The 51,171-nt window shown below is 61.0% G+C and carries 49 protein-coding genes and 2 pseudogenes; 25 read left to right on the top strand and 26 right to left on the bottom strand.

What is annotated here, in order from left to right:
* Positions 1 to 67 precede the first annotated feature (67 nt).
* Together H7C86_RS31335 and H7C86_RS31330 are read right to left on the bottom strand one after the other, a co-directional pair.
* Entirely contained in the window at positions 68 to 730 is a 663-nt protein-coding gene (locus tag H7C86_RS31335) for a 3-oxoacid CoA-transferase subunit B (protein WP_020906493.1), read from the bottom strand.
* Entirely contained in the window at positions 727 to 1,494 is a 768-nt protein-coding gene (locus H7C86_RS31330) for a CoA transferase subunit A (protein ID WP_153211317.1), read from the bottom strand. The genes H7C86_RS31335 and H7C86_RS31330 overlap by 4 nt, the downstream gene beginning before the upstream one ends.
* A gap of 167 nt (positions 1,495 to 1,661) precedes the next feature.
* Between H7C86_RS31330 and H7C86_RS31325 the strand changes: the two genes are divergently transcribed.
* Positions 1,662 to 2,441: an IclR family transcriptional regulator gene (locus tag H7C86_RS31325; RefSeq protein WP_019747538.1), complete on the top strand. Its 780-nt coding sequence runs from the start codon at positions 1,662 to 1,664 to the stop codon at positions 2,439 to 2,441.
* On the opposite strand, the gene H7C86_RS31320 is transcribed toward H7C86_RS31325, so the two are convergent.
* Positions 2,438 to 3,040 carry a helix-turn-helix domain-containing protein gene (locus tag H7C86_RS31320; RefSeq protein ID WP_019747537.1) on the bottom strand — a complete coding sequence of 201 codons (603 nt, stop codon included), beginning with the start codon at positions 3,038 to 3,040 and terminating at the stop codon, positions 2,438 to 2,440. The genes H7C86_RS31325 and H7C86_RS31320 overlap by 4 nt on opposite strands.
* A 110-nt stretch (positions 3,041 to 3,150) precedes the next feature.
* Here H7C86_RS31320 and H7C86_RS31315 point away from each other — a divergent pair, with 110 nt between their 5' ends.
* The 10 genes from H7C86_RS31315 to H7C86_RS31270 all read left to right on the top strand — a co-directional run bounded on the left by H7C86_RS31315 (position 3,151) and on the right by H7C86_RS31270 (position 16,750).
* Positions 3,151 to 4,557, top strand: a complete 1,407-nt coding sequence (locus H7C86_RS31315) for an MFS transporter (protein WP_060938363.1) — start codon at positions 3,151 to 3,153, stop codon at positions 4,555 to 4,557.
* Between the two features lie 96 nt (positions 4,558 to 4,653).
* Positions 4,654 to 6,561, top strand: coding sequence for an alkyl/aryl-sulfatase (locus H7C86_RS31310; protein ID WP_020968666.1), 1,908 nt, complete (start codon positions 4,654 to 4,656; stop codon positions 6,559 to 6,561).
* Between the two features lie 17 nt (positions 6,562 to 6,578).
* The gene (locus H7C86_RS31305; protein WP_019747534.1) at positions 6,579 to 7,559 is read left to right on the top strand and encodes a linear amide C-N hydrolase; all 981 of its coding nucleotides are present in this window, start codon (positions 6,579 to 6,581) and stop codon (positions 7,557 to 7,559) included.
* A 104-nt stretch (positions 7,560 to 7,663) separates the two neighbouring features.
* On the top strand, positions 7,664 to 8,995 hold the full coding sequence (locus H7C86_RS31300) for an MFS transporter (RefSeq protein WP_019747533.1): 1,332 nt from the start codon (positions 7,664 to 7,666) through the stop codon (positions 8,993 to 8,995).
* A 46-nt stretch (positions 8,996 to 9,041) separates the two neighbouring features.
* The gene (locus H7C86_RS31295; protein ID WP_020906499.1) at positions 9,042 to 10,235 is read left to right on the top strand and encodes an anhydro-N-acetylmuramic acid kinase; all 1,194 of its coding nucleotides are present in this window, start codon (positions 9,042 to 9,044) and stop codon (positions 10,233 to 10,235) included.
* Positions 10,232 to 11,107: a MurR/RpiR family transcriptional regulator gene (locus tag H7C86_RS31290; protein WP_042950990.1), complete on the top strand. Its 876-nt coding sequence runs from the start codon at positions 10,232 to 10,234 to the stop codon at positions 11,105 to 11,107. Before H7C86_RS31295 ends, H7C86_RS31290 begins: the two co-directional genes overlap by 4 nt.
* A 71-nt stretch (positions 11,108 to 11,178) precedes the next feature.
* On the top strand, positions 11,179 to 12,096 hold the full coding sequence (gene murQ / locus H7C86_RS31285) for an N-acetylmuramic acid 6-phosphate etherase (RefSeq protein ID WP_020968668.1): 918 nt from the start codon (positions 11,179 to 11,181) through the stop codon (positions 12,094 to 12,096).
* Positions 12,097 to 12,876 (top strand): glucosamine-6-phosphate deaminase, encoded by a 780-nt coding sequence (nagB, locus tag H7C86_RS31280; RefSeq protein ID WP_020968669.1) that lies wholly within the window; start codon positions 12,097 to 12,099, stop codon positions 12,874 to 12,876.
* A 76-nt stretch (positions 12,877 to 12,952) separates the two neighbouring features.
* Positions 12,953 to 14,368, top strand: a complete 1,416-nt coding sequence (locus H7C86_RS31275; protein ID WP_182262928.1) for an FAD-dependent oxidoreductase — start codon at positions 12,953 to 12,955, stop codon at positions 14,366 to 14,368.
* An 84-nt stretch (positions 14,369 to 14,452) separates the two neighbouring features.
* The gene (locus tag H7C86_RS31270; RefSeq protein WP_182262927.1) at positions 14,453 to 16,750 is read left to right on the top strand and encodes a serine/threonine-protein kinase; all 2,298 of its coding nucleotides are present in this window, start codon (positions 14,453 to 14,455) and stop codon (positions 16,748 to 16,750) included.
* Positions 16,751 to 16,777: 27 nt separating this feature from the next.
* Here H7C86_RS31270 and H7C86_RS31265 read toward each other — a convergent pair whose 3' ends face one another.
* The gene (locus H7C86_RS31265; RefSeq protein WP_182262926.1) at positions 16,778 to 17,086 is read right to left on the bottom strand and encodes an amphi-Trp domain-containing protein; all 309 of its coding nucleotides are present in this window, start codon (positions 17,084 to 17,086) and stop codon (positions 16,778 to 16,780) included.
* A 73-nt stretch (positions 17,087 to 17,159) separates the two neighbouring features.
* Between H7C86_RS31265 and H7C86_RS31260 the strand changes: the two genes are divergently transcribed.
* The 4 genes from H7C86_RS31260 to H7C86_RS31245 all read left to right on the top strand — a co-directional run bounded on the left by H7C86_RS31260 (position 17,160) and on the right by H7C86_RS31245 (position 20,536).
* The gene (locus H7C86_RS31260) at positions 17,160 to 17,492 is read left to right on the top strand and encodes a hypothetical protein (protein WP_037119238.1); all 333 of its coding nucleotides are present in this window, start codon (positions 17,160 to 17,162) and stop codon (positions 17,490 to 17,492) included.
* A gap of 116 nt (positions 17,493 to 17,608) precedes the next feature.
* Positions 17,609 to 18,052 (top strand): Fur family transcriptional regulator, encoded by a 444-nt coding sequence (locus H7C86_RS31255; protein ID WP_019747524.1) that lies wholly within the window; start codon positions 17,609 to 17,611, stop codon positions 18,050 to 18,052.
* Between the two features lie 36 nt (positions 18,053 to 18,088).
* Positions 18,089 to 20,311, top strand: a complete 2,223-nt coding sequence (gene katG / locus H7C86_RS31250; protein ID WP_182262925.1) for a catalase/peroxidase HPI — start codon at positions 18,089 to 18,091, stop codon at positions 20,309 to 20,311.
* Between the two features lie 87 nt (positions 20,312 to 20,398).
* A complete protein-coding gene (locus H7C86_RS31245; RefSeq protein WP_019747522.1) occupies positions 20,399 to 20,536 on the top strand; it encodes a hypothetical protein in 138 nt (45 codons plus the stop codon).
* A gap of 17 nt (positions 20,537 to 20,553) precedes the next feature.
* Here H7C86_RS31245 and H7C86_RS31240 read toward each other — a convergent pair whose 3' ends face one another.
* Both H7C86_RS31240 and ctaD read right to left on the bottom strand, forming a co-directional pair.
* Entirely contained in the window at positions 20,554 to 21,405 is an 852-nt protein-coding gene (locus H7C86_RS31240) for a universal stress protein (protein WP_182262924.1), read from the bottom strand.
* A 233-nt stretch (positions 21,406 to 21,638) separates the two neighbouring features.
* Complete coding sequence (ctaD, locus tag H7C86_RS31235) at positions 21,639 to 23,381, bottom strand: cytochrome c oxidase subunit I (protein ID WP_020906509.1); 1,743 nt, start codon at positions 23,379 to 23,381, stop codon at positions 21,639 to 21,641.
* A 198-nt stretch (positions 23,382 to 23,579) separates the two neighbouring features.
* On the opposite strand from ctaD, the gene H7C86_RS31230 reads away from it, so the two are divergent.
* Positions 23,580 to 23,960, top strand: coding sequence for a VOC family protein (locus tag H7C86_RS31230; RefSeq protein ID WP_020906510.1), 381 nt, complete (start codon positions 23,580 to 23,582; stop codon positions 23,958 to 23,960).
* A gap of 3 nt (positions 23,961 to 23,963) precedes the next feature.
* Here the strand turns inward: H7C86_RS31230 and H7C86_RS31225 are convergent, their stop codons facing one another.
* The 3 genes from H7C86_RS31225 to H7C86_RS31215 all read right to left on the bottom strand — a co-directional run bounded on the left by H7C86_RS31225 (position 23,964) and on the right by H7C86_RS31215 (position 26,963).
* Positions 23,964 to 25,664 carry a GAF domain-containing protein gene (locus H7C86_RS31225; RefSeq protein ID WP_182262923.1) on the bottom strand — a complete coding sequence of 567 codons (1,701 nt, stop codon included), beginning with the start codon at positions 25,662 to 25,664 and terminating at the stop codon, positions 23,964 to 23,966.
* The gene (locus H7C86_RS31220) at positions 25,654 to 26,385 is read right to left on the bottom strand and encodes a response regulator transcription factor (RefSeq protein ID WP_037120143.1); all 732 of its coding nucleotides are present in this window, start codon (positions 26,383 to 26,385) and stop codon (positions 25,654 to 25,656) included. Before H7C86_RS31220 ends, H7C86_RS31225 begins: the two co-directional genes overlap by 11 nt.
* Positions 26,386 to 26,618: 233 nt before the next feature.
* Positions 26,619 to 26,963 carry a nitroreductase/quinone reductase family protein gene (locus tag H7C86_RS31215; RefSeq protein ID WP_019747516.1) on the bottom strand — a complete coding sequence of 115 codons (345 nt, stop codon included), beginning with the start codon at positions 26,961 to 26,963 and terminating at the stop codon, positions 26,619 to 26,621.
* Between H7C86_RS31215 and H7C86_RS37905 the strand changes: the two genes are divergently transcribed.
* Positions 26,860 to 27,423: an RGCVC family protein gene (locus tag H7C86_RS37905; protein WP_306305299.1), complete on the top strand. Its 564-nt coding sequence runs from the start codon at positions 26,860 to 26,862 to the stop codon at positions 27,421 to 27,423. The genes H7C86_RS31215 and H7C86_RS37905 overlap by 104 nt on opposite strands.
* A gap of 108 nt (positions 27,424 to 27,531) precedes the next feature.
* Here the strand turns inward: H7C86_RS37905 and H7C86_RS31210 are convergent, their stop codons facing one another.
* Complete coding sequence (locus H7C86_RS31210) at positions 27,532 to 28,134, bottom strand: hypothetical protein (RefSeq protein WP_019747514.1); 603 nt, start codon at positions 28,132 to 28,134, stop codon at positions 27,532 to 27,534.
* Between the two features lie 23 nt (positions 28,135 to 28,157).
* Positions 28,158 to 28,607, bottom strand: a complete 450-nt coding sequence (locus H7C86_RS31205; protein ID WP_029537829.1) for a helix-turn-helix domain-containing protein — start codon at positions 28,605 to 28,607, stop codon at positions 28,158 to 28,160.
* A gap of 49 nt (positions 28,608 to 28,656) precedes the next feature.
* Between H7C86_RS31205 and H7C86_RS31200 the strand changes: the two are divergent.
* Positions 28,657 to 29,841, top strand: a pseudogene (locus H7C86_RS31200) (MFS transporter); the annotation flags it as partial.
* A gap of 57 nt (positions 29,842 to 29,898) precedes the next feature.
* Here the strand turns inward: H7C86_RS31200 and H7C86_RS31195 are convergent.
* The 5 genes from H7C86_RS31195 to H7C86_RS31175 all read right to left on the bottom strand — a co-directional run bounded on the left by H7C86_RS31195 (position 29,899) and on the right by H7C86_RS31175 (position 34,308).
* Positions 29,899 to 31,149 carry an amidohydrolase gene (locus tag H7C86_RS31195; protein ID WP_019747511.1) on the bottom strand — a complete coding sequence of 417 codons (1,251 nt, stop codon included), beginning with the start codon at positions 31,147 to 31,149 and terminating at the stop codon, positions 29,899 to 29,901.
* 98 nt (positions 31,150 to 31,247) lie between these two features.
* Positions 31,248 to 31,670: a hypothetical protein gene (locus tag H7C86_RS31190; protein WP_029537826.1), complete on the bottom strand. Its 423-nt coding sequence runs from the start codon at positions 31,668 to 31,670 to the stop codon at positions 31,248 to 31,250.
* A gap of 164 nt (positions 31,671 to 31,834) precedes the next feature.
* On the bottom strand, positions 31,835 to 33,229 hold the full coding sequence (locus tag H7C86_RS31185; RefSeq protein WP_182262922.1) for an FAD-binding oxidoreductase: 1,395 nt from the start codon (positions 33,227 to 33,229) through the stop codon (positions 31,835 to 31,837).
* A gap of 122 nt (positions 33,230 to 33,351) precedes the next feature.
* Positions 33,352 to 33,900, bottom strand: coding sequence for a hypothetical protein (locus tag H7C86_RS31180; protein ID WP_092764895.1), 549 nt, complete (start codon positions 33,898 to 33,900; stop codon positions 33,352 to 33,354).
* Positions 33,901 to 33,915: 15 nt separating this feature from the next.
* Positions 33,916 to 34,308 carry a hypothetical protein gene (locus tag H7C86_RS31175; protein WP_019747507.1) on the bottom strand — a complete coding sequence of 131 codons (393 nt, stop codon included), beginning with the start codon at positions 34,306 to 34,308 and terminating at the stop codon, positions 33,916 to 33,918.
* 187 nt (positions 34,309 to 34,495) lie between these two features.
* Here H7C86_RS31175 and H7C86_RS31170 point away from each other — a divergent pair, with 187 nt between their 5' ends.
* The 4 genes from H7C86_RS31170 to H7C86_RS31155 all read left to right on the top strand — a co-directional run bounded on the left by H7C86_RS31170 (position 34,496) and on the right by H7C86_RS31155 (position 39,144).
* On the top strand, positions 34,496 to 36,193 hold the full coding sequence (locus H7C86_RS31170; RefSeq protein ID WP_020906521.1) for a 3-ketosteroid-delta-1-dehydrogenase: 1,698 nt from the start codon (positions 34,496 to 34,498) through the stop codon (positions 36,191 to 36,193).
* A gap of 697 nt (positions 36,194 to 36,890) precedes the next feature.
* Positions 36,891 to 37,709: a peptidoglycan DD-metalloendopeptidase family protein gene (locus tag H7C86_RS31165; RefSeq protein WP_225320302.1), complete on the top strand. Its 819-nt coding sequence runs from the start codon at positions 36,891 to 36,893 to the stop codon at positions 37,707 to 37,709.
* 243 nt (positions 37,710 to 37,952) lie between these two features.
* The gene (locus H7C86_RS31160; RefSeq protein ID WP_021333876.1) at positions 37,953 to 38,714 is read left to right on the top strand and encodes a pentapeptide repeat-containing protein; all 762 of its coding nucleotides are present in this window, start codon (positions 37,953 to 37,955) and stop codon (positions 38,712 to 38,714) included.
* Positions 38,715 to 38,727: 13 nt separating this feature from the next.
* On the top strand, positions 38,728 to 39,144 hold the full coding sequence (locus H7C86_RS31155; RefSeq protein WP_030535916.1) for a hypothetical protein: 417 nt from the start codon (positions 38,728 to 38,730) through the stop codon (positions 39,142 to 39,144).
* 77 nt (positions 39,145 to 39,221) lie between these two features.
* Here the strand turns inward: H7C86_RS31155 and H7C86_RS31150 are convergent, their stop codons facing one another.
* The 4 genes from H7C86_RS31150 to H7C86_RS31135 all read right to left on the bottom strand — a co-directional run bounded on the left by H7C86_RS31150 (position 39,222) and on the right by H7C86_RS31135 (position 42,759).
* Positions 39,222 to 39,563, bottom strand: coding sequence for a hypothetical protein (locus H7C86_RS31150; RefSeq protein ID WP_019747502.1), 342 nt, complete (start codon positions 39,561 to 39,563; stop codon positions 39,222 to 39,224).
* Entirely contained in the window at positions 39,560 to 40,711 is a 1,152-nt protein-coding gene (locus H7C86_RS31145; RefSeq protein ID WP_070385366.1) for an alkane 1-monooxygenase, read from the bottom strand. The genes H7C86_RS31150 and H7C86_RS31145 overlap by 4 nt, the downstream gene beginning before the upstream one ends.
* Positions 40,712 to 40,806: 95 nt before the next feature.
* Positions 40,807 to 41,460, bottom strand: a complete 654-nt coding sequence (locus H7C86_RS31140; protein ID WP_019747500.1) for a class F sortase — start codon at positions 41,458 to 41,460, stop codon at positions 40,807 to 40,809.
* Positions 41,461 to 42,759 (bottom strand): ice-binding family protein, encoded by a 1,299-nt coding sequence (locus H7C86_RS31135; protein WP_029537823.1) that lies wholly within the window; start codon positions 42,757 to 42,759, stop codon positions 41,461 to 41,463.
* Positions 42,760 to 42,983: 224 nt separating this feature from the next.
* Here H7C86_RS31135 and H7C86_RS31130 point away from each other — a divergent pair, with 224 nt between their 5' ends.
* Positions 42,984 to 43,700 carry a TetR/AcrR family transcriptional regulator gene (locus H7C86_RS31130; protein ID WP_019747499.1) on the top strand — a complete coding sequence of 239 codons (717 nt, stop codon included), beginning with the start codon at positions 42,984 to 42,986 and terminating at the stop codon, positions 43,698 to 43,700.
* A 361-nt stretch (positions 43,701 to 44,061) separates the two neighbouring features.
* Here H7C86_RS31130 and H7C86_RS31125 read toward each other — a convergent pair whose 3' ends face one another.
* The 4 genes from H7C86_RS31125 to H7C86_RS31110 form a co-directional block, all read right to left on the bottom strand.
* A complete protein-coding gene (locus H7C86_RS31125; protein ID WP_175413820.1) occupies positions 44,062 to 44,205 on the bottom strand; it encodes a hypothetical protein in 144 nt (47 codons plus the stop codon).
* A 58-nt stretch (positions 44,206 to 44,263) separates the two neighbouring features.
* Positions 44,264 to 44,725 carry an Hsp20/alpha crystallin family protein gene (locus H7C86_RS31120; protein ID WP_069146275.1) on the bottom strand — a complete coding sequence of 154 codons (462 nt, stop codon included), beginning with the start codon at positions 44,723 to 44,725 and terminating at the stop codon, positions 44,264 to 44,266.
* 280 nt (positions 44,726 to 45,005) lie between these two features.
* Positions 45,006 to 46,283: a wax ester/triacylglycerol synthase domain-containing protein gene (locus tag H7C86_RS31115; RefSeq protein ID WP_069146113.1), complete on the bottom strand. Its 1,278-nt coding sequence runs from the start codon at positions 46,281 to 46,283 to the stop codon at positions 45,006 to 45,008.
* 46 nt (positions 46,284 to 46,329) lie between these two features.
* Positions 46,330 to 47,994, bottom strand: a complete 1,665-nt coding sequence (locus H7C86_RS31110; RefSeq protein WP_019747495.1) for a hypothetical protein — start codon at positions 47,992 to 47,994, stop codon at positions 46,330 to 46,332.
* 182 nt (positions 47,995 to 48,176) lie between these two features.
* Here H7C86_RS31110 and H7C86_RS31105 point away from each other — a divergent pair, with 182 nt between their 5' ends.
* Positions 48,177 to 48,794 (top strand): hypothetical protein, encoded by a 618-nt coding sequence (locus H7C86_RS31105; RefSeq protein WP_031331749.1) that lies wholly within the window; start codon positions 48,177 to 48,179, stop codon positions 48,792 to 48,794.
* Positions 48,795 to 49,022: 228 nt separating this feature from the next.
* Positions 49,023 to 49,514, top strand: a complete 492-nt coding sequence (locus H7C86_RS31100; RefSeq protein WP_019747493.1) for an FBP domain-containing protein — start codon at positions 49,023 to 49,025, stop codon at positions 49,512 to 49,514.
* Between the two features lie 142 nt (positions 49,515 to 49,656).
* Here the strand turns inward: H7C86_RS31100 and H7C86_RS31095 are convergent, their stop codons facing one another.
* Positions 49,657 to 50,397, bottom strand: coding sequence for an ABC transporter permease (locus H7C86_RS31095; protein ID WP_141487666.1), 741 nt, complete (start codon positions 50,395 to 50,397; stop codon positions 49,657 to 49,659).
* Positions 50,394 to 51,110 (bottom strand): annotated as a pseudogene (locus tag H7C86_RS31090) (AAA family ATPase); the annotation flags it as partial. The pseudogene H7C86_RS31090 and the gene H7C86_RS31095, both read right to left, overlap by 4 nt.
* Positions 51,111 to 51,171 lie beyond the last annotated feature (61 nt).

Genomic DNA, 51,171 nt, shown 5'->3' with positions numbered 1-51,171 from the left:
TTCAACGATCCGAGGAGTCGACCCATCGGGGTACGAGCTCCCGCAACAATCACAGTGGTCGTGTCGGTCATGCCAGTTCAACTTTCAGTTCGGTGCCGGTCGCGGCAACAACGTCTTCGACGCTGACATCGGGGGCCAGTTCACGCAGGACGAGTGGGCCTTCGTCGCTCACATCGATGACGGCTAGGTTGGTGATGATCCGATTCACCACGCCCTGGCCGGTCAGGGGCAGGGTGCATGCGTCGACGATCTTGGGGTTGCCGTCGCGGTCGTTGTGCTCCATGACGACGATGACACGCCGGGCACCGTGGACGAGGTCCATTGCGCCGCCCATTCCCTTGACCATCTTGCCGGGGACCATCCAGTTTGCGAGGTCACCCGTCTTCGACACCTGCATGCCGCCGAGAACGGCGGTGTCGATGTGGCCGCCGCGGATCATCCCGAACGAGAGGGCCGAATCAAAATATGCCGCACCGGGATTGACGGTCACGGTCTCCTTGCCGGCGTTGATGAGGTCAGGATCGACGTTGTCCTCGGTGGGATACGGTCCGGTACCGAGAATTCCGTTCTCCGAGTGCAGGACCACACGAACGTCCGAGCCCAGGTATCCGGGAATCAGTGTGGGAAGACCGATTCCGAGATTGACGTACTCGCCGTCGATCATCTCTGCAGCCGCCCGCGCTGCCATCTGCTGGCGCGTCCAACCCGTCACTGTCACTGGTGCGGTCATCGTGAGGTTCCTTCCGAAGCGCTGACGGTTCGCTTTTCGATTCGCTTGTTCTGAGGGCCGGTGTGCACAATTCTCTGCACGAAGACTCCGGGCAGGTGTACCGATGCCGGGTCGATTTCACCGGGCTCGACCAGACGTTCCACCTGAGCAATGGTGACCCGTCCCGCCATCGCGGCGAGCGGGTTGAAGTTCATCGCGGTCTTGTCGAACACGAGGTTGCCGTCGGTGTCACCGAGAACAGCGTGCACGAGTGCGTAGTCGGCGTTGATCGCCTCTTCCATCACGTAACGCTTGGTTCCGAAGACGCGAGTCTCCTTCGGAGGCGATGCAATAGCGATCGAGCCGTCGGCGTCGTAGCGCCAGGGCATTCCGCCGTCGGAGATGGGGCTACCCACTCCGGCCGGTGTGAAGAATGCGGGGATTCCGGTTCCGCCGGCGCGCAGACGCTCGGCGAGCGTGCCCTGCGGCGTCAGTTCCACTTCGAGTTCGCCGGCCAGGTACTGCCGGGCGAACTCCTTGTTCTCACCGACGTACGACGCGGTCACCCGTCGGATACGTCCGGCGCTCAGCAAGATTCCGAGACCGTGATCGTCGACGCCGCAGTTGTTGGAGAACACCTCGAGGTCGGTTGCACTCGTTGCTGCGATCGCGTCGATCAATACGTCGGGGATGCCGCACAAACCGAATCCGCCGACGGCCAGCGTTGCTCCGTCGACGATGTCGGCGACCGCGTCCGCCGCGGACTCGTACACCTTTGCTGTCATGTTTTCTCCCTGCCAAGCGTTCATTGAGTAGACACTCACTCACTTCGCTATCCAGTGAACTATCTCCTGTTCACAGGTTCAAGGGATCTTGAATATCAACACAGAACTGATCGACTGCTGACCATCTGAAGAAAATTCGTTCACTGAATGGACGCTAGGATGAACTCATGCCTACTCACGAGCAATCACCGGCCATGGTCGCGCGGGTGGCGGCACTTCTGCGAGCCCTCGGCGCCTCTGAGCCAACGGGCATTTCCACCACTGAATTGGGCAAGGTCACCGGCCTCGCTCGGCCCACCGCGCACCGACTGCTCACGTCTTTGGCTGCCGAAGGACTGGTCGACCGTGACGCACGAACCGGTCGGTGGTCTCTCGGCCCGGAGTTGTACCTCCTGGGCGCCGCGGCCGGAAATCGGTACGACATCACCGACCGCGCTCGCGACATCGTCGACGACCTCGCCCGGGTCACGGGGGAGAGTGCATTCCTCTCGGCACGTCGCGGCGACGAGACCGTCTGCATCTTGAGTCAGGAAGGCAGTTTTCCGCTGCGATCTCACGTGCTGCACGAGGGGAAGCGATTCCCGTTGGGGGTCGCGTCGGCGGGGCTTGCCATCTTGAGTCACCTACCGACGCGGGACGTCGACGACTATTTCGCCCGAGTGAATCTGGAGTCGGAATGGGGTGAGATCCACAGTGAGGCATCAATCCGCGAGCGAATCGAGTCGACGCGTGTCACCGGCTATGCCGTCAATCCAGCCCTCATCGTCGAGGGAAGCTGGGGGATGGGTGCCGCGGTGTTCGACCGCAACGGGCGCCCGGACTGGGCGCTGAGTCTGACCGGAGTGGAAACCCGCTTTCGGCCCGCGCGTCATGCCGAGTTGGGAACGCTACTTCTCGAGTACGCTCATACGCTGTCGAACCGACTGAAAACGCATGCAGTGATCTAACTTTCGGGTACCGGTTCGTGCGCAGTAGTAGTTTTTGCCTTCGTGCGTACGTGCGCCTTTTCGCCCTGCGGGCCGAACAGATGCAAGATCTCCACGACCTGTTCATCGGCGGGCCCGAACCAATGGGGCTCGGCGGTGTCGAACTCCGCGACTTCACCGGGGTGCAGGACAACCTCGTTCGTACCCAGAATGAGACGCAGATCCCCAGCGAGCACGTAGAGCCATTCGTAGCCGGCGTGGGTGACGAGCTTCGGTGGACGTGGACCGATCACCTGTTTGAACACCTGCACCCGGCCCGGATAGCGCGTCAACGGAACGACGGCACTGCCGTTCTTGCGTCGGCTCGGGGTGAGATGGACCCGAGGATCGCCCGTGGCGGGAGCGCCGACGAGTTGGTCCAGCGCGACCCGGTGAGCACGCGCGAGCGGTAACAGCAGATCGAGGGTGGGACGACGCTTACCCGATTCGAGTCGCGACAGTGCGCTGACGGAGATGCCGGTGGCGTCGGACAGGGCCTCAAGGGTCAAATCGCGATCCCGACGAAGTGTGCGCAGTCTCGGCCCGATATCGGTAAGCAACTGCTCGAGTTCGGCGTCCATGCGCTCATCTTTGCAGTTTCTGCAAATTTCTTACCGGCTTTGCAGGCCGGGTTGCGACGATCCTTTCGACTGGCGAGCACGGCAGAACACTTCGAGAGATGGAGTCCGAGATGAAACCTTCGAGCGGGATCGACGAACCGAAAGTGATCGGACTTGACGCACGCCGCCGGTGGGGCATTCTGGCCATCTGCTGCACGAGCTTGTTCGTCGTCGGGTTGGACACGACCATCGTCAACGTCGCTCTCCCCGCGATCGGGGAGGGATTCGGCGTCGGAACCGTTGGTCTCGAATGGATCGTCAACGCGTACACACTCGTCTTGGCGAGCTTGCTGATCTCGTCCGGCGCCCTGGCCGACAGGTTCGGTAGAAGGCGGATCTTCCAGATCGGACTGGTCGTTTTCGGGGTGGCGTCGATCGTCTGCGCGCTGGCCCCGTCGGTGGGAGTGCTGATTGCGGCGAGGATCGCGCAGGGAGTCGGTGGGTCGATGCTCAGTCCGGTGGCCCTGGCGATCGTCGTCAACGTGATGACCGACCCGAAGGAGCGAGCCAAGGCGATCGGCGTGTGGGCTGCGGTCTTCGGTCTGAGCATGGCAGCAGGACCGATAGTCGGCGGAGTCCTCATCGAGAGCTTCGGCTGGAGATCCGTTTTCTGGATCAATGTGCCCGTCATCGCAGTCGTTCTCATGCTGACCGCGGTGTTCGTACCGCAGTCCCGGGCTGAACAACCTCGACGTCTCGACTTACCGGGGCAGGTGCTTCTGATGGTCGTCGTGGGCGGATCCGTGGCTCTGCTCATCGAAGGCCCACGAATCGGGTGGCTGGCCTCCGGTGCAATCGCGGGTTACGTCGCCGTCGCTGCCGCGCTGGCAGCGTTCGTCCGCGTCGAATCGAGAAAGAGCGAGCCGCTCATGGACCCCTCGCTGTTTCGGCACCGGCCGTTCACCGCGGCAGTCCTCGGCGCGATCGTGGTGTTCGTGGCTCTCAACGCGACGCTGCTTCTGGGCACCTTCTACCTTCAACAGGCGCGTGAAATGACTCCCGCCGCCGCGGGCGCGATGACACTACCGATGGCAGTCGCGGCAACCATCTGTGCGCCGTTGTCGGGGATTCTCGTCGGGCGCTTCGGTGCACGATTGCCGTTGCTGATCGCCGGAAGCTTCACCGCGCTCGGCGGACTGTGCCTGGTCTCTCTCGACAACAGCACAGGCACTTCGACGTTGCTCGTCGCGTACCTGTTCCTCGGTATCGGCTTCGGTTTCTCGAATGCTCCGATCACCAACACCGCCGTCAACGGACTACCGAGATCGCAGGCAGGCCTTGCCGGCGGGATCACCTCCAGTGCAAGGCAGTTCGGCGCTGCTCTCGGTGTGGCGCTGGCCGGCGGCATGATCGCAGGCAGCGCACAATCAGACATCGCCGAGGCATCGAGAGCGGGTTGGATCCTTGTTGTCGCCTGTGGGCTCGTGGTTCTTGTCATCGCCCTGGCGTCGGGAGGTTCCGAGAAGACGAAGGGGTGAGGAGCGTGAGTTCACCCTGCGCGGGTGATTCCAACGCCGCTGCCGCCGGATAGAGATTATGGGGTATCTGATCGTCGTATCCGAGCGGGGAGAGCCATGTGCCAGACACCTAAGGACGCAACACCGGCCACCGTGGCGGTGAACCGCGAAGCGGTCACGCGGTACGCCATGGATGACCGGCAAGATTTTGTCGACGCGGATCGTGGCTTGATCGCACCGTTGCCTGGCAATGTTCTCGGCGACGACGGGCATGTGGTCTTCGACCCCGAGGCATTGGCGTACATCGGTGACGACGTTCCGGCGCCGGACACCGTCAATCCCAGTTTGTGGCGCCAGAGTCAGGTAATTCGCCGGGGTGGGCTCTACCAGGTGACGGATCGCCTCTACCAGGTGAGAAACAACGACATCGCAAACCTGACGGTCGTCGAGGGTGACGAAGGCCTGATCATCATCGACTGCATGGCGGGAGTCGAATCAGCGCGCCAGGGCATGAAGATGATTCGCGAGCACATCAGCGACAAGCCGGTTGCAGCGATCATCTACACGCACACCCATATCGACCACTACGGCGGAGTCAAAGGCATTATCGACGTCGAGGACGTTGCATCGGGAAAGGTGCCGATCATCGCGCCGGGCACGATCGCATCGTTCGACAAGTTCGCAATCGGCGAGAATGTTGTCGCCGGCAATGCCATGGCGAGGCGGTCGTTCTATGCCTTCGGCGGATTGCTCGACCTCGGTCCGAAAGGGGCGGTCTCGTGCGGGATCGGCGTGCTCAGCACCAAAGGCCCTCAGATCTCGTATATTTCCCCCACCGACGGCATCACGGAAACCGGAACGAAGCGAGAAATTGCGGGTCTGGAGTTCGAATTCCTCTATGCACCCGATACCGAGGCTCCGGAGGAGATGCACATCTGGATCCCCGAACTCGCCGCACTGACGTGTGCGGAGAACGCAAATCATTCACTCCACAACATCCAGACCCTGCGCGGTGCGCGTACCCGCGATGCCCGTAATTTCGCGCGATACCTGGACGAGACTTTGGAACGGTGGGGCGACGACGCGGCGGTTCACTACGGACCGCACACATGGCCGGTGTGGGGCAACGAGAACCTCGTTGGCTTCATCGAATCACAAAGGGATACCTACAAATACATTCACGACCAGGCGCTCCGGCTGGCGAACAAGGGATACACGCCGCTCGAAGCTGCCGAGGTGATCGAGCTACCCGAGGAACTCGGCCGCAAGTGGCACAACCGCGGTTACCACGGAACTCTGCATCATGACGTGCGTGCCGTATACACCAAGGAGCTGGGAATGTGGGACGGCGATCCGGTGACGCTTCATCCACATCCACCGGTCGAGTCGGCGAAGAGGTTCGTCGATCTCCTTGGCGCGCAGAAGATCCTGGATGAGGGTAAGCGAGCATTCGACGCCGCAGACTACCGGTGGGCGGCAGAGATCCTGCACAAGTTGGTGTTCGCTCAACCGGAGAACACCGAGGCGAAGAACCTTCAGGCTGACGTCTACGAGCAGATGGGGTATCAAGCCGAGGGACCTCAGTGGCGAGGTATCTACCTTTCGGCAGCGTTGGAATTGCGTGAGGGCTCGCAACCCCCGCCGTACATCACTGCGAGCGAAGACAGCGTCCTCGCGATGCCCATCGATATCTTGTTCGACTTCGTAGCAGTGCATCTCATCGGAGACAAGGCAACTGACGTCGACCTCCACATCGATTTCGTGTTCACCGATCACGACGACGAGACCTGGACGGCCTGGGTCAGGCGCGGCGTCCTCAATGCCCGCCGGGGAGCGGCGTCGAACACGCAACTGACGGTGTCCGGGCCGAAAGCTGCACTGATCGGCGCACTTCTGCAACCGGGCGCGGCTGCGGAACTTGCCAAAGCCGGGAAGATTTCGCTCACCGGAGACGAATCGGCGCTGGAGACATTGGGAGGGCTGCTGGATACCTTCGATCCCAGTTTCAATATCGTCACGCCGTGAGGAAGGGATAGTTTTCGATGTGTACACGCTTGGTCTACTTGGGGCCCAACGACACTGTGATCACTGCTCGATCGATGGATTGGAAGGTCGATCTCGGAACCAATCTCTGGGCATTTCCGCGGGGCATGACGCGCGAGGGTTGCGCGGGTCCGAACTCGATTCAGTGGACGTCGAAATACGGAAGTGTTGTCGCAACGGCCTACGACATGTGCACAACCGATGGGGTCAACGAGGCAGGACTGTCTGCAAATCTCTTGTGGTTGGTCGAGTCCGAGTACCCGGCATACGACGGCTCGACTCCGGGTCTGTCCATCGCAGCGTGGGCGCAGTATGTTCTGGATTGTTTTGCGACAGTTCAGGAAGCAGTCGAGGTCTTGGCAGCGGAACCGTTCACCGTCGTGACTGCTGCTGTTCCCGGTGAAGACCGTCTCGCTACCCTTCACATGTCACTCTCGGACGCCAGGGGAGACAGTGCGATCATCGAATACGTCGGTGGACGCGCGACTATTCATCACAGCCGTGAGTACCAGGTGATGACAAATTCTCCGATCTTCGATCAGCAACTCGCGGTCAACGAGTACTGGAAGCAGATCAACGGGACTGTGATGCTGCCCGGAACGAACCGTGCCGCTGACAGATTCGCCCGCGCGTCGTTCTACGTGGATGCGATACCGCAGACGGACGATCCGCGGTCCGCGTTGGCGTCGACGTTCAGTGTCATTCGCAATGTCTCGGTGCCGCTGGGTATTTCGACTCCAGACGAGCCCAACATCTCGTCGACCCGCTGGCGTACGGTGGTCGATCACAAACGCGCGCTCTATTTCTTCGAGTCCGCGATGACCCCGAATACGTTCTGGGTGGATGTGGCGTCGATGGATCTCGGGGAGGGGACGCCCGTCCGCAAGCTCGGGCTGGGCCCGAACGAGAGCACGGTCTACTCCGGAGACTCCACCGACCAGTTCGAACGGGCGGAGGCATTCACGTTCGCAGGAGCGTAGGGATTCGGGGACCCACGAAAACCCAATTGTGAAACTTCTTGACATTTCTACTCCGTTCAGATGAAACTTTGTTGCATATTCGGGTTTCGTCAACGGAGGACGGCATGGGCATCACAGTGCAGACACGGAACGATGGTGCGCAGCTCAAACGGCGCAGGGCGCTCGTCGCCGGCTCCGTCGGAAATTTCATCGAGTGGTACGAGTTCGGTGTGTACGGGTTCTTCGCGACGATCATCGCGTCGAACTTCTTCAGCGCCGACGGCTCCGGCGACCTCGAAAGCCTGATCAAGACCTACGCGTCGTTTGCGCTGGCCTTCTTCTTCCGCCCAGTGGGGGCCGCGCTGTTCGGCCGACTCGGTGACCGCATCGGCCGACGCCCCACCTTGGTGATCGTTCTTCTGCTGATGTCGGGTGCGACGACCCTGATCGGTGTGCTCCCCACCTACGAGAGCGTCGGAATTCTGGCACCGCTGCTCTTGACGGTTCTTCGGATCCTTCAGGGACTGTCGGCCGGAGGCGAGTTCGGCGGCGCGGTGTCGGTGATGACCGAGTTTGCGCCCCCGGGACGACGCGGACTGTACGGGTCGTGGCAATCGTTCACGGTCGCGCTCGGATTGCTCGCCGGTGCCGGAATCGCGGCGCTCCTCGCGACAGTTCTCGACTCCGGTCAGCTCAACGACTGGGGCTGGCGCATCCCGTTCCTCCTTGCACTTCCGATGGGCCTGGTCGCCCTGTGGCTCAGGCTCCGACTCGAAGAAACGCCGTCGTTCGAGCGTGCCCGCGCAGTCCAGTCCGAACCGACAGTTGATGCGGCGACGCCGGTAGTGCAGCCGACCGTCGGCGAGACCGCCAGGGCGATCCTGCTCGGCATCGGTCGGTTGATGGGTTGGTCTGCGGCGGGTTACACGTTCCTCGTCGTGATGCCGACTTATCTTCAGAGTTCACTCAACGCGACATTCCATCAGGCACTGGTTGCTTCGGTACTTGCCAATGCCGGCTTCGCAGTGACGATTCCGCTTGCGGGCGGGCTCAGTGATCGCATCGGGAGACGCGCGGTCATGCTCACCGGCACCGTTTTGATCTTGGTCCTTGCGTTGCCGCTGCTCAACGTCCTGCAGAATGAGCAGACGTCTCTGACCGCCAAGGGATTTGCAGTGTTTGCCGCCGGCGCCGCAGTGGGACTTGTCGCCGGACCCGGACCCGCCATGCTCTCCGAGATGTTCCCCACCTCGGTCCGGTACACCGGATTGGGACTCGCATACTCCCTGTCCAACGCGGTCTTTTCGGGCTGCGCCGGTCTGATAATCACGTGGCTGATCAAGGAAACTTCCAATCTCGATATTCCGGCCTACTTCGTGATGGCAACGTGCGCCGTCAGCGCGATCGCTTTGAGTACCTTGCGAGGAAATGCCCACAAGCGGGCACTCGTCGACTGACCGCAGCTTGCCCGAATGCCGAAACGATCCGAGTAAGGGAAATTTCATGAGAGTCATCGGCCTGATGTCCGGTACTTCGTACGACGCTATCGATGCTGCCGCAGCAGATATCCGGATCGACGGGGACACTCTTGTGCTGACCCCACTGGGGATGGTCAGCGAACCATATTCCGGTGAGTTGCGGGCAGCGGTGGCCGCTGCGGTACCGCCTGCGTCCACCACTGTCGGTCAGATCTGCCAACTCGACACCGAGATCGGGCAGGCATTCGCGGCCGTGGCTGCGCGGGCGAACGCGGAACTGTGTGGCGGCAGTGCGGAATTGATCTCCTCACATGGGCAGACGATGTTTCACTGGGTCGAAGGAGCGCAAGTAAAGGGCACTCTCCAACTCGGGCAGCCGGCCTGGATAGCCGAGAAGACCGGATGCACCGTCGTGTCGGACCTGCGCTCTCGCGACGTGGCGACGGGTGGACAGGGTGCACCATTGGTCAGCGCGTTCGACGTATTGTGGCTCAACGGAAGAACTTCGGGTTCCGTCGCGCTCAATCTCGGTGGCATCGCGAACGTCACTGCTCCGGGTGGCGGCGGTACGACGGCAGATGGTCCCGCAGTACCGATTGCCTTCGACACCGGCCCGGCAAATGCGCTGATCGACGCGGCGGTAAGCGAATTCACTGCGGGGGAGCAGTGGTTCGACCTCGGTGGCGCTCTGGGTGCAGCCGGCACGCCGAACGTCGATCTGCTTGCACATCTACTGAGCGAACCGTATTACACGCAGCCCGCTCCCAAGAGCACGGGCAAAGAATTGTTTCATCGGGACTATCTGCTCGCCGCTCTGCGGGGCTACGAGTCGTTGTCTCTGGCAGACATCGTCGCGACTCTGACTGCACTGACGGCCCGGACCGTCGCCGATTCCGTCAAAGCACTCGCGGCCACCGAAGTGGTGGTGTCAGGTGGTGGCACCAAGAACCCGACGTTGATGGCGATGCTCCGTGACGAACTGGGCGACATCGCGCTTGTCTCTTCGGACGAACTCGGAGTCACCTCCGACATCAAGGAAGCATTGGCTTTCGCGGTTCTCGGCTTCCTCACCGCACACGGATTGCCCGGCAGTATTGCTTCGTGCACCGGTGCGCGTCACGCCAGTGTGCTCGGATCTTTGACGCCAGGAAGCCGTGGGCTGCCTAGAATCACATCGGTGCCGTCAGCTCCGAAAACGATGCGAATCGAGGCGTTATGACTTTGGACCGGAGTGCTCCGGCGTCCGTCGACCTGCTTGCTCGTATTCGCGCATCACTGAGCAGCCTCTCACCTGCCGAGCTGCGGATCGCCGAAATCATCGAAGCCGACCCCAGCCTGGCGTCCACACTGACGGTCAACGATCTTGCCGAACGAGCGTCGACAAGTACGGCGACAGTGGTCCGCACAGCCAAAAGGCTCGGTTTCGAGGGGTATCCCCAGCTTCGTCTGGCATTGGCGGCCATCAGCGGTTCCGCGTCAAGTGATTCGATTCCACTCGGTGTGGACATCGTTGCCGCCGACTCTGCCAGTGAAGTCATGGCCAAACTCGCCGAGTTCGAATCCGAACAACTTAAGGGCACAGCACAATTGACTGACCCTGTTGCACTCGAAGAAGTGGTGTCGCGGATCCGATCCGCCCGCCGGGTCGAGGTGTACGGCATCGGCGCGTCAGGCATCGTCGCGCAAGACCTCACGTTGAAGCTCTCGCGGATCGACGTCAACTGCCGGGTTCATCTCGACCGAGACGCGGCGATGGTCAGCGCCAGTTTGCTCGGGCCGGACGACATAGCAGTGGGAATCTCGCATTCCGGCGAGACTTCTGATGTGGTCGAACCGCTTGCCCTTGCCCGTCGTACCGGGGCGTCGACGGCCGCGATCACCGGCGGGGCGCGGTCGACGCTCGCTGTGCAGTCACACCACGTTCTACTCACTGCCGGTAGAGAATTCGGTTTCCGGTCGGCAGCAATGGCAAGCCGCACCGGCCAGCTGTTGGTAGTCGACACAATTTTTGCGATGGTCGCGCACTCGCTGCCGAGCGCCCTGTCTGCGCTGCAACGAAGTCATGATGCCATTGCTTCGAAGCGTCACTGACGAGGAGTCGTCGCTGTGATTACTGACGAGGAGTCGTCGTAGTGAAATTTGATCGAGGAGGACTCGCCACAATGCAATTGGACATGCTGTCTACCGAGAGACCGAACCCTCTCACCCGCGATCTCGACGTCATGTCGGTGTCGGATCTGCTGACGGTGATGAACCAGCAGGACGCAATCGTGGCCGACGCGGTCGCGGCGGTGTTACCGGCCATCGAAGCCGCAGTCGATTCGATCGTCACCGCTCGGGCACAAGGTGGTCGGCTGATCTACCTGGGAGCTGGGACCAGTGGGCGTCTGGGAGTGCTCGACGCGGTGGAATGCCCTCCGACTTTCGGGACCGATCCAGGCGAGGTGATCGGAATCATCGCCGGTGGCCCGGGAGCGTTTCTGAACGCCGTCGAGGGAGCAGAGGACGATCCGCGAGCGGCTGGGGCCGACCTCGACGCAATCTCGTTGAACGCCACGGACGTCGTGGTGGGTCTGGCGGCGAGTGGTCGTACTCCCTACGTCATCGGGGGACTTGATCATGCCCGCGCACTCGGCGCCGCAACCGTGGCAGTCTCGTGCAACCGAAATGCGGCAATGAGTTCGCACGCCGGAGTGGCCATCGAAGTGGAGACCGGCCCCGAGATCCTCACCGGATCGACGAGGCTCAAGGCCGGGACTGCACAGAAGATGGTGTGCAACATGCTTTCGACGGCAAGCATGGTCCGTTCCGGCAAGGCGTTTCACAACCTGATGGTCGATCTTCGGCCTACCAACGCCAAACTGGTCGATCGTGCAAACCGGATCGTCGCGGCAGCCACCGGAGTGGATACCGAGATCGCTTCGGAGACCATCGAGAATGCCGACGGTCATGTGAAGGCAGCGGTCGTCATGTTGTTGGCCGAATGCGACTTCGCCGAAGCAACCGAATTGTTGGATCGCGCTTCGGGTTCCGTACGCGAAGCCATCGTCGGAGCCGGCAAGAGCAGAGAGGAAGCCTGAATGGAAATCGTCATAGTTCCCAGTCCGGAAGACGGCGGGCGAATCGCTGCCGACATCGTTTGCGGCGCAATCGAAAACGGAGCCCGGACGCTCGGCCTCGCGACGGGATCGTCACCGCTGCACACGTATCGGGAGCTGATCAAGCGGCATCGAGAATCGGGAGTGTCGTTCGCGGCGATGAGCGCGTATCTTCTCGACGAGTACGTAGGTCTCACGCCCGATCAGCCGCAGTCCTACGCGCACACCATCCGCACGGAACTCGTCGATCACCTCGACATCGACAATGCGCGAGTGTTCAGCCCCGATGGGGGAGCCGCCGATCCCAGTGAAGCTGCACGGCGTTACGACGCTGCCATAGTCGACAACGGTCCCATCGACGTGCAGATTCTCGGCATCGGTCTCAACGGGCACATCGGCTTCAACGAGCCGTCCTCCTCACTCACATCGCGTACCCGAGTGAAGACCTTGACCGAGAGGACCCGCGCCGACAACGCGCGGTTCTTCGCAGACCCAGCCGATGTGCCGCATCACGTGATCACGCAGGGTCTCGGAACCATCAGTGATGCAAAGCATCTTGTGCTGATTGCGGAGGGGGCGCGCAAAGCCCCCGCGGTCCGGGCTGCGATTGAAGGTCCGGTGTCGGCGTTCTGCCCGGCATCGGTACTTCAGTTGCATCCGCACGTAACAGTCGTCGTCGACGAGGCAGCGGCCGGTGAACTCCAACTGGCGGACTTCTACCGCTACACAACCGAGCACAAGCCGGCCGAGCAGGGTTACTGAAAAGCGGGCTACTGAAAAGCGGGTTTTTGAAAAGCGGACTTGATCTCCAGCGCAGTTGAGGTCCTAGCCTCGGGGCATGATCAACGCTAGAGGTTCAGCGGTATCCCCGCCGGCGGCGCCCCGGATTTTCTCACCACCGCTCAGGGTCGCGATCGTCGGAGCAGGGCCGGCGGGAATCCACGCTGCCGGCGCTCTCGCTGACCTGGCTCCTGGCACCAAGATAGACATGTTCGAGCGTCTACCGACGCCGTACGGACTCGTGCGCTACGGTCTCGCCCCAGGGCACGCCGAGTCCGAAAAGTTCGTCGATTCTCTGCACACCGTGCTGGTCGCCAGTGACTTCCGGCTGTTCTGCAACGTAGAGATCGGAAAGGACCTTTCCGTCGAGGACCTACGTTCTTCCTACGACGCGGTGATCATTGCAACCGGTGCGCCGCGGGATGCACTACTCGACATTCCAGGCGTCGAGCTTCCCGGTTCATTCGGGGCCGCCGATTTTGTCGGTTGGTACAACGATCACCCCGACGCCCCGCAACATTGGCCCCTGCACGCCGAGTCGGTGGCAGTGATCGGCGGCGGCAACGTCGCGCTCGATGTCACGCGGATGCTCCTCGCCGAGGCGCAACCGCTGCAGGCCACGGACGTCTCCGACGAAGTTCGGGAAGGGATCGCCGGCAGTCGCGTTCGTGAAGTAGACATCTTTGTCCGGCGCGGACCCGCCGACGCTCGCTTCTCCCCGAACGAGTTGCGCGCTCTCGGTGAACTACCCGGCGTAGATGTTGTCGTCGATGCTGCCGATGTCGCGCCGGACCGGCATATCGAGCGGATGACAAAACAGTTGGTGCACACCCGACTGGCAGTCGAGACACTCCGTGGTTTCGCGGGCACTGCGCCTGCCGACCGAACTGCCCAGCGTCGAGTTCACCTGCACTTCTACCGACAGCCCGTGGAGATTCTCGGTAACGGGAAAGTCGAGGCACTCCGCGTCGAGCGGACTGATCCCGACGGCTACGGTCACGTCACCGCTTCGGGTGTCTGTACCGACTATCCGGTTCAAGCTGTATACCGGGCAATCGGATTCCTCGGCACGCCACTTGCCGGGGTGCCCTTCGATCACGGGCGCGGCATAGTTTCGCACCGGAGCGGCGCGGTGGTCGACGAGAGCGGTCTACCGATCGCGGGCTTGTTCGTGACCGGTTGGATGAAGCGCGGTGCCGCGGGGCTGATCGGTGCGGCGCGGCCCGACGCTCGCCAAACAGTCGAAACGCTGCTGCACCAGCTGGATTCGTTCGGCGGGCGCCGAGCAGATCGCAACCGGATCGAGGAGGTCCTCGCGGCCGGCGATCTGTTTCCCGTCGATTGGGAAGGCTGGCTTCGTATCGATGCCGCCGAAAAGGACCTCGGTGTCGAGCACGGACGTCCACGCGTCAAGATCGGTGACCGCGAAGAACTCGTTCGTATCGGCACGAAGTCGGCAGTTCACGCCGAATAGATTCGCTGGGGTCAGAGGTACCGCCGGGGTTACGCTGAAATGAGTCGCCTCGATTCATCGTGCTCGAGGTGCGGAGCAGAACTCATGAATGAACGTGGTGCGCAGGCCAGTGACGCGACAGTCGCGAGCGGGCCCCTGACCGAACGGGGCACCGTCACCGAGTTGCGCCTGTCCGCACTGCCGGTAGTACGCGGCGAATCGAACGATGCCGACGGTCTCGGGCGCCTGGTCGGGGACTGGGAGGCGGGACGAACCCCGTCCGACCTGAGTGAATATCTGCCCGATCCAGCCAAGATTCGTCGGGGCGCGCTGATCGAACTGGTCGGAATCGACATGGAGTACCGCTGGCTGAAGAATGACGGTCCGAAACGACTCACGGAGTATTGCGCCGAGTACCCGGAATTGCTCGAAGAGCCACTACCGGCCGAGCTTCTGTACGAGGAGTTCCGGCTGCGGAAGCAGGGCGGGGAGGATGTCGTAGCGGCCGAGTACCTCAGCGAGTTCCCTTTGCAGGCAGAGGGTTTCGAGCGGTTGTTCGACCGTGATTCGATGGCCCGCCGCGAAGACGTGATGATGTTGGGGCTCTCGGGTTTCGACGAGTTCGAGATCGGACAGCGCCTCGATGATTTCGAACTGGTGTTGGAACTCGGGCACGGTGCATTCGCCCGAGTGTTCCTGGCACGGCAACTGTCGATGCAGCGGTGGGTTGCGTTGAAAATCTCGCGCAACGTCGGGGTCGAGCCGCAGACTCTCGCCCAACTCGACCATCCCAACATCGTTCGCGTCTTCGATCAACGACTGCTCGAGGAACGCGCACTGCGAGTTCTGTTCATGGAATACGTGCCAGGCGGGACCTTGCTCGACGTGGTCAAACTTGTCCGCGTGACACCGCAGGCTCAGCGGTCCGGACAACTACTTCTCGATGCCATCGATCAGACCCTGGCGAAGAAGGGGGAGATGAAACCGAGCGAGACGAGTTTACGTAACGAGATCGCAGCGATGTCGTGGCCGGAGACCGTGGCCTGGATGGGAATGAGACTGGCCGACGCCCTCGAGTACGCGCGTGAGCACGGCGTACTACATCGGGACATCAAGCCGGCGAACGTACTTCTCAGTGTCGAAGGCATTCCCAAACTCGCCGATTTCAACGTCAGTTCGAGCGAGGAGGTTTCGACCGAGGATGCTGCCTGCTTTGTCGGAGGCTCGCTTGCCTACATGTCTCCAGAGCAGTTGGAGGCCTGTGCCGTGGGGTCTCCCGGCACACTCGACACCCGTAGCGACATCTATGCACTCGGCGTGATGCTGTGGGAACTCCTCACCGGGAGTAGGCCTTTCACGGACGACGGCACGGGGCAGAACCCACCGTCGCCCAAGAAGGCGCTCGAGGCACGCCGGCGTGGAGTGGATCCCGCGGCCGAGGCCCGGTTACCGGACGACTGCCCGCCGGCGCTGCGCCGAGTACTGGTGAAGTCTCTTTCGCCCGAGAGAGACGGAAGGTGGTCTGGCGGACGAAAGCTTGCCCGTCAGTTCGCACTGTGTCTGGACCGGTCTGCCCGGAACCTGGTGGACCCACCGGAAGGGAGCCCGCGTTCGACGTTGTGGAAGTGGGCACTGCCGATTCTTCTGGCCGCGATCGGAATTCCGAATCTCCTGGCGGCGGGCTACAACTACTACTACAACAAGATGCTGATCATCTCGGGACTCTCGCCGCAGGCTCAGCAGCACCTCGAGCAGGTTCATCTGGTCATCGGGGTGGCCGCGTTCTCGCTCGGTGCCGCGGCGATCCTGTATTGGTGCCGGCTTGCGCTCACTGTGCCTCACGGACTGCGTCACGGTCAGACGTACAACGCGGAGGTCTTGAACAAAGCGCGTACCGCGACGCTGAACGTCGGACACCGCGCGGTGGTGATCGCATTCGGTCTGTGGGTCCTGGCCGGTATCGCATATCCAGTTGCGTTGCAGATTGCCGCCGGAGGTATTCCGCAACGAGCGTACGTGCACCTGATGTCGTCGCTGGCGGTGTGCGGCGCCGTCGCAGTCGCGTATCCGTTCTTCATCCTGACGTACTACTCGGTTCGATGTCTGTATCCGATCTTGTTGTCACACGGCGAGTTACGAAGCGACGACGGACGCGATATTCGCTCGTTGGGTCGGAGCAGCACGCGTTACCTCGCAGTCGCGGCGTCGGTTCCGCTGGTGGGAATCGCGGGACTCAGTTTTGTCGGTTCCGGGGCCGGGGAGGAACTCAACGCAACCGTCCGTGCGCTGTGTCTGGGCGGGATCGCGGGCTTCATCGTTGTGTATCAACTGTTTCGACGGATCGAAAGTGATCTCCGAGCACTGCTGCGCGTTGTGTCTCTCGAGGTGTCGGCGTCTCCGTAATTGCCTGACAACCGCATCCGGGTTGGCCTATTTGGCAGTGCTCTTGCGCGGTCGGCTGCGACGAACTGCTTTGGTGGGCGGCGGAGACTTCTCTTCTGATTCTTCCTGAGGGTCGTCGCGCCAGTGAATCTCGATTTCTATCTCGACCTCGTTGCCGTCGACTTCGATCTCGAGTTCCCACCGAACCTGTTCCGGAACACTGATTTCGATCGAGTCCCCACCCGACCCCAGTTCCACTTCCGATCCACTGGCGAGGGCCTGGCCGAGGGCGATGAGTCGGTCGGCGACGTCCTGCCGTGAGAGGTGTGACTTCCTCTTGATCTCCAATTTGGGCACGATCACTCCTGACCTCGGCGGATTCTCCCCTTCACCGTAGTTGGAACAAACGGAAGATTGTTACCTTTGGACGATGTCGACCCGCTACCACGTCACCTCCGCCTTGAACCGTGCGTCGATCCAGCGGTATGGATTGGACTGGCGCCGAATGGGCTCAGCTCGCGGAATCGCAGGAAGTCTACGAGCAGAGCAGGAGGGATGCTTCCTCGCCAGCGACGAGGGCGAACGGGACTGGTTTGTCAGAATGAACAACACCGGCGGCGCGGTTGACGTATGGGAAGTCGACGGTATCGACGCTGCATCTCTTGTTCAGTCGCCGGAGGGGCACTACTACTTCCCCGGCGTCATCGCCGCCGCTGAACTGCGACTGGCGCAACAAGACCTACCCCCAGTTCATCTCCCATGATTCCCGGGCCCGTTCGTCCTGTTCGGAGCGCTGACGAATCGGTCGGCAAATCCGCGTAGGCGAGGATTTTCGCGAAAGTCTGGGTTCAGTCCAGAAGATTGCGCAATAGTGGAAAGGTGCCTTCGACGCCGGATTATGCAGCCCAACTGCGTAACGCTGAGCTTCGCGTGACTCGTCCCAGAGTCACGGTGCTTGAGGTTGTGCATGCACGCCCACACGCAGCCACCGAGACTGTCTTCGATGCTGTGCGGGCTGTTCTGCCAGGGGTGTCGCGGCAGGCGGTCTACGACGTGTTGCACGCTCTCACCGACGCCGGGCTGATCAGGCGGATCCAACCGTCCGGATCGGTGGCGCTGTACGAGTCTCGCGTCGGTGACAACCACCATCACGTCGTCTGCCGGTCCTGCGGGGCCGTTGCAGATGTCGACTGTGCAGTCGGAGAGGCACCGTGCTTGACGCCGTCGGCGCACAACGGCTTCGTCCTCGATGAAGCCGAGGTCATCTACTGGGGCCTGTGTGCCGACTGTTCGACAACTCAGAGTTTGCGATCACACCCGTGATCGAAGTCCGTTCTACTCGCTCATGGAGGGATTACCGTGTCCGATAGTTGCCCGGTTGCTCACGATGGAAACACCGCGAGCACCAGCGAAAGTGAAAACCCCGCGATCCCGTCTCCGACACCGACCGGGAATCGTCCGAGAACCAACCGGGACTGGTGGCCGAATCAGCCGGATCTCTCTGTCTTGCATGCGCATTCGTCCAAGTCGAATCCGATGGGAGCCGACTTCGATTATGCGCAGGAATTCGCCAAGCTCGACGTCGAGGCGCTCAAACGTGACGTCATTGCCTTGATGACGGCGTCGCAGGATTGGTGGCCGGCCGACTACGGACACTACGGCGGACTCTTCGTGCGTATGAGCTGGCATGCTGCCGGCACCTATCGCATCGCAGACGGCCGCGGCGGTGGCGGTCAAGGCGCTCAGCGTTTCGCCCCGCTCAACAGTTGGCCGGACAACGCCAGCCTCGACAAGGCACGTCGCCTGCTCTGGCCGGTCAAGCAGAAGTATGGAAAACAGGTTTCCTGGGCCGACCTGCTGGTGTTCGCAGGCAACTGCGCTCTGGAGTCGATGGGGTTCAAGACCTTCGGCTTCGGCTTCGGCCGAGAAGACATCTGGGAGCCCGAGGAGATCTACTGGGGTCCTGAGGACACCTGGCTCGGCGACGAGCGCTACAGCGGAGACCGTGAACTGTCCGGACCGCTCGGCGCAGTTCAGATGGGCCTGATCTACGTCAATCCCGAAGGACCCAACGGACAACCGGACCCGGTAGCGGCCGCCCGCGACATCCGAGAAACCTTCGCTCGCATGGCGATGAACGACGTGGAAACGGCCGCGCTGATCGCCGGCGGCCATACCTTCGGCAAGACACACGGTGCCGGTCCGGCCGACCTCGTCGGACCCGAACCGGAAGGCGCACCCGTCGAGCAACAGGGACTGGGCTGGAAGAGCGCCTTCGGTACGGGCGTGGGTAAGGACGCGATCACCAGTGGTCTCGAGGTCGTGTGGACTCCCACTCCGACGAAGTGGGACAACACTTTCCTGGAGATTCTGTACGGATACGACTGGGAGCTGACCAAGAGCCCGGCGGGTGCGTGGCAGTGGATCCCGAAGGATGGCGCGGGGGCCGGCACGATCCCGGATCCGTTCGATTCGTCGGCCGGACGTACTCCGACGATGCTGACCACCGACCTCTCCCTACGCCTGGATCCGACGTACGAGAAAATCACACGGCGTTGGCTCGATCATCCCGAAGAATTCGCTGAAGAGTTCGCCAAGGCTTGGTACAAGCTCCTGCATCGCGACATGGGACCGGTCACGCGCTACCTGGGACCGTGGGTTCCCGAACCGCAGTTGTGGCAGGATCCCGTTCCCTCGGCCGATGATCAACTGATCGGGGACGCGGACATCGCGATCCTCAAGAGTCGACTTCTCGATTCCGGGCTGTCCGTCTCACAGTTGGTGTCGACCGCGTGGGCGTCGGCCGCGAGCTTCCGCAGCACTGACATGCGCGGCGGCGCCAACGGTGCTCGAATTCGCCTGGAGCCGCAGAAGAACTGGGAAGTCAACGAGCCCGCAGCCCTCTCCGCGGTGCTTCAGACCCTCGAGCGAGTTCAGCAGGAATTCAACCAGGCTGGTGGAGCCAAGGTTTCACTTGCCGACCTGATCGTTCTGGGTGGTACAGCGGCAGTCGAGCAGGCCGCGAAGAACGCCGGACAAGACATCACGGTCTCGTTCACGCCGGGACGTACGGATGCGACTCAGGAGCAGACAGACGTCGACTCGTTCGAGGTACTCGAACCCCGGGCCGACGGATTCCGGAACTACCTCAAGGGAGGGGAGAAGATTCCGGCAGAGATTCTGTTGGTCGACCGCGCGTACATGCTGTCGCTGACCCCGCCCGAGGTGACAGTTCTGGTCGGCGGACTTCGCGCGCTGAACGCGAACTTCGGCAAGACCGGCCACGGGGTGTTCACCGACCGTCCCGAGACGTTGACCAACGATTTCTTCGTCAACCTTCTCGACATGGGTACCGAGTGGAAGCCGTCGAAGACGGATGAGAACGTCTACGACGGGGTTGATCGGGCGACTGGAGCTCCGAAGTACACGGCAACTGCGGTCGACCTTGTTTTCGGATCGAATTCGCAACTGCGCGCACTCTCCGAGGTGTACGCCAGCGAAGACGCGAAGCAGAAGTTCGCCGAGGACTTCGCTGCCGCCTGGACCAAGGTGATGGACCTCGACAGGTTCGACGTCAACTGATTCAGCAGATTAGCCGACGGCGCCCCGCGAGCTTTGTTCTCGCGGGGCGCCGTCGTTTCCCGCACGTGGTCGGGTGAACCACGCCGGATGGAGCCGTTGAAATCTGCAGATCTGCGGTGGTGGCCGGTTGACGAACTCCCGGAGAAGTTGGTCGACCACGAGCGTTTCGTGATCGAAGCCCACCACGCCGGTCAGCTCGCACCCATCCACAGTTACGGGTTCTGACCGAGCGAGGATCCAATTCAGGCTTCGCTCGCAACGATGACCGGGCAGTGAGCTTTTCGAATCATTGCACTGCTCGTGGTGCCGAGAGCGGTGTCGTCGAACGAACCTCGGCCGCGCCGGCCCACGACGAGAAGCCTTGCTTCGGTGGAGAGTTGTTCCAGAATGGCAACCGAAGGGCCGTCGTACTCGATCTGTCGGATGGTGACGCCGGGGTAGAGCGTGGCCCAACCTGACAGTTGCCACGTCAGCGGCGTCGAATGCTGGGGCGCGTGCCCGGCTTCGAAGTTTCGACTCAGCTCGGCCTCCGGCGGGACAGCGTGCACGACGACCAGTTCGGTGTTCGCGGCCTCGGCTTCCTTGAATGCAATGGCCAGAGCGCTTTCGCTGTAGGCGCTTCCGTCCAAACCGACGACAACGGGAAGATCAGCCGTAGCCTGGCTTTCACACGAAGTTCCGACTGTTGCGAATGAACATGCCGGGGCGGGTGCAGTGAGATCGTCCTGTGGTGTGACGATCAAGGGGTTGACGATCAAGGCGGCCTCGGACGTCAACGCGGTGAGGATTGCGGTGTTCTCCCCCGAGATCAGATCGGTCCGGATCCGAAGATCTGGCGACACCGACTCTGCGATCTGAATGGCTTCCATGAACAGGCCGGTCGGTGATGCCGAGGTATTCGGGTCGCCGGTGTTCGGATCTGCGGTGTTCGGAGCTACGAAAACTATTCGCATCCAGAGACTGTGGCGATGCGCGAACTCGGCCGCCCACGTGATCACGTCGGTGCGCAGCGGGGATCCATCGATGCACACGACGACCGCTCCGTCTGCGGACCACTCCGAGGTGAAGACGTCAGTCGAACGTTGGGAGGTCATTCCGAGCTCCTCGCGTTATGTCTGTCGAAGGTTCTGTTGAATGCGAACTGGCTTGCAGGACAGTGCCGAACAGCAATCCTGCAACTACCATCGAGCAAGCGGCAATTGTCAGAGGCAACCACACGAGCGTCGTGACTGCGAACATGAGGACGAGCAACGGCATCAGGAGATGGCCGGGTTTCGCTCGGCGTTCAACTTGCTGACTTTCCGCCCAAGCTCGATACTTCGTGCCGTCATTCATGTCGTTTCACCTCTGTGCTTACCGTGGAAACCGGCTTGTGGCCAAGCAGTCCGACGTGCGCCTCGTCGCGCATCCTCTCGACCATGTGGGGGTAGTGCAGTTCGAATGCCGGCCGTTCACTGCGGATTCGGGGGAGTTCGGTGAAGTTGTGTCGTGGTGGCGGGCAGGACGTCGCCCATTCGAGTGAGTTTCCGAATCCCCAGGGATCGTCGACCGTCACGATCCTGCCGTACCGATAGCTCTTGAAAACGTTCCAGATGAACGGAATCGTCGAGGCTCCGAGCACAAACGCGCCGACGGTCGAGATCGTGTTGAGAAGAGTGAAATTGTCCGACGGCAGGTAATCCGCGTACCGCCGAGGCATACCCTGAGCGCCGAGCCAATGCTGGACGAGAAATGTCGCGTGAAAGCCGATCAGAGTCAACCAGAAGTGAATCTTGGCGAGCTTCTCGTCCAACATCCGGCCGGTCATTTTCGGGAACCAGAAATAGATTCCGGCGTATGTCGCGAACGCGATTGTTCCGAAGAGGACGTAATGGAAATGCGCGACAACAAAGTACGAGTCGGTGACATGAAAGTCCAGGGGCGGGCTTGCGAGAATTACGCCGGAGAGTCCGCCGAACAGGAATGTGACCAGGAAGCCGACGGAGAACAGCATCGGCGACTCGAAAGTCAACTGCCCCTTCCACATCGTGCCGATCCAGTTGAAGAACTTGACTCCGGTGGGAACTGCGATCAGGAAGGTCATGAACGAGAAGTAGGGGAGGAGAACGGCGCCGGTTGCGTACATGTGGTGCGCCCACACAGCGATCGACAGAGCTGCAATTCCCAGTGTTGCGTAGACCAATCCGGTGTATCCGAAGATCGGCTTGCGGCTGAAGACAGGGAAGATCTCGGAGACGATGCCAAAGAACGGAAGCGCCAGAATGTAGACCTCGGGATGGCCGAAGAACCAGAACAGGTGCTGCCACAACATGACTCCACCTGTCGCAGGGTCGAACAAATGCGCTCCCAGGTGCCGGTCCACCCACAGCCCGATCAAAGCAGCAGCGAGCAGCGGAAAAACGAGGAGGATCAGCATGCTGGCGACCAGCGCATTCCACGTGAAGATCGGCATGCGGAACATCGTCATCCCGGGGGCCCGCAGGCAGACGATCGTCGAAACGATGTTGACCGCGCCGAGGATGGTGCCGACGCCGCCGAGAGTAAGCCCGATGATCCACAGGTCGGCACCCATACCGGGGGAGTGGAGTTCGCTGGTGAGCGGCACGTAAGCGGTCCAGCCGAAATCTGCTGCACCACCGGGTGTTACGAACCCGGCGGAGGCGATCAGGCCGCCGAAGAGATACAACCAGTAGCTGAACGCATTGAGCCGCGGGAAACACACGTCCGGCGAGCCGATCTGCAGCGGCATGAGGTAGTTGGCGAATCCGAAGAAGACCGGGGTCGCGTACAGCAAGAGCATGATCGTGCCGTGCATGGTGAACAGCTGGTTGTACTGCTCGTTTGACAGGAATTGCATTCCCGGGACAGTCAATTCCATGCGCATGAGCAGCGCCATCAGTCCGCCGATCAGGAAGAAGGCAAACGATGTCACGATGTACATCAGCCCGATCATCTTGTGATCGGTGGTCCTCAGGATCTCGACCAGTTTCGAACCCTTCGGAGCGGTCCGGGGAGTTGCGCCGACGTGGATATCGACCTCGTCGACCGGCCGGGGCGCGAGATCAACCACGACGGCCGCCTGTGCGCATCGACGTGACGAAATACCGAGAATTCTTGGGACTGTGGAACATAAACGCAATGATCGCGGCGGCCACGACCTCGGACGAGGGGAAAAGGTCCCGAGGATCGGACAGGGCGGCATGGCGTAGATCACGTGGTCCGGTACGGTCGAAAGACAATTGTCCTTGCGGATGGAAAGCGAGTTGTCATGGCATGTCGTATCAGTGAATTGGTGCTCGGTTGCCGGGATCCTGAGGTTCTGGGGCGGTTCTGGTGCGAGGTCCTGGACTTCGTCGTGCTCGATCGAATGCACGACGGTTCTCTGGAGATCGGCCCGCGCGAAGGGTTCGGCGGTCCGCAGCCGACGATCATCCTCAGTCGCAGAGACGAACCGGAGAAGGGTAAGCCCCGCCTGCATATCGACGTCAACGCCACCGACCGCGATCAGGAAGCCGAACTTGAACGCCTATTGGGTCTTGGTGCGCGGCCGGCCGACATCGGCCAGACGGGGCAGGAACAATGGCATGTCCTGGCCGATCCAGAAGGTAACGAGTTCTGCCTGCTCAAGGCCCAACTGGATCCGCTCTGACGCTCAACCGTGCTGGATTGACAACGGACTTCGCCTGGGGCTCAGTGGAACTCGCCACACCAATTCGGTGACGCCGTTCTCGCTGGTGATGTTGTTCGAGCCGCCGCACTGACGAGCGCGGGTCGCCAGGTTGTCGAGACCGTGGATTCTGGTTGCCTGGTCGATTCCCACACCGTCGTCGACGATGCTGATGACAAGATCTTCCGTTGCCCGGATGGTGACGTCGATGGCGTTGGCATGGGCGTGCCGCAGAGCATTGCTCAACCCTTCGCGCACAACGGCTTCGGCGTGCGGGGCGAGTCGAGCCGGGACGGAACTGTCGATGGTCCCCTCGAAAGTGACGCTGGGAGTGATCGACGAGTGACCGGACAGACCGTTGACGGCGTCGAGTAATCGGCGTCGCAGGCTTGTGGGAGTCGACATCTCGCTCGTGTGGAGGTCGAAGACTGCGGTGCGGATTTCGCGGACCGTTCGATCGAGTTGATCAACGGAGTTGTCCAACACCGTGCGAATGGTTTCCTCGTCGCCGGGACGTTGCAATGCCCCCTGCAAACTCAATCCGGTGGCGAACAACTGCTGAATGACGTGGTCGTGAAGATCACGCGCGATTCGGTCTCGATCTTCGAGGACGTCGACCAGTCGCTCTTTTCGTTGCTGTTCGGCGAATTCGACAGTGACAGCGGCGATGTCGGCCATTGCCGTCAGCTGCTCGATCTCATCGACGCCCCACGGACGATCGCTGCGGCGTGATGCGAAGAGGACGCCGCCGCCGAACGAGGTTCCCGACAATGGGAGTGCGACGACGGATTCCTCGCTGGAAACATGCAGTGCCGGAACAGCACTGGCGCTGGGGGCGGAAATCGTTCGCCGGCTGCGGGCAGCTTCGTCGATCACGGTTCCGGAAAGATCGAGAACTGTGCCGTCCGAGACGGTCGTCCCGCGAGTCCGGGATTCTGCGACGTGAACACCCGGCCCTTCGCCGAGGTCGTAGCGAACTATGCACACCAGATTGCCGTCGGTGAGACGGCGCGTCGTGCGAACCAGTTCGGCCAGTGTCTCGTCGCGAGATCCTCCACTGAGCAGGCGTGCGTTTACGGCGGCGACGGCCTTGAGCCACGCTTCCCGCGTTTGGGATTCCTCGAACAGACGCGCATTGTCGATGGCGATGCTCGCAGCGTTTGCCAGAATCTGGAGTACGGCCTCGTCACGGTCGTCGAATGCAGTCCGTTCCGAGCTGTCCGCGAGGTAGATGCTGCCGAACACCTCGCCCCTGACGAAGATCGGAACACCGAGAAACGTGTCCATCGGTGGGTGATTGGTTGGAAACCCCGCCGAGGACGGGTGTGAGGCGATTCGGTCGGTTCGAACCGGACAAGGTTCTTGAACGACCAGGCCCAGCAGTCCGTGACCTTCGGGAAGATGCCCGATCTTGGCAACCTGCCCCTGATTCAAACCGGAATGGATGAAGCGGGACAAGCGGCCGTCGGGAGACTTCACGCCGAGCGCACCGTAGTCCGCTTCGAGCACATGTCTTGCGACATCGACTATCTGTTGCAGCGTTTCGTCGAGTTGGAGGGTGGACCCGACAGTCAATACGGCACTGAGCAGCTTGGGAATTGCAGTCGGGTTGAGGGCAGTCAGCTCTGCGCTTCCGGCGATGTCGCCGAAAAGGCTGAGCATGAGCGCGTCGCGGCTACCTGGCATGGTGTGTGCCTGTAGTGGCGGAGAATGGTGAACCGGACGGCGTCAGTAGGTGTGTGGTCGCCTGTCCCGATGGATCCGGGTGAGCAGTGCCCGCACGAAGCTTTGTCGCCAGAACTGCAGCCTGAGTTCGACGTTCGAGACCCAGTTTTTCGAGGATGCGTGAGACGTAGTTCTTGACTGTTTTCTCCGAGAGTTCCGCGTGCGTGCTGATCTCTCGATTGCTCAGCCCCTTGCCGATCAACTCGAAGATCAACAGTTCCTGATCGGTCAACAGTGCTGCCGCAGTACCCGACTCCTGCTCGGATCGGATGCGCCGGACCAAACCGACCACCGCCTGAGTGTTCAACAGCGATTTGCCGGTGGCGACCGTACGGATCGCGGATACCAGGTCGTGGCCGCGGATGTTCTTGAGGACGAATCCGCGTGCGCCGGCGATCAGGGCGTCGAGTAGGGCGTCGTCGTCGGAGTACGACGTGAGCATCAGCGTGGCCGCTTCCGGACAGGTCGACGCCAGTTCCCGGCACAGTTCCACACCGTTGCCGTCGGGAAGTCTGACGTCCATGACGACCACGTCGGGTCGGCATTCGGGTATTCCATCCGAAGCTTCGCGAACACACGACGCCTCGCCCACAACGTTGAATCCCGATACCTGATTCAACAGGTCTGCCAATCCACGACGGACGATCTCGTGGTCGTCGACCAGATAGATGCCGATCGTCACGGTGGTCACCTCTTCCAGCTCGCGCCTGCCATCGATGTTACCGGACGGTAATGTACTGGCAAGGACGGGTTGTTCGTCAAACGGTCGACAAAAACCCGCGTCGAACGGTGCGAGACCGAGTGTCGATTGCACAGAGTCAAAGGTCCCGATCGCGACGAGATATGGATCACCGAGGTACGGCTAGGCGATCAGTGTGAAGTGAATGTGATTGCGCCGGTGCCGTTTCGATCGTTTCAGTCCGTAGGCGCGAGTTCGACCGAAACGTAAACTCCCTTGCCTTTTCGATGTGCGAGGGCTTCGCCAGGACGATCGATACCGTCCAGTTGGAGAACGATGGGGCCTTGTTCCGGATAGAAATTGCGCCACCAGCTTTTCTTGTCCGGCATGGCAACTCCGATCGTCACATGGTCGCCTTTTCTTTTGTAGGACACGGGCGCGCTGAAGGTACGTCCCGATTTGCGGCCGACGTAGGTGATGACGGTCATTGAACGGCCGAGTAATTTGCCCACGATCGGAGCGCCGATCAGTGGTTGGACCACTACGTTGACGGCGGCGGACACACGTTGGAAAGTGTTCACAAGAAGCCCTTTCGCTTCGGATGCTGCACGGATTCGAACGCTGCACGGAAATGGTGCGTGCTGTAGTTCTATCCTGCTCGACGGTGATTGTCGCGTGGCAGAAATTGGTACAAACCGGTGCGCCGAAGCGAGTAGCGTGGGGGTACGTCGAGGGTCATTCGTATATGCGCGGTCAAGCCATGTCGTCCTCGACGCCAACCCGGTCTGTGGTCGAACGGCCGAGAACTGGAGCGCCTGTATGGCGTCGAACCCGTCCGATGTGTCGAATGCACCAGGGCAAGCCGAGTCGACAGACGCGGATCAGAAAACGCCGTCCATCTGCCCTGCGTGTCAGCACAGTATGGAATCCCACGATCCGCTCGGCGTTCGGTTCTGCGCAGTGACAGCCGACCGCGGTCTCGATCGAAAGTGCATCTGCGCTGCCGATCGTGAGGAGATGCAGCACTATTCGCGATACTGATCCGCCTGGGCATCACGTCAATTCCTTCGTCAAGATTCGACTGCCACCTCGACGACACTGCCCGCGCCACTGAAACGCGCCGCGGGTGAACCGCACTGAGCAACAGATTCATTCTCGTCGCGACCACTTGCCGCGCAGAAGCATCAGTGCGGTAAGGGTGAGGCCCCATCCGATCGTGGACAGTGCGACGCCCACGCCTGCCTGTCCGGTGACATCAGTACTGGCGTCGATACTGAATGCTGTGGTGAATCCCGCAGCCGTGCCGGCAGCTGCAGTCAGGCCGCCTGCCTTCATCCATCGCGACCGATGCGCGGAAACGAAACACGCGAGGATCACCGTTAATCCGCAGGCAAACACCTGCCAGGGAGGAAACTGCGTCGGGGCAGGCAGGCCGGGGCCGCGGAATCCGCCTTTGTAGTCGGCTGACCAGCTGAGCCAGCCCACACAAGACAGAAAGCCCAGCGCAAAGGCCAACAGGCCGGTGCGCCACAGTCCGAGTGGGCCCGATCCCGTGCGCCCGGCGTCGAGGGCGGTCGTGGAGTGCTCCACGCCACTTCGTTCCGAACGCCAGATTGTCCAGATGATGCTTGCGCCGATAGTTGTGGGCACGCCGACGAAGATGAATGCAATCCAGAGAAACTGCGGCCAGGAAAACTCGAGATCGACAGTCATGATCGGAGTATGCGCGAACTTCGAATCCTGTGCGCCCATCTACCGATCTGGCGAGTTGCGGGTCAACCTTCCTCGACCTTCTCCACATGTGTACTTGTCGGGTCCAGGTCGAAATTCCGTGCGTTGATCAGTCGAAGCCTGGGCACCGGATCGCCCGTGGTGTCGTCGATCAAGATCGAGTGTGGCTCACCGTCATCGAAGGCGTGGCGCTCTCCCCATTGCCGCAGGCTCGTGATCACGATGAACAGATCCATACCGCGTTCGGTCAAGACGTACTCGTTGCGAGTACCTTGCTCGTTCGGTCGGACTTCGAAAATTCCTTGCTCGACAAGGGTTTTCAGCCTGTCCGTCAAGATATTCTTTGCGATGCCCAGGTTTCGCTGAAACTGACTGAACCTCGACGACCCGTCGAAGGCGTCTCGCACGATCAACAGTGACCATCTGTCGCCGATGATGTCGGCCGCTCGGGCCGTCGGGCAGTGCGGGTCCGTCCATTGCGTGCGATCAGGCATCGGGTTCCTCATTGGTTGCGTTTTGAAACTGTATTGACATAGTCTTCAAATGGTATCAAAACGCAACCAAATTGAGGTGGAAGTGATTGCACGTCAATCTGTCGAGAACGCACGGGACAAGTTCAAAATGCCTCGTGGACTTCGCCTGTTGCTCGCGGTGCTCTGCGGTGTCTCGGTAGCCAATATCTACTACGCACAGCCGCTCCTCGGGCAAATCGGTTCAGATCTTTCCATCCCTCCGGCCGGCCTCGGCTTCGTAGTCGCACTCGCCCAAATGGGTTACGTGGTGGGGTTGATCGTGTTGGTGCCACTGAGCGATCTCGTGAATCGCAAAAAATTGATCGCAATCCAGATCGTCTCTGCTGCAACAGGAACGATGCTTGTTGCTCTTGCCACCACGAATCTGCAACTGCTGATCGGGATGGCTGTCGCAGGCACGTTCTCGGTCGTCGTTCAAGTCGTAGTCGCCTACGCTGCGGCAATCAGCGACCCAGATGAGCGGGGCGCAAACATCGGTGTGATCACCAGCGGCGTTGTCGTCGGCATCATCCTCGCTCGGACTGTCGCCGGCGCAGTTGCGGATCTGGCAGGCTGGCGGGCTGTCTACGCGGGATCCACCTTGATTTCGGTCCTGATCGCGGCGCTCGCGTTGACGATGCTGCCGAAAGACCCTCGTTCGCACTCGGATCGGGGTTCGTACGTGGGTGCAATGGGATCGGTCGTGACATTGACTCTTACGAACCGACTATTTCGCACAAGGGCTCTGATCACCCTGTTCCTGTTCGCGTCCTTCGGTGCGCTCTGGAGCGGTATGGCATTACCACTGAGCGAGGAGCCGTGGCGATTGTCGACCACACAGATCGGGCTCTTCGGAATCGCCGGATTGGTCGGAGCATTGGGCGCGATCGGTGCCGGACGTTGGGCCGATCAAGGCAAAGCCCAACGCGTCACCGGGGCGTCGTTGGTCGTTCTCTTGCTGTCGTGGGTTTTCAACGCGCAGGCGACGCACTCGCTGGTGTTACTCGTAGTCGGTGTTGTTGCGTTGGACTTCGCCGTGCAGGCTGTTCATGTCTCGAGCCAGAACCTGATCGTCGCGGATGAACCGGAATCGGCCGGGCGGACCATCGGTAGTTACATGGTGTTCTATTCGTTGGGCAGCGCGGCTGGGGCGGTTTCCACCACTATGGTTTTCGACGCGGCAGGGTGGGGCGCTGCAAGTATTCTCGGCGGCGCCTACGCGTTTGCAGCCTTGATCGTGTGGACGGTCGATCGATTGCGGACCCGCAACACCCTAGGGAGTTGGGAGCCACGTCCTGGCCGCGACGACCAAGGCGTTCACACCGATGGTCAGGGTCGGCTCGATCACGGGAGCGTAGTGCGGGGAGTGGTTCGACGGCACGGTTCGCAAAGCCGGATCGGTCATGTCACCTGTCGTGAACAGTGAAGGGTCGGTACCGCCCAACAACCAGTATGAGAGTGGCGCACCGGCACTGGTCGCGAGAATGCCGACGTCTTCACTACCTGCTCCTGCGCCGGGATCGAGAATCTTGTTCGTCCCCAACCATTCGGCAAACGCATCAAGTGTCTTGTCCAGCGCCGCCGGGTCATTGACGACGATCGGAAAGTGCTCCGTCTCGGTGATGGTCGGTGGGGTGGGAGCGCCGGCGGTGGCCGCTTCGCCCTGGACGATGCGGTCGACGCTATCCAGGATGCGCTGACGCACAACTGCGTCGTAGCTGCGGATGTTGAGTTGCAGTTCTGCTTCGCCGGGAATGACGTTGGCGGCATCTCCAGCATGGATGGAGCCGACGGTGAGGACAGCTGTTGCAGTACTCGGGACCTCGCGTGAGATGACAGTTTGCAAACGCAACACGGTTTCGGCCGCCATGACCACGGGATCGACCGAGTTCTCCGGCATAGATCCGTGGGCGCCCTTTCCGACCAGTCTCACACGAAGTGAGTCCGATCCCGCATACGAGGGGCCGGCGTGCCCGGCGATCGTGCCTGCCGGTAGCGGCGATACGTGTTGGCCGAGAACGATGTCGGGCTTCGGGAATCGCTCGAACAGTCCGTCGTCGACCATGGCTTGCGCACCCGCGCCAAGTTCCTCCGCCGGTTGGAAGACGAGGACAAGAGTGCCGGACCAGGTCGTCGTGTCCTGCGAGAGGATCCGGGCTGCACCGAGTAAGCAGGTCGTATGCAGGTCATGGCCGCACGCGTGGCTGACCGAGACGGTCTTCCCCTGATCGTCGGTCGTTGTCACGGTGCTGGCGTAGTCCAATCCGGTTTCTTCCCGAACCGGGAGGGCATCCATGTCCGCACGCAGCAGCGCTGTGGGGCCCGCTCCGTTCTTCAGGACTCCGACGACTCCGGTTGTCCCGACGCCGGTAGTCGTGTCGAATCCCAGTGCTGTCAAATGTCCTTCCACCAGACTGGATGTTCGATGCTCGTGAAATCCAAGTTCCGGGTTGCCGTGGAGGTCTTTGTACAGGTCGATCAAATCCAGATCCACTGCGATCGTTTCGTGCACTGACGAGGTCATGAGAGTCCTCTCGGTAGCGTCTTTTCAGGCTAACCGGGATGACGGGTCGGTAAACAGGACCTTAGGCCCCACCGCGTCCGCGATGCGGAGTTCTGGTGCTACGGCACGTAGAACGATGCGACACCTGGGGTGATGATGGATCCGGCCACAGACGTCACGGCGACAGCGACTTGACCGGTCCCGGTCTGCACGATCGCCCCTGCCGGGACTCCGTTCAGACCGTCCGAGAGACGAGCGGAGCCGGAGACCCCGGTCGAAAGGTTCAGCCAGCGCACTTCGGACGAGAGCAGGCATCCCCAGCGGTCTTCCTTGCCCCCGGTGATCGTCACCGTGCCGGGTAGTTCGCCGACTACAGCTACGCAGCGGACCGCCGGCGCGTCGAAGCTGCCGTTCGGGTTGCCGTACGGCGCAGGGTTGATCTGGAATGGAATGGTCACCGCAGCGGATGCGAGCGCTACCGACGTCAGAGCCGACGTGATCACGACGGATGTGCAGACGCTCAGTCGGCGAACGAGATTCATCACGGAGGCCTCCAGCCATATCCAGGCGATTTGCTTATTCCCCGACATAACGTCTTGGTCGTAATTTCCCTTCTTGCACCGCCGCATTGAAGACGGCAGCCTCACCATATCCGGTTGCACAGGAGAATTCAGGTACTCGTCGCTATTCGATACCTGTAGCGGCCTCAGATGCCGTCCGTCGAACCGCTCGAGGGGATCAGAACGCGCGGATTCAAGATGTTGTTGGGGTCGACAGCGTTCTTGATGGTCCTGTTCAGTTTGCTGACGACGGGATCGAGCGAGTTCGACAAGCGATCTCGTTTATCTTGTCCTACACCATATTCTGTTGCTGCGAATCCGCCCAGAGTGCTCACGAGTTGATAGATTTCTTGTCGCGCCGCGGAGGCGGATTCAGCGGCGGCCACGTCTCCGATGGGGTAGTTGAGGACTGGGTGCGTGAGCTCGTCGGCTGCGTGGGTGTAGCTGACGATGGTGGTGTTGTAGCGCTTCGCGATGTCGGCTATACCGTCGGTGAGCTCGGGGAGTCTGTCGATGGGTACCGCGACGTCGTCGCCGATGACCACCCCTTTCTGCTCGAAGGCTTCGTAAACGGCATAGCGGGGGCGGATGAACAGTTCGCCTTCGTGAGGGTCGTCGGTAGCGTATGTAGCTGTGGCTCGATGCTTTTCGCAGAGAGTGCTCATCAATTTCATCTCTGTCTCTGCGCCGTTACCGGCGTCGGATCGCCCGATCAGGAGTGCTCCGGCATCGGTGTCCAGTTCCATGTTGAGGAATTCTTCCGCCACCTTGATGGCTGCGTTGTCGAGGATTTCGAGTTCTGAAGGGCGTATAGAACTTGTGATATCTCGGGCAGCGGCAACTGCGTCGGCCATGAGTGGAAAGAAGGCCACCAATGTGTGGGGAGTCGGAGGCTGAGGGATGAGTCGCAGCGTCAGTTCGGTTATCACACCGAGCGTTCCTTCACTGCCGACGAATAGCTTGGTCAACGCAAGCCCTGGGGTGTCTTTGATCCGTTTTCCGCCCAGTTCGGCGACGGATCCATCAGGCAGCACAACCGTCATACCCAGGATGTAATCACTGGTGACGCCGTATTTTATGCAGCACGGTCCGCCTGCGTTGGTGGCGGCATTACCGCCGATGGAACAGATTTCATAAGACGACGGGTCTGGTGGATAGTACAAACCTTCGCGCGCGGCAACAGCCTTGACGTCATTGGTGATTGCCCCTGGTTCGACGATCGCGGTTCGTGACGAGACGTCCACTCGAATAGATTTCATTCGCTCGAGGCTGAGGGTGATAGCGCCGTCGACGGCGGTGGATCCGCCGACGACGCTCGTGCCGGCGCCCCGTGGAATGACCGGGACATTGTGACTGTTGGCGAAGCGCAAGGTCTCCTGGACATCTGCCGTCGTCGAAGCACGTACGACGGCGATCGGAGTGCCGGCTGCGGGATCGAAACTCCAGTCCTGCCGATAGGACTGGAGTAGATCTGGATCTGTGATCATCGCACCCGGCGACAATCGCTGGGCGAGCGTGTTCAAAGCATCGACATTGACCATGATCTGGCTTCAGCCTTCCGATCCGAGATGTGAAACTCATTGTGTCCAAGGCACGTCCGTGGACCTAAGAGTTGAAAGTTAGTATCTCGAGTGCGGTTGAGATCCACCGAATGTGGCGTACGTCATATGTTGCTGAGGTCGGTCAGTACCTGATCGAAGGCGCCGGTACGTCCAGGTGTCACTACCTTCTGAAACAGAGTCAGGACACACTCGTCAAGGGTGTCCGTTGCCGTGAGGGTTCTTCTGGTGACGATACTTCTACCGGACCATCGCCCACGTTCCATGTGAGCCAATGCGATTCCGTCACGTCGGGCTGTTGCCTTTCGGCCCGATGAATGCACGAAGAGGTATCTTCTGCCCGCGATATCGACTTCGCACAGCTTGTTCTTGCGGCGCATGGCCTTGGGTCTCTGGTCGATCAGAGTCCCGATCGTTCCGTCGGACAATCGAAGTGATGCAGGTCGGCCCTTGCGGAATGTGAGCCTTGGTCGATCCTGCTCGGCTGTTGACGATTTCCTCTTCCGCCCGCCGGAAACGGTCTCCAATTCGTCGTCGGGTGCGGGAATCAGTTCGCCTTGGACGCTCCCCGACGGATCGAATATCGATACGGCCGAACCACCTTCGGCAAGGTTCACGAACCAGCCGGTCTCTGTAGGGGTGTTCCATTTCATGTAGATGATTATTCTTCATCGGTGCCGAGGAACATCAGCAGATAGTCCGAGACGAGGATCGCAGTTGTCGGGAAAGACCTCGACGGACTCGAGCACCAAATCGCGCAGTGCATCGATCACTTCGCCTCGTGACGGAGCTTCTTCGCTGAATTCGTTGACAATCGCTTCGACAGCCAGACGATGAAGAGCCTCGTGCTGGTCGAAGACGTGGCGTAAGCGGGGCAGCATGCCGCGTACGGCGTCAGGCTCGAGTGAGTGGGCGATAAATCCGACGGCCCGCCCGTCGAGGTTGCAGGTCAGGCTGTAGTAGTCGTCGTCCAATCGCTCACCGTCAGACAAGATGTAGTGCCCGCGGACAAGGGTGCCGAGCGCTTCGTCAGTGATGCCGAAGCCGGAGTCTGTCGTCACGAGAGCAGCCTAAAGGTCGACGAGGGCAAGGCGTAGTTCTGCTGAGACGGCCACAACGTCCGAACCGTGGCAGGAGCTGTTTTTCGCCAATCCACTCGCAATGTCCCGCTGACTGGGCATCCGGAACCTTCTGCGCGGCGACTGCCTTAGCGTTCTACGTCGATAACCACGTGAAGGGATTTGTTCAATGGCTAAGAATCAGGCACCCCCCGCGACACAAGCCAAGGACATCGTTGTCGATCTATTGGTGATCGGGTCCGGTACCGGCATGGCTGCCGCCCTCACCGCGAACGAACTCGGCTTGTCCACGCTGATCGTGGAGAAGACGCAGTACGTCGGCGGTTCGACGGCGCGGTCCGGTGGGGCGTTCTGGATGCCTGCCAACCCGATCTTGGCGAAAGCCGGTGCGGGCGACACCGTTGAGCGAGCGAAGACATACGTGCGTTCGGTGGTCGGTGATACTGCCCCTGCCCAACGAGGAGAAGCATTCGTCGACAACGGTGCGGCCACTGTCGACATGCTCTACCGCACGACGCCCATGAAGTTCTTCTGGGCCAAGGAATACTCCGATTACCACCCCGAACTGCCGGGCGGTAGCGCCGCCGGACGTACCTGCGAGTGCCTGCCGTTCGACGCGTCGGTACTGGGAGCGGAACGCGGTCGCCTGCGCCCCGGTTTGATGGAAGCCGGACTGCCGATGCCGGTGACGGGTGCGGATTACAAGTGGATGAACCTGATGGTGAAGAAGCCGAGCAAGGCTTTTCCCCGCATCATCCGCCGCCTGGCGCAAGGCGTTTACGGCAAGTACGTCCTCAAGCGTGAATACATCGCGGGCGGTCAGGCGCTCGCCGCCGGACTGTTCGCCGGTGTGGTCCAGGCCGGTATCCCGGTGTGGACGGAAACGTCGTTGGTTCGGCTCATCACCGAAGATGGCCGCGTAACGGGTGCAGTTGTGGTGCAAGACGGACGTGAAGTGACGGTGACCGCTCGGCGCGGTGTCGTCCTGGCAGCCGGCGGGTTCGACCACAACATGGAGTGGCGCCACAAGTACCAGTCGGAGAGCCTCGGTGAGCATGAGAGCCTGGGCGCAGAGGGCAACACCGGCGAAGCGATCGAGGCAGCACAAGAGCTCGGTGCAGGTATCGGATCGATGGATCAGTCCTGGTGGTTCCCCGCGGTGGCAAGCATCAAGGGCCGCCCGCCGATGGTGATGCTCGCAGAGCGTGCGCTGCCCGGCTCTTTCATCGTCGACCAGACCGGTCGTCGATTCGTGAACGAGGCGACGGACTACATGTCGTTCGGCCAGCGCGTGCTCGAACGGGAAAAGGCTGGCGATCCGGCCGAGTCGATGTGGTTTGTTTTCGACCAGGAGTACCGCAACAGCTACGTGTTCGCAGGCGGTATCTTCCCCCGCCAGCCGCTTCCGCAGGCGTTCTTCGAGTCGGGCATCGCGCACCAGGCGAGCAGTCCGGCCGAACTCGCCCGAAAGGTCGGTCTCCCCGAGGATGCGTTTGCCGAGTCCTTCCAGAAGTTCAACGAGGCCGCTGCTGCAGGTAGCGATGCGGAGTTCGGTCGCGGCGGCAGTGCATACGATCGGTACTACGGCGACCCGACAGTGTCTCCGAACCCGAATCTGCGCCAGCTCGACAAGAGCGCCCTCTATGCGGTGAAGATGACGCTCAGCGACCTGGGCACCTGCGGCGGTGTGCAGGCGGACGAGCATGCACGCGTGCTTCGTGAGGACGGCAGCGTCATCGACGGCCTGTACGCGATCGGCAATACCGCGGCCAACGCATTCGGTCACACCTACCCAGGCGCCGGCGCGACGATCGGCCAGGGGCTGGTTTACGGATACATCGCGGCCCATCACGCAGCAGAGAAGTAGCTCAAACCGTAGATGCACTAGCTAGTAGATCGACCTGACGGGAGATCAGCGCGCGTTTCCGATGCCGGACGTGCACTGGTCTCCCGTTCGGCGTGTAGCAGCAATGCCAGCTGTATGTCCCATCTCGGTAACGCTGACGTGCCGGGTGACCGAGGCGCGGTATCGTCTCCAGAAGTGATGTGAGGCACTGATTTTTTCACCAGATGCCGTGGAATGAAGTGGCGCCTGATATCGACCGGTCGGGTCGAAAGCGCAAAAACAGGTACGTACCCAGGTAATTCAACCGTGGCGTGGAGCGTCGTGAAGCGACAGCGTATGAGGTGATTCCTCATCCGCAACGCAAGGATCTCCATGTTCCACCCCATTTCCGACCATCCGGGTAGACACCCACCCTGTCGATCTTCGAACGAAATGCCCTCAGTTCGGTCCGGCATTCGTAGTCCTCGATCAACGATCGATTCAGGCACTGCCTCGATGTAAAACCCGTATCTCCTGTGCTGTCACCAGGAGATACAGACCTGCGGGTCTATGCGCGCGATCGCGTTCGAGAGTGGTCACCGTACTTCTCTCCATGGCGCAATCCGAAAATTTCACTCCAACGGAGTCTCGGTGCGATGCACCGCGTAGCTCAGCACGTACTGAGTGCTGTCTGGCGGTAGAGCCTGCGCCGGCTCCGAGCACATCAGTCAAGGAAAATATGAGTAAGCACAGAAAACACAAGCCTTCCAGCACAAAACGATTCATCGCCGTAACTGCAGGACTGGGCGCCCTTGTGGGGGCCGGAGCAGTTGTCAATGCAGGTACCGCCGGTGCGCAGGGCTGGTCGGCGAGTTGCAGTTGGGAGTGGCCGGTAAGCGGATCACTTTCGCAGGGGTACCACGCGGGACATGACGGAGTCGACTTCGCTGTCAACGTCGGCACCGCGCTTCACGCGCCGACATCGGGCACGATTTCTGTTGCCGGACCCAATGATCCGGGTGGATACGGAACGTACATCCAGTTGGAAGCGGACAGTGGCGAGCAGATTCAGATGGGCCACCTCTCCGAAACCTGGGTCGGTGTGGGGCAGCACGTCGAGGTAGGCGACCAGATCGGGGCAACGGGTAACACCGGTAGCTCCACCGGTCCACATCTGCACCTCCGCATTCACAGTGGTGGCGCCGTCGATCCCATGTCCTTCCTGAGTTCGATCGGGGCGTGCGATACCGGGTCGAGTATCGTGCCCGCACCCGCACCCGCACCCGCACCCGTGCCGGCACCGGAAGTAGCACCCGAATCCGCACCGGAACCGGCGCCAGTTCCCGTTGTCTACTCTGAGGCAGCCGAATCTGCACCGGTAGAGAGCATTCCGGAGTCGAAGGCTCCAGTGTCTGGCGAAGAGGTAGTCGTTGCGGCCGGTGATACGTTGTTCGACCTCGCTGCAGAGCGAGGTCTCACCTGGCAGCAGCTGTGGGACATCAATCCACAGATCGCCGATCCCGACCAGATCTTTGTGGGCGACGTAATCAATCTGTGAGAGTGGATAATTCGATACTGATCCTGGGATGAGTCAACGATTCGTATACGACCGGTTCCAGTACCCGAGTTAACTCCGAGTTCCAGTTGGTGCGCGTGAGCGCTGCAGCCGGGCCGTGCATTTCACGGTCCGGCTGTTTGCGCGCTCCGAGAAGTGATTCCTACCGAAGTGCTGATGCGTGGCGGTTCGCTTCTTGGGCAGCCACGGCCAATCGCGGGGGATCTTGCCGATACTATTGAGCCCGTGAACCGGTCCGCGATCACCTCCCTACGTCGACGTTGGTCAGATGAGGGCGTCGACAATTTACGGGCGCAGCTGCTCGATCAGTCGCGGATCGTCAAGCCGCCCCACACTCTCGTCTCCCCATGGGCGGAGACCGATGACGGGCTGATCGACGTGCGTGGCCTGACAGCGGGTAGCGGTGGATTGGACATCCGGTATCTCACGTTGGAACGGATTGATCTGAGTTTCGCTCGGGGTGCGATCTCCGTCTTCGAATCCGAACTATTCGACTGCCGTTTCGATTTCGTTGCACTGACCGGACAACCCCGTTTCAATCGCCGATTCGAACGGTGCAGTTTCCGGGGTGCCACGCTCTCGCGTCTGGCGCTCGGACCGAGGGTGGTCGATTGCGATTTCACTGGAGCCAAAGCACGCGGGCTCCGCTCCGTGCCCAATACTGTGTTCGAACGATGTGCATTCGACGACACAGACCTGCCTGGTGCGCAGTTCGCCGATACCTCTTTCGTGGAGTGCACTTTCGGCGGCGCACGATTCTCGGCGGCCACGAGTTTTGTGCGGTGTTCCTTCACCCGGACCGCTGTCGAGTTCTCCGAGGCGCGAGTGTCGCGAACAACATGTGACGGCACCGCGATTCCGGATCAATGGGCAGGTGAGGCTGATTCAGCAGTCGCACTGGAGCGGTATGCCGGTCGATATGCCCGAGCACTCGGCGTGGGGGACACAGAGGGTATGGCCCTCGATCCTGAAATGGATGATTCGTAAAGGGGGCAGATCGATGACTCGCGGGGTCACGTTCAGAACAGTATTCGGTGGACCGTCGGTGCCGCTCGACTTCATTGAGGAGTTGACTCGGCTCAGACACCGGCTGAGGGGCATCGCGATGCAGTACGACTTCGATCTGTTTGTTGTCGTTGGTGGCGACATCACCGTGGTGACCGATCCGACCGGGATCCGGCTTCCACGTGTGTTTCTGGGCAGGCGTACCGCTACGGCGCAGGTTCAGATGAACACTGACGACGTGATGGGGGTGTCCGATCCCCGCACATTTCTGTACACGACGATCCATGCGGCACTGACGGAACTGATCGCGCGTGTCTCAGACCGCGACAACGTCTTCGATGCGGACGGGGAGCGGGCGAAGATCGAGTTCTTGATCCTCGATGACAGTGGCGAGTGCGAATCAAAGCTGTGAAGGCAATGACAAATGCTGCGCTCCCAAATTCGTCAGGCTGTTGTCACTTTCTGGCATCAAACACTGCGGTGACCACTTCACAGAAAATCGCCGGGTGCCGGTAATGGACGAACCTCACTATGAGTTCTGCGGTGCGCGGTAGCGGTGACAAGTAGGTAGCGTTCAGCTGCGGCGTAGTCGGTGATCCGTGTGCCGTCGGGCCCGGAGGTCTGGGTGATCAGATCGAGGTATCGGCGGCGATAGAGGTATGCGTCGGGCTGGGTCAAAAGGTACTCCGCGGCGGCGACGACGTCCGGGCTCGGTGCAGCTCGCATGAGTCGGGTATGCGCCGGCTGGTACTCGGTTCTGGTGTGCTGGGCCGGTCCGATGGCTGTGTAGCGCCCGTCGTTGCGATCGTCATTTCGGGCAGTGCTATTCATATGATGGCCTTGGTGTGAATGAGCTCGACGTTGCCGTTGTAGTAGCCGAGGACACGGTGATCCATGATCCGCCGCCACAGTGGTGGTACGGCAGCGCAGACGATCATCACCGCGTATCCGGCAGGGAGTTGCGGAGCGGTTGGAGCGCTGCGCAGAGATTGGTAGCGCAGACGCGGATTCGCGTGATGGTCACTGTGTCGTTGTAATTGGTACAGGAACAAATTGGACACGAGATGATCACTGTTCCAACTGTCTTCGGGCCGGGCTTTGACAAAGCTGCCGTCTTGTCTTCGCACACGGAGCAATCCGTAGTGTTCGAGGTAGTTTGCGGCCTCGAGGAACGTGATCCCGGCCAAGGTTTGCAGGAGCAGCCAGGGCAGTATCTGCCACCCGAATAGGGTGATCAACGTCCCGAACAGTGCGGCGCTCAGCGACCATGCCTGCACGATGTTGTTTCGAGGCGACAGTGCGGGTGAACCCTGTCGGCGCAGGCGTGCTGATTCGATCCGCCAGCCCGATTTCAGACCTCCGAATACGCTGCGGGGCAAGAATATCCAGAACGATTCCCCGAAACGAGCACTGGCGGGATCACGCGGTGTCGCAACGTTGACGTGGTGCCCGTAATTGTGCTCGATGTAGAAGTGCCCGTAGAACGATTGAGCGAGCACAATTTTTGCCAACCGCCGCTCGAGGCGGCTGCTCTTGTGGCCTAGTTCGTGTGCGGCATTGATACCGACTCCCGCAACGACGCCGACGGTCATCGCCAGTGCGATCTTCTCTCCGGTTGCCATCGGGGCGTACACCCAACACCATGCGGCGAAGACGAGGCCAGCGTATTGAAGTGGCACGAACAGGTAGGTACACCATCGGTAGTAGCGGTCGTCCTGCAATGCCGCGATCACGTTGTCGGGTGGGCTGCGGCCGTCTGCGCCGACTGCGACGTCGACGATCGGGATGACGAGAATCAGGATCCAGGCACCGGTCGCCCAGAACAGGCCGAGGTGCAAATATTCGACCAGCAGCCAGGACAGGAAGGGACTCAGCGGGATCAGCAATCCCAACGGCCACCAGTAACGCTTCCGATCCCGCCATGCAGGAGCGTCGACACCTGCTTCGGCGCTCGCTCGAATGTCGTCGGTGTCTGTCATCGAAACTTCTCGAGCACGGGAAAGTGGAATACGGTCATTGCTCTCCAACGGTTCGTGCGGACTTTCGAAGTGGTGTGCTGCGGCGTCTCAGGCGGTTAGGCCAGGTCGGCGAATGCGATGATGTTGTCGTTGTAACTGCGTGCGGTTTCGTCGAAGGATCCACCGCACGTGATGATCCGGAGTCCAGGGTGGTCGATGTCGCCATATACGACCTCGGTGGGAAAGTCCTCTTTGGGGAAGTGTTCGACACTGGTAGCGGTGAACACTGCGCGACTTCCGTCTTCGCGGGTGACGATGATGTCGGCTCCTGTTTCGAGATTCCGCAGATCGAAGAAGACCCCGTCGGTGCCTTGCCAGTCGACGTGGCCGGCGATGATTGCCGGTCCGACCTCACCGGGGGCGGGAGCGCCGGTGTACCACCCTGCGTCCTTCCCATCCGGTGGGACCTCGAGTGCTCCATCGGTATCGAGTCCGAGATCGATGATGTCGGTATCGACGCCGATGGACGGGATTTCGAGTCGAGCGGGGCGGTGGTCAGCAGTTACCGGTGCCCTTTCGGGCAGTGCAGAGTCAGTGGCGCGCGGCGCGGATGTGGTGTCTTGTCGAAGCGACGAGTGTGGTTGTGAATTTCCGCTGTCGGATTGTCCACCGGCGCATCCGACCACCGTTACGAGTACTGAAACAGTGAGGGCGAGAGCCGTGATGGCTCGGCGAGATCGCGGAGCCATCACGGAGTTCTTGTCTTTCATCTATCGACTTGTCCGACGGATGACGAGGGCCGATATAGCCACGACGCCGAAGGTGGCGACCAGCAAGGCTGTCCACGCTCCACCCGACTGGCCGGAACGTTGGGATTGTGTGCTTCCGTCACCGGTGTCGACCGACCCTCGTGGTACCTGCTGCACCTGAGGGGCTCGAACATTCGGGGATTCCGGGACTGTCGGTTGAGTGGTCGGGGCACCCGTTCGAGAAGCTGACGTCGTCGGCACCTGAGACGGGACGGTTACCGTCCCGGGCACGGTGGGAGGTATTACCGGCAGTGTTGGGAGACCGGGAATCTCGGGTATGGACGGAATGTTTCGGCTGGTCGTGATGATCGGCGGTACGCCCGCAGTGGTTGTAGTCGTGCCGTTCGGCCCTGGTGTGGTGGTCGTCGCTTCCACCGGTGTACCAGTCGTGGTTGTAGTCACCTCCGGCGGGACGACCGTCGTGGTTGTAGTCACCACCGGCGGGACCACAGTCGTGGTGGTAGTTATCGCGGTGTCAGGCGGGACGGTCGTCGTCGTAGTGGTCGGGGTCGTAGTCGTGACAGGAGGCGCACAGGTCGGGATCGTAACGGTGTTCGTATCCAGAGTGACTGCGCCATTGATCGCCAACAGTCGACCCTCGACGGTTGCCTCGGTTGTGGCAGTAATGTCTGTCAGCGCCAAGAGGTTTCCTCGGAAGACGGAGTTGGTGCCGAGGGTGGCGGAACTTCCAACCTGCCAGAAAACATTGCATGCCTGCGTTCCGTTGATCAGTGCGACGGTGCTCGAAGACGATGTGATCAGCGTTGATCCCGCTTGGAAGACGAAGACTGCATCGGGGTCACCTTGCGCGTCGAGGGTGACGGTTCCCGACAGCGCGATCGACGAACCGGAGTTGTAGACACCCGAAACCAGTGTCCGACCGGTCAAGTCGGCTCCGGTCGGTTGTGTGGGTCCCTGACCGGCGAGAGTGTTGTACGCAGTCAACACATCGGGCTTCGCTCCCTGCGATACCGCGTCGCCGCCATGGTTGGTGCCGGTAATCGTCAGATCCGATACACCGGTGATGGTAGGCGTCGGATATGTGCCGATGTCGCCGCCGAGCGTCGTCGGCCCAGTGTTGGTGATTCCTGCTCCGGCAAGGACTGCAAAGGGCTCAGCGGTACCGAGTCCGACGGCAGTCGCTTCGGCGCCCGCAGTGCCGGCCGGCAGGACGAGAATGCCGACTGAGAATACGGAAATCGTTGCAATGCCGGAAAATTGAAAGAACCGCGAGCGTCGTGTTGCGGTGGGTGCTGTCATGTTCTGTTCATCTTCGATCCTTTGAAGAAGGGACTCATGCGACGAAAGTGAGTCCGTACGTTCCGCGCCGGCTTCGGCGCCAGGGACGTATCGATGAGCGCCCAATGAATCCGGACATTCCGGCTATACGATGTGTGTATACGTTGTATAGGTAGGGCGTCCCCGAACAGTAAACCAGCCGTGCGGTTCTGTCAATGCGTAGGCATACGATGTATGTTCTGTGAATGACCGGACACTCGCGAGATCGCAATGATGGTTTGGTTCCAGTCGCGGACCGCGAGGAACCTCTCACCAGGGCGCTCGTGCTTTCGACGGCATTGGCGATCATCGACGAGGAAGGCGCCGAAGGCCTTTCCATGCGGCGGCTGGGGAAAGCGCTCGATAGAAATCCGATGACCCTCTACAGATATGCGGCAAACAAGGCGGCGCTGTTGGACGGGGTCGTAGAGACCGTGCTCGAACAACTGGCCGTCGATCCGTCCGATCGCGACTGGAGAGGGCAACTGCACGCGGTTGCCTACGGGTATCGCCGACTCGCACTCGAGCACCCTAACGTGGTTCCTTTGCTGGTCACTCGGCCGTTGTCGACGCCGCTCGGATTGCGTCCCCCGGGAACGCTGCGCTACCTCGAGGCGATACTCGAACTGCTGATACGCGCCGGTTTCACCTCTGAAGACGCATTGCACATCTACCGGGCGGTGTTCGGTTTCCTCAATGGGCACATTCTCAACGAGCTTCAGGAAATAGTCGAAAATCCGGAGGAGACCGACGATCTCCTGCGACTCGGCCTGCATCGGCTTCCGCTTGCCGAGTTCCCCAGACTGCGATCGATGGCTACGATCATGGCTCACTACGACGGGCAGGACGAACTCGAGCGCGGTCTGGCAATTCTTCTGGAGGGCCTGGCGACAGCTTCCCCGCCCTCGAGTGCAGAGGGCTGACCACTTTCAGGTTGGGCATCGAGATGAGACGACCTCGACGGCCACACAATTCAGGGGACCGACGAGGCCGGTAAACATCAGTGGGGTCACTGATCGTTTACATTTTAACCGTACGTGTCACGGGTGGCCGGTGTCGGCGCGCTTCGTCCTTGTTGTGTGAGTGTTTCGTCCCGCTCCGCCCATTTCGGGCGATTCTTCATCTAGCTGAGGTTGGTGAATCTTCGGCTTGCGTCGTGGAACGATCCTCAGGCTTCGCCCGGGCTTGACGACTGAATACGGCCTTCCGTCCGCCCGAATAGGCGGACGGAAGACCTCAATTCAGTTGCGGGTGAACGCACTCGGCGATCGCGATCGGGTCTTGTCAGGGTTGAAATTCGTCGTTGGATGAATTCTCCGGCGAGCCGGCCGCGAGTATGCGCGTCCACCACCTTTGTCGCTGCGGATCTTCGTTCCAGACGACCGGTTCAGCCAGAGCTGCGGTGGGGGCCATGATTGGCGCGGGCATAGTGGACCTCCTGGATGAAAGGTTCTTGTACAGTCGATTTCGTGCCAAGCCGTTCAGGTCAGGCTTCGATCTGTCCATGAGTTTCTGCCTCGGAGTTGGCAGTGCTGGACGGCGGCCCCGACGAGATTTCGATCCGCCGCGGTTTCGCCTTCTCTGCGATCGGCAAGCTCACGGTCAACACGCCGTTGTCGTACGAGGCGACGATCCGCTCGGAGTCGATGTCCTCACTGATGGACAGCTGCCTTCTATACGTTCCCGTGAAACGCTCACTGGCCAGCCACGTCACTCCATCTTCGGAGAGAGCACTGCGGTGCGCGGTCAAGGTCAGGGTCGAGCCATCTACCTGTACGTCCACCGATCCCGGGTCGACGCCGGGAAGATCGGCGTGAAGGACGTAGTGATCATCGATCTTGTAGAGGTCCATCGGCATGAAACGTGGACTTCGGTTGCTGCCGGTTCCGGTAGCAAGCAAGGACTTGGTGATCGCGTCGATGTCGGTGAAGGGATCGAAACGAAGCACAGCAACACACCTCCCGTATCGTCTAAGAAAGGCCACCGTCACCTCGACGGCGACCGAACTCACTGTGCGAGAACATGATAACCAACCGATCTGGCACTCTGCAACCTTGAGTGCCAGATTCTTCGACTGAACTTCGGCTAGATTTTCGGGAGCATCTGGGGGGCGTGGCTGTTCGGTGATCACGCGATCACTCGAGTCCTGCTGGATCAGGACACCTGGGTTCAAGAATCCGCAGATGCCTCGGTTCGATCCGCCTCGAACGAGTGTGATGAAGTACCAGTCAGCTTGTGGTGCTAGCTATTTCGTCGAGAGCTCGTTCTACGGCTTGTGCGATCTTGCTTGCCGGAGGGAGATGCTCGGCATCGGTCTGGATTCCGATCCAGAATTTGTCGTTGTAGGACGCTGCTGTGAAGCCGATTCGAACATTGCCCGCCAACGGGCCGAGCGGCCAGAGTTGGACGAGCGCTGCCCCGTCGAGCGTGAGCGGACCGCGTGGTCCGTGAACATTGGACACCACTGCACCGATCATGTGCTGTCGCTTCGCGAATTTGTCGAAGATGCCGGCTACACGCGGCGACCGAAATGTTGTTCCTGCCGCACGTGCGGACGGTTTTGCGGCCGCAGTTTGCTTCGCGACGATTGCGACGGCACGTTCCAGGTCTGTTTCTTGAAGTGGGAGGTCGATGATCATGAATCCGACGGCGTTGCGTGCGTCTCCGATTGCTGTGACTGCGACGGGGACCGATACGGCGATCGTTTTCGGAATGGACTCGCCACGATCTTCGAGGATGAATCGCAGTCCGGTGCTCGCTGCAACGAGGTAGGCATCGTTCAATGTGCCTCCCACACTTTGCGCACCGCGCACGACCGGAGCGGTCCGGGTGCTGACGGAAGCGATGGATCTCGTGGTGCCGATTGTGCCGAGCAGTACCCGTGATCGGATCGGCCGATGTAGGAACGTCCCGATTCGAAATCGGAGGAGGTCCAGGGAACTGGCCTTCTGGGGGATGTGTGGCTCGGGGGAGTGGCCGGTTTTCGCCGTTGGTGGCGCCCCTGGGTCGGGTTTTTTCGAATCAGGCGAGGCGAACAAGCGCTCGAAAAGGTCGCTGGCACCGGCGCCGTCGAGAACCGCATGATGCACTCGAATGACGATGCCGCACTGACCAGTTCGAGCTACAGGAATCAATGCGATGTGCCACAACGGTCGGGTGGTGTCAAGGGGTTGCATCACAAGTCGACCACAAACCGCTTCGAAGTCGGGTTCGGTGGGACCGCGTTCCTCCAGTGAGACATGGAGGTCGACCTCTATGTTGCTTTCCGTCCACCACCATGACCCATGCCGCACAATCGGTCGTTGCCGCAACAACGGTTCCTGCGCGATCTGCGCGGCGAGTGTTCGGTGAAGATGCGCTAGATCCGGTCGACCGTCGCTGTCGACAAAGCCGCCCGGAGAGAGCAGACCGGCAATAGTGACCAGGTACGGCTGGACATCCACACCGAGCTGGAAGCTCGCAGCGTCGACGGGTGATATCGGCACGTCGGGTGTGGTGTCGACCATCTGCTGAGCCTAATCGAGGCGACACGGTGGACGGCGCTGGTTTCGGCTAGCGGATCACCAAGTCGTGGTCGGTGGCGCTGAGCGTGATCGCGGCAATGTGGTTTCCGCGCATCCAGTCCTGCACGAACGCGTTCAGAGCGGGGTTCGATGCCCGATCCGCGTACGCGTCCGACGGGATCTCGATTGCCCCGACGAGGTGGCGCGGATCGGCATCGAGGCCGGATGCGCGGGGAGTCATCCGTAGTCCGTCGGCGGTGTGCAGGACGACCGGAAGAACCGTGCCATCCGGTGCAGTCACGGTCGCGGTCCGGGTGGTGGCGACCGGGTCGAAATGGTCCACGTCCAGTCGGTATCCGGACGGTTGTGCGTACTGGCCGATCGCGTCGAGCATGCGCGGATCCACCACAGAGTACGGAAACCCGATGTCGATCAGAGTCTGGCCGTCGATGGCGCCGTCGCGGGCGGGCAAGGTCGTGGACAAGTGCCAGGGGGCAGCGGGGGACAGGGTATCCGTCGACCGGTCTGTCGGCGCGTTTTCGATCAGTGTGCCGAGGAGGGACGCGCCAGTCGGCGTGAACTCCCAAGCATCCCCGACGAGATCCTTGTGCCAGAAACCGGATTCGGCGCCGCGGCGGCCCTCGACACGCAACTCCCGCCGGTTCGGGCCGGGGCCGAGTGAGTGCACACTGATCGCGGATGTGACTTCACCGGGAATCTTGGGCTGGTGCACCCAGTCCGGTGCCGGAAGTTGGATCGCGGCGGTGCTGCGGTCCAGCGTTTCGGCCACGAGGTTGGGTGCCGACGGCTTGTCCGACTGATCTTCCCAGCTGTAGCGGAAGAAGATCGAGTCCGATCCCGAAGAATCGAAATCAAATGTGCGGGTGTACATGTCGCCGTACTTGTTCATCACGAAAGTGGTTGATCCGGCCGCCGACAGCGAGTCCGCCTGGAATCGCCCGCCGAGCGGGCCGCCGATCTCGTAGCTGTCGTCGTTGGGCAGCCACGGGTCTGCGTAAGTTATTCGGCTGCCGTCCGCGGTCAGCGTGGGGATCATCGTCATCTTGGCGAGTCCGACGAAGTGAATCCGTCCTGCGATGTCGGTGAAAGTTTGATTGTCCCAAGGCGACGAGACGCTCAGCGCCCACCCGTTCGGCCGGTCTCCCGGAAGTTGTCGGCCTGGACCACTCCAGAGGGGCGCGCCCCACGCGGAAGTCCAGTTCCACACGAGCGGGTCCTGGGAGGCGTTGTCCATCGTGTAAACCCAGCCGTTGTCGTCGACTGCGACGAGTTCGTCGTCGTCCAGTGATATCCCGACCAGTCGTCCACGTAGGCATTCGGGCATCGGCACGAAACGCCATGGCTCGGTCGTTGGTTCGCCGGGTGCCCGCGGACGAGCGAGTAAGTCGTGGTCGACCAGTGCAAAGTCCCAGAATCGATTGAATTGGGTTGTTGGCGTGCGCATCTCGATGGAAGACGGGGTGGCCGTGCCGTTGAACAACGGAAGGTTTTCCAACCCGACTCGTCCGCCTCCCGAGGGTGCGCCGGGTGGCAGTTGGGCGGTTCCGAATGGTACGCAACTGGCCGGCCCGGTTTCGGTGGGCGTGGCTGCGGAGAGGGGAGTGGACCACAGCAGGCCGGCGGCGAAGAGGATGCCGACGGTCGACAGTCGCGATCGGTACGGGTGCGAAACTCCACTCGCGGTCTCGTTCACCGTCCGATTGTCGCATGATCGGCACGTTGAATCTGCGGATTGTGAGGTTTGTCCATCTGTGTCGGTTGCGGCGAGAGTGCCGATCGCTGCGTTGGTTGTTGTGAGTGGAACGAGAGTGCTTGTACTGCAAAAGTATTCGCCGTGTATCTGAGTTTGCCATGACCTGCAGATACGGTGGGGTGATGAGAAGGCCGAAGTCGCTGGGTGAATGGTTGGTAGCTGACCCTCCGGAGTCGTCCAAGCCACCGGGGCCGATTCTTTTGGCATTCACCGTTGTTCCGCTTATTGCGTTGGTCTGCCGGCATTACGGGTGGTGGCCTTCGCCATTCGGTGACTTCAGGTGGTTCGATCCTCTCCTCGTCAGCGCTGCGGCTCTGCTCACCTTGATCGTTGTTGGTCTGGTGTGGGCGGTTCGTACGCTCTACGTTCTCGGCCAGGACCGACGGTGGTCGTGGTGGATCCTGCCCTCTCCGGTTGCCGTTATCGCCGCGGTCGCTGCGGTGTTGTTGATGCCGCCGGCAACTTTCCTCGACAAGAGCGGAGAGTTCGAGACCGTCGCGATTGCTCTCCTGGAGCAGCCTGGATCGACTGTGGAAGAGCTCGAGATCGGCCAGTTCGAGATCAGCAGTGCCCATGTCGTACGTCCCGATGAGGTCTACTTCATCGACAACGACAGCATGTTCACCACCACGAGTGGATGGGTGTACTCGCCCAGCGGCGCACCAACGGGGTTCGACGATTTCTCCGCAAAGCACCTCGGCGGACCTTGGTACGAGTTCACGGCGGTCTGGCGTGACTGATTCACCGCGCCATTTCACGCATGAAGTGCGTCGATAAATCGAGTGGCCCGTGTCGAGGACCTGTGGCTACCATCGGGGTGTGGACATCGTGATGCCCCATGGGCGTGAGGGGGTTGTCGGCGTCGTCTTCGCCGGCAGCAGATAGCGCATTTCGGACCCGACAGCACTAGGTACTGGTCGGGCCATGAGCTGTACCCACCTTCACCGATCCACGATTGGCATACACCCATGATCATTTTGACCGATACATCTACCCGTTCCAGCCTCGTCAACGCGAGCCGTAAGGAGAAGACTGATCTCACGTTGCCGGATGGCTTCGACACCATCGACTTCGACGCTCTCGACTATCTGGGCTGGCGAGATCCCAAAATGGGCCGACGCGCCTACGCGATCGTCCCGACACTCGACGGGGAGATCATCGGAGTCTTGCTCGTTCAAGCGCAAGCCACTCCGCGGTCGCGTGCCCAGTGTTCCTGGTGCCGTGACACGCGCCTTCCCAACGAGGTCGTCTTCTACGGCGCCAAGTTGGCCGGGCCCGCTGGTCGACGTGGCAGCACAGTCGGAACACTGATCTGCCGAGACTTCCAGTGCTCGGCCAATGTTCGTAACGACCCCCCGCTCCCGTATGCCGGCTACGATGCCGCCGCTGCGCGCCAGGACCGGAAAGATGAACTGGTGCTGCGTGCTTCGAGTTTTGTCGAGCGAGTGGCTCGGCAGTAGAGGGGACCCCGGGGACGCGATATCCCTGTTGTGAAGTTCGGCCCCTCCCTGGGCTGAGGGAGGGGCCGAACTGCCTGGACGGTGTCGATCCGAGGGGCACTCGGACACGGTGCGACATCTGGCGTCGCACATGATTACTCGGTCAGGGCGTTGCTCGACGTAAAGTGACCCAGGCTCCGGCTATGCAGGCGATGGCCAGGGCCAATGGAAGTAGTGCCATCGGCACCACTCGGGAAGTATCGGCAAACCACGAACCGATCGCCGGCCACCAGCTGGCCCAGGTGATTACGATCGCTGACAGGCCGAGCACACCGAAGAGACCGGTGAGAGAGGCGAGCAGACCGGTGGTCCTCCATCGCTGGTAGATCGCACCTGTCAGCATTGCGATCGAACTGGTCAGCAGCAGCGTCGCGAACAGCGCGAGCAACTGAACGGCTGCGCTGTCGGTGAAATAGCGTGCGATGCCGAACATGCGCATGTGCACACCCCAGCCGTTGGTGGCGGACTCCACCACTGACAGCAGTTGTAGCGCGATTGCGAAGATTGCGGACTGTGTCAACGCCATTATCGTGGTGGCAGTGAAGAACTCGCGGCGAGTCACGCTCAGCCCGAGCGCGAACGGGAACGTCTGGGTCATCGACTGGAGGTAGAACGCCAGCACGAAACCGTAAACGGAGAACACACTGCCGGTGAATCCCTCACCCTGCTCGTTTCCGACGATCGCGTAGATGGTGAAGCTGATGAGGAAAGAGATCCAAAGGATGCCCACCGGCCAGGCGATCAGCAACGGCCACGCGACCGTGTGCAGTTGGAGGACGGAACCGATCCTGGACCGGGTGGGCGCCTTCGGGACCGTCCGGGGCGCTGTCGTTGCGATGCTCATGCGGTGATCTCCTTGCGCTGCGTCGAAGTCGCGATGACAAGTTCCTGCAAAGATGCCGGTTCCACTTGGACTCCCGCCTCCCGCAGTCGGATTCGCTCGGTCTCGGTCACATCGGCCTGCAACATGATTCGGCTGTGGGAGCCTAGTGTCTCCCGGCGCAGGACCCTGCCGGACGCGGCAACAGCATCCACCGCATCAAGGGGGCCGGATACCACTACGGCGCGACCTCGCAGTGCGTCTGCGTCCTCGTCGACGACAATCCGGCCGCTGTCTACGACGATCACGTGCTCGAGCAGATTGGCTACCTCGTCGATAAGGTGAGTCGAAAGCACTACAGTGCGAGGATGTTCGGCATAATCGGCAAGCAGACGATCGTAGAAGAGTTGGCGTGCAACGGCATCGAGGCCGAGATACGGCTCGTCGAAGAGCGTGAGCGGTGCACGGGAGGCAAGTCCGATGATCACTCCCAACGCTGACCGCATGCCGCGCGAGAGCTTCTTCACCTTGCGGCACAGTGGAAGTTGGAAATCGTCGAGCAGTGTCTCGGCGAACGCGTGGTCCCAATTCGGGAGCAGATGGCCGGCGGCGACGAGTACATGCTTGACCTTGAGGTCCTCGGGGTACGTCTGGCTTTCCTTGACGAAGCACACGTTCGCCAAGACGTCGGCATTTTCGAAAGGGGCAGCGCCGAATACCTCGACGTCGCCGCTGGTGTGCAGTGAGGTTCACCCCGAAAAGTGGACAGTGGTCACGCGGCCATCGAGGTCGCGGTCA

Origin of the sequence: Rhodococcus sp. UFZ-B548 (assembly GCF_903819475.1) — a bacterium.
Lineage (GTDB): Bacteria > Actinomycetota > Actinomycetes > Mycobacteriales > Mycobacteriaceae > Rhodococcus_F > Rhodococcus_F erythropolis.
Note: the sequence above shows the minus strand (reverse complement) of the source record. Positions and strands in the feature narration are given on the sequence as shown.

Excerpts from the sequence above, each read along its gene's own strand:
- H7C86_RS31335 (WP_020906493.1), bottom strand. The coding sequence starts at position 730 with ATGACCGCACCAGTGACAGTGACGGGTTGGACGCGCCAGCAGATGGCA.
- H7C86_RS31330 (WP_153211317.1), bottom strand. The coding sequence starts at position 1,494 with ATGACAGCAAAGGTGTACGAGTCCGCGGCGGACGCGGTCGCCGACATC.
- H7C86_RS31325 (WP_019747538.1), top strand. The coding sequence starts at position 1,662 with ATGCCTACTCACGAGCAATCACCGGCCATGGTCGCGCGGGTGGCGGCA.
- H7C86_RS31320 (WP_019747537.1), bottom strand. The coding sequence starts at position 3,040 with ATGGACGCCGAACTCGAGCAGTTGCTTACCGATATCGGGCCGAGACTG.
- H7C86_RS31315 (WP_060938363.1), top strand. The coding sequence starts at position 3,151 with ATGAAACCTTCGAGCGGGATCGACGAACCGAAAGTGATCGGACTTGAC.
- H7C86_RS31310 (WP_020968666.1), top strand. The coding sequence starts at position 4,654 with ATGTGCCAGACACCTAAGGACGCAACACCGGCCACCGTGGCGGTGAAC.
- H7C86_RS31305 (WP_019747534.1), top strand. The coding sequence starts at position 6,579 with ATGTGTACACGCTTGGTCTACTTGGGGCCCAACGACACTGTGATCACT.
- H7C86_RS31300 (WP_019747533.1), top strand. The coding sequence starts at position 7,664 with ATGGGCATCACAGTGCAGACACGGAACGATGGTGCGCAGCTCAAACGG.
- H7C86_RS31295 (WP_020906499.1), top strand. The coding sequence starts at position 9,042 with ATGAGAGTCATCGGCCTGATGTCCGGTACTTCGTACGACGCTATCGAT.
- H7C86_RS31290 (WP_042950990.1), top strand. The coding sequence starts at position 10,232 with ATGACTTTGGACCGGAGTGCTCCGGCGTCCGTCGACCTGCTTGCTCGT.
- murQ (WP_020968668.1), top strand. The coding sequence starts at position 11,179 with ATGCAATTGGACATGCTGTCTACCGAGAGACCGAACCCTCTCACCCGC.
- nagB (WP_020968669.1), top strand. The coding sequence starts at position 12,097 with ATGGAAATCGTCATAGTTCCCAGTCCGGAAGACGGCGGGCGAATCGCT.
- H7C86_RS31275 (WP_182262928.1), top strand. The coding sequence starts at position 12,953 with ATGATCAACGCTAGAGGTTCAGCGGTATCCCCGCCGGCGGCGCCCCGG.
- H7C86_RS31270 (WP_182262927.1), top strand. The coding sequence starts at position 14,453 with ATGAATGAACGTGGTGCGCAGGCCAGTGACGCGACAGTCGCGAGCGGG.
- H7C86_RS31260 (WP_037119238.1), top strand. The coding sequence starts at position 17,160 with ATGTCGACCCGCTACCACGTCACCTCCGCCTTGAACCGTGCGTCGATC.
- H7C86_RS31245 (WP_019747522.1), top strand. The coding sequence starts at position 20,399 with ATGGAGCCGTTGAAATCTGCAGATCTGCGGTGGTGGCCGGTTGACGAA.
- H7C86_RS31240 (WP_182262924.1), bottom strand. The coding sequence starts at position 21,405 with ATGACCTCCCAACGTTCGACTGACGTCTTCACCTCGGAGTGGTCCGCA.
- H7C86_RS31230 (WP_020906510.1), top strand. The coding sequence starts at position 23,580 with ATGGCATGTCGTATCAGTGAATTGGTGCTCGGTTGCCGGGATCCTGAG.
- H7C86_RS31225 (WP_182262923.1), bottom strand. The coding sequence starts at position 25,664 with ATGCCAGGTAGCCGCGACGCGCTCATGCTCAGCCTTTTCGGCGACATC.
- H7C86_RS37905 (WP_306305299.1), top strand. The coding sequence starts at position 26,860 with ATGACGGTCATTGAACGGCCGAGTAATTTGCCCACGATCGGAGCGCCG.
- H7C86_RS31210 (WP_019747514.1), bottom strand. The coding sequence starts at position 28,134 with ATGGGCGCACAGGATTCGAAGTTCGCGCATACTCCGATCATGACTGTC.
- H7C86_RS31205 (WP_029537829.1), bottom strand. The coding sequence starts at position 28,607 with ATGCCTGATCGCACGCAATGGACGGACCCGCACTGCCCGACGGCCCGA.
- H7C86_RS31195 (WP_019747511.1), bottom strand. The coding sequence starts at position 31,149 with ATGACCTCGTCAGTGCACGAAACGATCGCAGTGGATCTGGATTTGATC.
- H7C86_RS31190 (WP_029537826.1), bottom strand. The coding sequence starts at position 31,670 with ATGAATCTCGTTCGCCGACTGAGCGTCTGCACATCCGTCGTGATCACG.
- H7C86_RS31185 (WP_182262922.1), bottom strand. The coding sequence starts at position 33,229 with ATGGTCAATGTCGATGCTTTGAACACGCTCGCCCAGCGATTGTCGCCG.
- H7C86_RS31180 (WP_092764895.1), bottom strand. The coding sequence starts at position 33,900 with ATGAAATGGAACACCCCTACAGAGACCGGCTGGTTCGTGAACCTTGCC.
- H7C86_RS31170 (WP_020906521.1), top strand. The coding sequence starts at position 34,496 with ATGGCTAAGAATCAGGCACCCCCCGCGACACAAGCCAAGGACATCGTT.
- H7C86_RS31165 (WP_225320302.1), top strand. The coding sequence starts at position 36,891 with ATGAGTAAGCACAGAAAACACAAGCCTTCCAGCACAAAACGATTCATC.
- H7C86_RS31155 (WP_030535916.1), top strand. The coding sequence starts at position 38,728 with ATGACTCGCGGGGTCACGTTCAGAACAGTATTCGGTGGACCGTCGGTG.
- H7C86_RS31150 (WP_019747502.1), bottom strand. The coding sequence starts at position 39,563 with ATGAATAGCACTGCCCGAAATGACGATCGCAACGACGGGCGCTACACA.
- H7C86_RS31145 (WP_070385366.1), bottom strand. The coding sequence starts at position 40,711 with ATGACAGACACCGACGACATTCGAGCGAGCGCCGAAGCAGGTGTCGAC.
- H7C86_RS31140 (WP_019747500.1), bottom strand. The coding sequence starts at position 41,460 with ATGAAAGACAAGAACTCCGTGATGGCTCCGCGATCTCGCCGAGCCATC.
- H7C86_RS31135 (WP_029537823.1), bottom strand. The coding sequence starts at position 42,759 with ATGACAGCACCCACCGCAACACGACGCTCGCGGTTCTTTCAATTTTCC.
- H7C86_RS31130 (WP_019747499.1), top strand. The coding sequence starts at position 42,984 with ATGACCGGACACTCGCGAGATCGCAATGATGGTTTGGTTCCAGTCGCG.
- H7C86_RS31125 (WP_175413820.1), bottom strand. The coding sequence starts at position 44,205 with ATGCCCGCGCCAATCATGGCCCCCACCGCAGCTCTGGCTGAACCGGTC.
- H7C86_RS31115 (WP_069146113.1), bottom strand. The coding sequence starts at position 46,283 with ATGGTCGACACCACACCCGACGTGCCGATATCACCCGTCGACGCTGCG.
- H7C86_RS31105 (WP_031331749.1), top strand. The coding sequence starts at position 48,177 with ATGAGAAGGCCGAAGTCGCTGGGTGAATGGTTGGTAGCTGACCCTCCG.
- H7C86_RS31100 (WP_019747493.1), top strand. The coding sequence starts at position 49,023 with ATGATCATTTTGACCGATACATCTACCCGTTCCAGCCTCGTCAACGCG.
- H7C86_RS31095 (WP_141487666.1), bottom strand. The coding sequence starts at position 50,397 with ATGAGCATCGCAACGACAGCGCCCCGGACGGTCCCGAAGGCGCCCACC.